Here is a 54693-nt window from a genome sequence, read left to right as displayed (position 1 = left end):
CAGCCGAACGGCGGCACCCGGCGCGTAATGCGAGGCCAGCATGCCCGGCGCCTCGATGATCGCCGCCGGTCCTTCGCGGCGCTCGACGGTGAGGCCAGTTGCGGCCTCGATATGTTCGACCGAAAGCCCACCCGGCCGCAACAGCCGGATTTTTCCGTCCTCGACGCGCAAAATGGTGGATTCCACACCGACCGGCGCCGATCCGCCATCAACGATCAGGGCCAGCTTTTCACCCAGATCCTCGGCGACATGTCTTGCACTGGTCGGGCTGATCTTTCCTGACGTGTTGGCGCTCGGGGCGGCCAGCGGTCGGTCGAGTGCGGCAATCAGATCGGCGGAAAAACCTTTTGGCACACGGATGCCGACCGTATCGAGGCCGGCGGTTGCCAGCGGATGGATGCTGCGGCCATCCTCCTTCAGTGGCAGGATCAGCGTCAGCGGACCCGGCCAGAATTTTGTCGCCAGCGTTTTGGAGATCGGATCGAACTCCGCATGCCGCTCGGCCATCGCAAGATCGGCCATATGGCAGATCAGCGGGTTGAAACGCGGCCGCCCCTTGGTCTCGTAGATACGGGTGATCGCGAGCGGATTGGTGGCATCGGCGGCAAGGCCGTAGACGGTTTCGGTGGGAATGGCGACCGGTTGGCCATCCTTCAGGATGGTCACGGCAGCATCGATTGCCGCCTGCTTTTGCCCTATGCCGTCGATGATCTCAGCTGTCATGCAAGTGCTGTAGCGCGCGGCAGGGGGAGGGGCAATAATTTTTGCGTTTTACATCTTCTGCAGGATCGCCCGGAATGCATGGTCCGGTGCGCCCAGCATCAGCACATTGCGCAACGCATCATGCGGATTGCTGGTCTGGAACAGCACGCCATTGCCGCGGATCGAGCGGTTGATGCGCAGGCGTTCGCCTCCCGGCTCACCCTCGATGGCAACGGCAAAATACATGCGCCGACGTTCGGCATTGATATTCTCGAAAAACTGCTCGGTTTCGCCGATCTCGGCAAAAAAATTGCAGATGTAGAATGACCAGCTGACGGAACGTTGGGCAAGATAGCTGCTGGCCGCCGTCACATGGCAATAACCGAGATGCGGCCGTTCCGGAAACGTGCGGTGAAACAGCACTTTTGGAAACTGGATATCGTGGTGAAAGGCGTTCAGCCGCTCATGCGTGGTTTCGCCGGCGGTTTCCAGCTTCTTTCCGGTGCGCTCCGCCACTTCCGCATAGGTGAGGTAACGGCGTTCCTGAGGAAACCAGTCGTCACGGTGCCGCGAAATCCGCCCGGTGCGCAGAAATTCGGAATGCGCAGCCGGTTTCACCCGCGGTGCGACAGGGCGCCAGGCGTTGGCATCGTAATATCTGAGTTTCGGTCCTGCTTCCACGACGGTGCCACTCCGTTGGTCGCGCGCAGATTAGCAATGCTTTATTAACGGGTTCTTTCCACGAATTTCCGTTTGCTAATAGCCTGTTTGCGCCAGATCGGCACGGCCATGCGTCTCAACCGCTGTCGTAGCGGCCTGATATCTAAAGAAAATCGTCGGATGTCGTTTTTGTGTCGGTCACGCGTTTTGTCGTCAATGCCGCAGATCATGTCGCAATGTCGCTCAGCCCATGAAACCCGGGCGCGTTATAACGGTTACATGCTCACGGAGAAGAGCCGGCTTGGGGTGCGGATGGCGCACCCGGTCCAAACCCACGATTTGAGGAGTGGAACATGGATATTCGCAATGACGTTCTGCGACAGCTGAAAAATCATCGCCCGGGCTACAGCCTGGAACAGCCGTTTTATATCGACAAGGATTATTTCCAGCTCGATATGGAAACCATCTGGTACCGCGACTGGCTGTTTGTCGGCCATGATTGCGAAATCCCCAAGGCCGGCAATTATTTCACGCTGCAGATCGGCGATTATCCGGTCGTTATCGTGCGCGGCAAGGACAAGCTGATCCGCGCCTTCCACAATACCTGCCGCCACCGTGGCCACCGCGTCTGCACGCAGGAACGCGGCGCATCGGCCAAGCTCGTCTGTCCCTACCACCAGTGGACCTACGATCTCGACGGTTCGCTGGTGTTTGCCCGCCAGATGGATGAGAGTTTCGACAAGTCCAAGTTCGGCATGAAGCACGTGCATTGCGAAACCGTCGGCGGTTACGTGTTCATCTGCCTTGCCAACGAAGCGCCCGACTTTGCGCCGGTGCGCGAAAAGATCGAGCCCTACATGGCGCCGCATCGCCTGTGGGAAGCCAAGGTCGCCCACCAGAATACCATCGTCGAAAAAGGCAACTGGAAGCTGGTGTGGGAAAACAACCGCGAGTGCTACCACTGCGCCGCCAACCACCCGGAACTCTGCCGCACCTATCCGGAAGCCCCTTCTGCCACCGGCGTGCAGGGCGCTGCCGATGATCCGATCATTTCCGAACACTGGGCCCGCTGCGAAGCCGCCAATCTGCCGAGCAAGTTCGACATGCACCCGGACGGCCAGTTCCGTGTGGCCCGCATGCCGCTGATCGAGGATGCCGAAAGTTACACGATGGACGGCAAGCGCGCCGTTCGCCGTGCGCTGTCGGATGACGTGACGATCTCGCATATCGGCACCATGCTGCTGTTCCATTACCCGACGACCTGGAACCACATGCTGGTCGATCACACGATCTCTTTTCGCGTGCTGCCGATCAGTGCGGAAGAGACGGCGGTCACGACAAAATGGCTGGTTCACAAGGATGCGGTGGAAGGCGTCGATTACGATATCGAACAGCTGACCCATGTCTGGAACATGACCAACGACCAGGACCGCCAGATCGTCGAGGAAAACGCTTTTGGTATCCGCTCGCCGGCCTATGAACCGGGTCCGTATTCCGAGTTGCACGAGGGCGGCGTCATGCAGTTCGTCGAGTGGTACACGAAATTCATGGTGGACCGTCTGCAAGGCGATCAGGCCAAACTTTCGGCCGTTGCCTGATCCATCCAGAACACCAGTGCGTAACTCCTAATTTGTGAGATGAACATGGCGGCAGTCTATCCGCACCTCGACGAGATGCAGCCATGGAATGCAAGGCTGCAGCTTCTGGAATGTATCTCCGTCACGCCGGAAACGGCCGATGTGATGACCTTCATCTTCAAGCCGGAAAAGCCGGGTTGGTTCCGCTATATTCCGGGCCAGTTCGTGACGCTTGAACTGCCGGTCGGCCCGAACGGCGTGAAGGAACCGACGATGCGCACCTATACGCTGTCGTCCAGCCCTTCGCGTCCCTTCACCGTCGCCGTCACGGTGAAGGCGCAGAAGGACAGTATCGGCACCCGCTGGATGTTCGATAACCTGAAACCCGGCATGAAAATCCGCGCGCTCGGTCCGCTCGGCGATTTTTCCTACGTCAAACATCCGGGTCAAAAATACCTGTTCATCTCGGCCGGTTCCGGCATCACGCCGATGATGTCGATGACGCGGGATCTGAACGACCGTGCGCCATCGAGCGATGTCGTTTTCATCAACTGCTCGCGCACCCCCGCCGACATCATCTTTCGCCGCGAACTCGAAGACCTCGCCCGGCACATGCCAAAGCTGACACTCGGGCTGATTGTCGAAAATTCGCCGCGTCATGATGCCTGGGTCGGTTTGCAGGGCATGATCGACCGCGCCAAGATCACCATGTTCGCCTCGGATTTCATGGAGCGCACGGTGTTCTGCTGCGGCCCGGAACCCTTTATGACCGCCGTGCGCGGCCTGCTCGAAGGCCTCGACTTCGACATGAAGAACTACCATCAGGAAAGTTTTGCGCCCGCCCTTCCGTTGATCGAGGAACTGCCCTCGACGGCCGCCGAAGGTGAGGTTCTGGCCAATGTCGCCTTCACCATGTCGGGCAAGGAATTCCCCTGCCAGCCGGGTCAGACCGTGCTGATGACGGCACGCGCCAATGGCGTGCGCATCGGCGCCGCCTGCGAATCCGGCCTCTGCGGCACCTGCCGTGTTCTGCTCGTCTCGGGCGAGGTCGACATGAACCACAATGGCGGCATTCTGGATGACGAGATCGAGGAAGGGTATATTCTTGCCTGCTGCTCGCGGCCGAAGGGGGATGTGGCGGTGGAGGCGTAAGGGAAGGGGGCGCCCCAATTGCCTAGGGGCGGGCTTGATTTGCATCTTGGTGGGCAAGCGCCGCTAATGACCGTTGTCGGCCGATTGCGGACTTTCACCAACCCGTTAAGTGAAGTCTGCGATGGGGTGGAAAGCAGACAGGCGGCTTTTAGGCGGTCTCGCCACTAAGCGGACGCTCTCCCTAGCTGGAGCCAGCCACTGTTTGCCTTAACGCGAAAGTGTCTTAAACAAGGTTTCCATTGGCATCGACAGACGCTTGGAGAACAGCACCAATCCTTTTGGCGACCGCGATCGACGCGGCGTTGTCTGGATGAATTATATGAACCGCCTCATTCCAACCGAACGCGTCAAAAGCCCATTCCAGACAACGGACTGCCGCCCCGGTGGCGTATCCTTTGCCCTAAGGCATCACGGCTGAATGCTCAGCCGATTTCCTGTCCTACCCATCCAGTTGGGTACCAAGCGCCAGCTCGACCGATCCAACGGCCAGTCGCCTTCTCTATCACTGAGAAATTGCTATAGCCTTGAACACTCCACGCGCCCGTAAAAAGGCACATGTTGCGCCAATCGTCTATTTTGCCGCGGCGCGGATTTCAGACAGGATCTTTTCGAGAGGCTTGTAATTGGGTGGCGTCTTCTGGGCCGCCTTGCTGTCCGACCAGCACTCGGCCTTGCGCCTGAGCATTTCCAGACCCTCTTCGGTAAAATCGGCCTCGAACAGTTCGCCATCCACGAACTCGCCTTTGGCATCGAAGGGGCTAACCGTGATCAGGCCATTGTCCCAAAAGAATTTCCGCATCGCGATCAGAGAGTTACGGGCCATCGGCTGCATGACGGGATCGGCGGTTTCCCGTCCGTCTTCCGTGATGACGATATATCGTCCTGCAATTTCCTCGACGGACGACCATATCCGCCGTCTTCTAATTTCCGCATTATTTACAGTCACTTATCCAACCTCATGACTTGTGATCAGTGGCAGCTCTGTGGATACAGAGTTCGCAAGACGGACGGCAGAAATGGGGTCGTTTGCATCTGATCTCGTCAGCTCAGTATGGCATCCAATGCTCGCTGCCCGAAAACTCAAATGCCACTCTACCTGCACCATCGTGGAGGTCGGTGAGCATAGGCCAATCGAAGACGAACTGTTGGATATGCTCAGCCAGCACGTGGTATCGCTGCTCGAAAAGGTCCACGACGGTCGTCTGGCGATTGTAGAGGTCCCCCATCCAACTTCCCGCGAAGAAACGAGAGTCTGGGGTGAACCCGAAATAGGCGCCCCAGAAAAACCCCGGAAACGCCCGCTCATCGATCCAAGCTCGATGATAGCTCTCGCCTTGCGGTGGCTCATCGACGTAGCGAAGGATGATTTCATGACGACGATCCGGTGACACAAGCGCATAGTCGCCCATGCCTGCCCATTTCGATCGGCCATCATCCTCGAATTCGATCCGTTGCGTATTTATTCCCAAAGGCATGAAATGATCATGCTGGAATATCCGCTGTTCGGCAACTCTGCGATCCTTACCAATGACCGATATGGGGTCGAAAATAGACAATGATCGAGGGGTGCCGCTGCGTCCGCTTCTGGCGCGAAGCGGCGCAAACCAGTCACAACGCAGCGGCGTCGACCGAACGGCGATGTGGCGGTCGAAGCGTAAAGACCCCGCTGTCAATTCAGTCTCGGGCCGCCAGCGTCACCGGTAAGGTCTTCGCCAGAAATTCCGGGCTGTCTTGTGCAATATCCTTGCACACTTTTCTGATCGCTTGACGTGCAGGCAAGGGTGCGTTGGCCAGTTGGCGGATCAACTCGGCCTGCGTGGGCGGGCTGTTGAGGATACGAATCAGCACGACGGATGCCCATTGCGGTGCCTTCGCCGCAATGTCGCAAAACACCAGTAATACGGCCTCGATATAGGTCATGTCCTCCACAGTCTCGGCCGTATGGATCAGCGAGAACATGCCTTCGTAGTAGTCGGCGTCATCGCGCAAAAGGGACAGGAAATCGGCCGGCCTAACCGCTGGGGACAGCTGAAGGAGCCGGACAACCAATTCGTCGATCATCGCAGGCCGGGCACCGCCGCCGTCGATCTCGCGACGCAGGTCATCCAGTACCGCATCGTAGGTCTCGTTCATCCTCACCAAGCCTTTACCAACATTCATCTTTCGTGATGCCGCTGTGGGAACCGATAAGCGGCATCATGCGTTTCTAGTCCGATAATCGGAAAAGAATGATTTTGAGGAAACATCCATGATGACCATCCGCAAGCGCATCGCGACGGTTGCCGTCGCCTTCACCGTCACGCTCACCGGCCTTGTTCCGGCGCAGGCTTTCCAGATGCCGGCACCGGTTGCCGCGCAGACCAGCACCGCTGCCCCGGTCACGGATGTGCAGTATCGCCCATGGGAGCGCCGCGCCGAGCGTCGCTGGGATCGCCGTGCGGAGCGTCGTTTTGATCGTCGCATGGATCGCCGTTTTGATCGCCGCGCCGGTTATTACAACGGTCATCGCGGCTACCGCGACCGCCGCGCCGGTTATCGTTACCACAATGGCTACTGGTATCCGCTGGCAGCCTTTGCCGCCGGCGCCATCATCGGCGGTGCCGTGAACCGCCCGAGCGTCAGCTCTTCGTCCGCCCATGTTCGCTGGTGCTCGGAGCGTTACCGCACCTATCGCGCATCGGATAACACCTATGTGCCACGCGCCGGCGTTCGCGCCATCTGCAATTCGCCCTATTGATCCTTTTCCCTTTGGGATCTTTAGGCGGCACGGCATGACGCCGTGACACCATGGCCCGGCAGGAGCATGATGCTCCGCCGGGCTGTCTCGTTGAGCCAGACATTTCCAGAGGGAAGGCGGTTCCGGCGAAAAATCGTTAATGCGCGGTTCAGGCAGATTTTCGCACATTCGACGGCAGCAAAAGTTTCGATCAATCAGTGAATGGAGAAAGTCATGACCATGCTGATGAAGACTGTCTCAATATGCGGTGTAGCGGCAGCCATGTTGGCGACTTCGGTTGCGCCGGGCGTCGCCATGCCGATTGCCCCCGCCGTGATCGCGCCTGCAGTGAAGGCGGCCCCGGCGGACAGCGGCGATGTCGTTCAGGTCCAGTACTGGCGTGATCGCCGCGGTTATCGCGACGGCTGGTATGGCGGCCATCGCGGTTACCGCGAATATCGCCCGCGCCACCGTTATCACGATGGCTACTGGTATCCGCTGGCCGCATTCGGCGCCGGCGCCATCATCGGCGGCGCGCTTGCCGCACCGACCTATAACGAGCCGCGTTATGTCGAACCGGTACCGCAATATTACGAGCCGGCGCCGCGTTATGTCGCCCCGCCGCCGCGCCGTTACGCAGCACCGGCTGACATAAACCCGCAGCACACCGACTGGTGCCTGGCGCGTTATCGCTCCTACGATGTCTATTCCAACACGTTCCAGCCGAATTACGGCCCGCGCAAGCAGTGCTATTCGCCGTATTTCTAAGGCGACAGGCCAGCCTGTTTCCAGCCCGTCCGGATCATTCCGGGCGGGTTTTCTTTTGCCTCACAAGATCCGCGCCCGCCGCAGCACGAACCACGCAATCGCAATAGACAGCGCAATGAAGATCACCGCGAACATCGTGCCTGTTTCGCCGTGTTCGAACGGCATGCCCGATGTGTTCATGCCGAAAAAGCCCGTCACCAGCGAGGGCGGCAGCAGGAAGGCGGTCATCAGCGACAGGATATAGAGGTGGCGGTTGGTTTCCGAACTCTGTTTGGAATCGATTTCTTCATGCAGCAGCCGCGCCCGGTCCTGCAGCGCATAGACATCGTGATCCACCGCCTCCAGCCGGCTGGTCAGCCGTGCCGCGACATCATCGAAACCGAGCAGCATGTCGTCGTCATCGGCCGCTGCCGCGCGTCGCATCAGGGCAAGCACGGTGCGCAAATGCCGGTGCAGCCGCACCACGGTTCTGCGCACCGGCGCCAGCCTGCGACGTTCGTCGCGCTGCGCACTGTCATAAACGATGTCCTCGATATGGTTCAGTTCTTCCGTCAGTTCCAGAACCAGCGTGATCAGCGTGCGCTGGAATTCCGCGACAATGGTCTCAAACACGTCGATCGGCCGGCGATACCGTCCCGCGTTCTTTTCCACCGCCACCCGCACCCGGTCGATCGAGCGCAGCGGTTGCAGGCGCGTGGTGATGATCAGCTTTTCGGTGACGACAAAATGCAGCCAGCCGATATCGCGGGTTTCGCTGTCGAATTCGCGCTGAAAGTCCACCAGCGTGCCATACACCATCTGCTCGTCCAGCGTGATCGAGGCATGCGTGTCATGGGTGGTGAGTGCGGAAACCACATCCGGCGGCAGGTCCTGGAAACCGTCGAGGAATGCCGGCACGCGCTGGTCGGCGAGGTTGAGATGCAGCCACAGAAACCCGCCATCTTCCACGCCAAGGTCATCCCGCGTTGCCTCGGTCGCGAGCCGCGTGCAGGGCTTCTTGTCGGGGTGGAAACGATAGGCCCAGACGAGACCGGGGATGGTGGGGGTAAGCAGCGCCATGGGCAGGGTCCGAAAACAGATGCGGAATGCTTGTTAGACGCTGTCTGTGACACCTGTTGCAACAGGTTTTTGTGAAGCGCGAAACTTCACCGGCGCGGTGATCACCACGAGGCAGAAGATGATCAGCACCACGCCCAGCCAACCAAGTGCCGGCAGGCGTTCGCCGAGGATGATCACCGCCAGCATCGCCGCCACGACGGGTTCCAAGAGCGTGATCGTCGTCGCCATGCTGGCCGGAATGCGGGCCAGCCCCATGCCGAAAGCGATATAACCAAGGAACATCGGCACGGTCGCCATGTAGAGGCCAACGGCGGCATTGTTCCACGAGGCAAGGAAAGGCCCGCCGGTCATGAAAAGCACCGGCATCAGCAGCAGCCCGCCGACGCCGAATGTGGCGCCCATCGCTGCGCGTGAACGGATGCCGCGCAGCATCAGCCCGCGTGCCGTGAAGGAATAAAGCGCATAGGTGAGGCCGCCCAATAGGCCGAGCGCGATGCCCAAAATGGTGGCATTGCCGGTGACCACCGTTTCGGCATGCGAGCCTTCCGCCACACAGAGAAGCACCATGCCCACCAAGCCGATCAGCGCCCCGGCAAGCCAGCGTTTCGACAGTTGCGCGCCATCAAAAACCTTTTCGATCAGCGCCGAGAGAAGCGGCGCCGAACCGATGGTGACGACCGTGCCGATGGTGACGCCGGCCAGACGCATCGAACCGTAAAAGGCAAGCGGATAGATCGCCACCGCCACGCCACCGATGACCAGCAGCAACCAGTGGCGTCTCAGCTCCACCGCTGCCCTGCCGATCGACCGCAGAGCGATTGCCGCCTGCAAAAGCCCGCCAATGCCCATGGCGGCAGCGCCGATCGCCGCCGCACTGACCTCCGGTGCAAAGGCGGCGGCCGTGCCGGTCGTGCCCCAGACAAGCGAGGCAAACAGCACGCCGGCCACGCCGATGCGGAATTCGTTGGTTGCGGATGTCATAGCCTGCCCAGCATGTCGGAGGTCATTTTGCGCGCTTCGAGCACGAGGGTGCCGTTGCCTTCCAGCCCGGCGCGGGTAATCGAGCCTTCGAGGAGAAAGGCAAGCTGGCGGGCCAGCACCTTCGCCCGCTCCGCGTCACCATGGAAAAATTCGGCCAGATGCGTGGCGATCAGGCCTTCGACCTCTTCCTTGTGTCGGCGCACGGCATCGCGGCCGATATCGCCAACCGTCAGTTCGGCAGCGGCATTCAACAGGCCGCAGCCGCGAAACCCGCGCTCATAGGCAAATTCGGCATGGTCCTGATAGGCATCGAACACCGCCAGAACTTTTTCGCGGGGCGTGACGGCGGTAGCGAGGCGCTCTTCGTAAAAGTCCAAAAGTTCGGCGTGGCGTATGGTCAGATACTGGTGCACCAGATCCGCCTTGGAGGCAAAATTGTTGTAGAGGCTCTTCTTCGCCACGCCGGCACGGGCGATGATGGCGTCGATGCCGGTGCCGGCGATACCGTTTTCATAAAACAGCACCGCTGCCGCCTTCAGCAGTTTTTCGCGGGCTGTTTCGGCAGGGTGGGGCATGGTGGTTCCGTTGGTTGGGTGCTTGTGGGGTGAGGGTGCGGCTGGCTCCCGTTATCTTCTCCCCATCGGGGAGAAGGTGGCCCGAAGGGTCGGATGAGGGGGGAACAGATCGCAAAGTCTTGCCGTGTCGCCCCCTCATCGCCTCGCTGGCGCTCCGGCACTTCTCCCCGATGGGGAGAAGATGATGTGGCACCATTCCAAGTTTACCTGCTGCCCTCGTTTGGTAGCCATACCGGTCTACCTACTCTTTCCATGAAAATCAATCACCCGCCAGAATCATGATATGCGGGGCCAAATCGGCAGCAGAAATCAGGCCCATATGGAAACCGCGCTCTATCTCCCCGTCAAAACCTTTCTCGAAGCCGCCGGTTACACGGTGAAGGGCGAGATCGGCGGCTGTGATCTTGTGGGGTTGTCGGAGGGCGATCCGGCGGTCGTGGTGATCTGCGAGTTGAAACTCACCTTCAATCTCGAACTCATTCTGCAGGCGGTGGATCGCGCCGCCGTTTCCGATGAAGTGTGGATCGCCGCCCGTGTCTCGGCCAAGGGCCGCGGGCGTGAAAGCGACAAGCGGTACCGCGATCTCTGCCGGCGGCTTGGCATCGGCATGCTCGGCGTGTCGGATATGGGGGAGGTCAGCGTGCTGGTCTCCTCGGTGTCGCCCATGCCGCGCACCAACCCGAAACGCCGCACGCGGCTGGTGAAGGAACACAGGAAGCGCGTGGGTGATCCGGCGCTTGGCGGCTCGACAAAAGTGCCGATCATGACCGCCTATCGCCAGCAGGCCATCGCGATTGCCAATGCGCTCGCGGACGGCCCGCTTCGCCCGCGCGACCTCAAGGAAACCGCCCCCAATGCCGGCGCCACGCTGCGCAACAATTATTACGGCTGGTTCGAGAAAATCGAAAAAGGCGTTTATGCTCTGAGCGTTACCGGCCGTCAGGCAATTGCAGCCCTTCCGGTGAAGGACTGATAACCAAGCCCGCAGACGCAGCATTGCTGACGCTCCGCATCCATGCTTAACGCGAACCGCGACGAGGGTAGGGCGTCGCAGAGTTTTGTTTCGCATGCCGCAACCGGTGCAGACCGGCCTTGCGGATGATTGCATTTCGAGTGGGGCATGAATTGAGCATTTCCAATATCTTCCTGAAGGTCGCGATCGTTATCGTCGGCCTGACGCTTCTGGCCGGCTGCCAGACGCGTGATCCGCGTCTGGTCGAGGCGCTGAACGGCGCCAATGTCACTTCCGTCCGCGTCGAGGCTACGCCGGACGTTGCCACCGGTCTTCCCATGCTGAACGGCGTCACGCCGGAAGCGCAGACGGCGATGATCGTGCGCGCTCTGGAGGCGGATGCCGGCGCCAAGCTGAAGGGTCTGCCAGGCGGGCCCAAGGCCGCGCGTCTTGTCATCACGCTGCAGCAGGCGGATCTCGCCTCGGCACCTGGCCGCGTTCTCGGCGGCACGGACAGCTATATTACCGGCACCGTGCGGCTGGAAAGCGTCGCCGATGGGTCGGTCATTGCCCAGAATCCACGCATCGTCGGTTCCGACCATGGTGTGAAAGGCAGCGGCAATGTCGGCTTCTTCGTGGCCATGGCCATCAATGCCGTTGCTACCAAGGATCAGAATGCGCTGGCCCAGAAACTGGCGGCATCCTTCACGCTCGAAACCCGCAAATGGCTGACCGGGAAATGATCGGCCGAATGAGCGTGCCCATGATCGGGCGCGCTCATTCACGTCAGCCAGCCGCGGAAAACCCGGGCAGACGAGAAAGACGGCTAGCAAATTGATGTAAAGCCAACAAATGTGACCGGCGAGCGTCCGGGCGGGCTTGACGTTTGTTTATTCCCGTTCCTAGATCGTTTTACACTGACGGCCTGCTGACCGCCGAATATCACTCCTTTTGGCGCCGCATCTTTCGCGCTCCGGATCCCGAAAATGTCTCAGAAGAGCTCCCATCGCGGGCTCATCGTTGCGGCCGTGATGGCCTCGATGGCGATGATTTCAATCGAAGCGACAATCGTTTCCACGGCCATGCCGCAGATCGCCGCCCAGCTCGGCCAGCTCAATCTCTACAGCTGGGTTTTTTCCTCCTTCCTTCTCACCCAGACCGCCACCACGGTCGTGTTCGGCAAGCTTTCCGATATCTATGGCCGCAAGCCGGTGCTGCTGTTCGGCATCGCGGTGTTTTTGATCTCGTCCATCCTCTGCGGCCTGGCATGGTCAATGCCGTCGATGATCGCCTTTCGCCTGTTGCAGGGCATCGGTGCCGGTGCGGTGCAGCCGGTGGCGATGACCATTGTCGGCGATCTGTTTCCGGGAAAACAGCGCGGCAAGGTGCAGGGTTATCTCGCCAGCGTCTGGGCCATCTCGGCCGTCATCGGCCCGCTTGCCGGCAGCGTCATCATCCATAACCTGCCCTGGGCATGGGTGTTCTGGATCAACATTCCGGTCGGCATCATCGCCGCTGCCGGTTTTGTTCTCTTCCTGCATGAGGAAAAGCAGACGCATCGGGTTTCCGTCGATGTGCTTGGTGCCGTGCTGTTTGCCGTATCGATCTCGGCGCTGATGCTGGCGCTGACCGAAATGGAAGGTGCTGCCTCCTCTTACGCCGTCATCGCCATCGTGATTTTCCTCGTCACCCTCGCTGCCTTTCTCTGGCAGGAAAAACGTGCGTCCGCGCCCATGGTGGCGCCGGATCTGTGGCTGCGCCGGCCGATCGCGGTCTCCAACATCGCGGTCTTCTTTGCGGCCATGGCCATCATGGGGCTGACGACATTCCTGCCCATGTATGTGCAGACGGTGCTGGATCGTTCGCCTCTTGTGGCCGGTTTTGCGCTGACCGCTCTGCTGGTCGGCTGGCCCTGCGGCGCCACTTTTGCATCGCGCATGTTCCCGCGTCTGGGTCTGCGACCAATCATGCTGGCCGCCAGCCTGATCATCCCGCTCGGTGCCTTTTTTCTCGTGCTGCTCAATCCGCAAAGTTCGCCGGTGCAGGCCGGTGCCGGTTCGCTGCTGATGGGGATCGGCATGGGCCTGTTGAACATCTGCGCGCTGGTGATCACCCAGGAAAGCGTCGGCTGGTCGCAGCGCGGCAGCGCCACGGCCTCCAACGTGTTTTCGCGTAATCTCGGCAGCACGCTCGGCGCCTCCATTCTCGGCGCCGTGCTGGGTTATGGCCTTGCGCATACGAGCGGTGCGGGGGCGGTGACGCCGGAACAGCTGCGCGGCCTGCTGGATGGCACGGGCGCGGCCATGGCCTCGGGCGATGCCGTGCGCATGTCGCTGCAATCGGCGCTGCACGGCACATTTGTCTCGATGTTCGTCATCACCCTCATCATCATTCCGGTCTGCCTGTTCGTGCCGAAACAGATGACGCATGGACAGGAAGCGGCAAAAGCCGAAGCCGCGCACTGACCGCAAGGGCTTGCCGTCACGTCAAAAGCTTATAGGTTGCGCCCCGGAAGCAGCATGACCGGGGGCAGCCGATGGCCGAAGAACTCGACAACGACATCAACGCGCGCATCGAAGTGCTGGCGGAGGAGGCCGACGCGCTGGCGGAGACGGAAGATTTCGAAGCCGCGCTCGACAAATACTGGGACGCATTCGAGCTTCTGCCCGAACCGAAAACGCAGTGGCAGCAGGGCACATGGCTGCTGTCGGCCATCGGCGAGGCCAATTTTTTCCAGGGAGATTTTTCCGCCGGTCGGGAGAACCTTGCGAATGCGATGCATTACCCGAATGCGATCGGCAATCCCTTCCTGCATCTGCGGCTCGGCCAATGCCAGTTCGAACTGGGCAATCTCGACCGCGCCGCCGATGAATTGATGCGCGCCTATATGGCCGAAGGTGCCGAGATTTTTGCCGAGGAAGACCCGAAATATCTGGCGTTTCTGGCCACCCGCGCCAAGGGTGTCGATGTGCCGGGGTCGAAGAAAAAACCGTTCTGGAAGGTTTGGTGAGGGGGCTGCACGCGCCCGTGATTTCAACAGAATAAGGTGTGTTGCTTGAACCTGAAAACCGTTTTGCTGGCCTTCCTCGCATCTGTGCTTCTGGCCCTGCTGACCGCATCGTTTCTGCTGCCATATCCCGATGCCATGCGACATGATCTCGCCAATCGCCTCATGCCGCCGGGGGCAGGCCATATTTTCGGAACCGACGCGCTTGGCCGTGATCTATTTTCGCGGTTTGTCATCGGCAGCCGGTTCACGATCCTCACTGCGCTGGCGACCGCGCTGCTTGCTGCGGTCACGGGTCTGCTCCTTTCCCCTGCAGCGAAAGCGGCGCCGAAAACGATCGGCCGTCTCGTTATCGCGCTGGCCTATATTGCCTTTGTCGTGCCGTCCTTCCTGTTGTCGCCGCGCTGGCAAAGCCGGGCGCTGATGTCGGCGCTGACGCTTGTCGGCCTTTTGCCCATGCTGATTGTTGCATTGTCCGCGATGTCGGCTGGCGGTTTTTTCGGATGGCCAGGGATCTTCATTTCAGGTCCGCTCTGGGGGATCGGCGTCGGTTACGTGTTGTTTCGTGGCACCCGGGGCGATGGGGATAATGCGCTTGTTGATAGCGCAAACCGGCGCCGTTGCGCTGCAGCTCTGGTCCCGGCGATTTTTACATGGTCCGCCTGGGTGCAGTTCGCGCTCGATTACCTCGGGCTTGGATTACAGGCGCCGGTTCCGAGCTGGGGTGGCCTGTTGCTTGTTGCCGACAATGCCTCCGCGACCATCTATCTCGCCTGTTTTTCCGGCCTTCTCGCCATGGCGATCGTTGGTCTGGGTGTCAGCGCGATGATCGCCCGGCCGGTAACCCCTCCGACAGTGACAGGGGGGTGATGTGGACCTCATCCTCATCGCGCCTATCTTCCCACCGTAACAGCGCTTTTTCAAAAACATACATTCGCCGGTCATTCGCGGCGACCGACAATGAGATCATGACGTGATGAGACGATCTTTCATTTCAGGCATTTTGGGCTTTTTGGGGCTGAGCAAGGCTGCGGCTAGACAGTCACCCGCATCCGGGCCCGCCATAATGAACCTTGCTCCGGTGCGACGGCTTGCCGATGCCGAGGCGCGGGACTGGTTCTGGCAGATTGTCGATGCGTCTTCCGACGAGGATGAGGATGCACAGATCGCAAGGCTTCGCGGCACGCTGGATGCGCTGTCGGATCAGGATCTCGTCGATTTCATCAGCCTGTATTGGGCTGTCGACAGCGAACTCTATACAATGCGCCTATGGGCTGCCGCCTATGTGATCAATGGCGGGGCGAGCGATGATGGTTTCACCGATTTTCGTGCCTGGCTGATCGCACGAGGGCGCCTGATAACGGAGCGCGCATTGGCCGATCCCGACAGCCTCGCCGACCTTGGCGTCGAGGCCGACAGCGCGTCTTTCGAACTGTTCGGTTACGTCATGTATGACGCCTTCAAGGCGCGCTCAGGCGACGCCATTCCCGCATTCCGAAACGATGCGGTTGCCCGGGAAGCGGAGGCGCCCGACTGGAAGTTCGACTTTGATGATGAAGCGCAGATGCGCCGGCGCTTGCCGAGGCTTTCTGCCCTGTATCTGTAACCGAGGCCCGCGCGCTGTCGGACTTGCCAGTGGCGCGGACGAACAAGCTGTTCGGGAAGGTCCAACCACCTCACCCTTCCGCCGCATGCCTCTCCACCCGCGCATCAAGCGCGTCGGTCGCCGCCTGCAAAAACGCCGTCCGTCGGCAATCGCCTGCTGCCTGTGCTTCCGGCCGAAGGTCGTCGCGGATGTTTTCCATAAATCCCTGATGGTCAAAAGCGTCGGAGGCGATATTCACCTCGACCTCATCCAGATAATGCGAAATCAGCGGTTGGAGCGAGAGGTTCCGGTCTTTTTCGTATCTCAGTGCCATCTCGCGTGCGAGTTTGACCATTTGCACATAGGGGCCAAGTTTGGCACTCATCAAAATCTCCTTGCCTTTCGTCATCGCGGCCGGTCGCTTTCAAAGAACGCCGGCCGGTCGCATTTGTTTCTCATGTCGCACCGGATCAAGAGCCTGTCGTTCACGGATAGCGGCGAAACGATAACGGTTACGACAACGGTCACGCCTCGAAAATCTCCTCGATCGCCTTTTCCATCACCCGTGCGATGGCGAAGGCGAGCGGCAGGCTCGGATCATACCGTTCGTTTTCGATGGCGTTGACGGTCTGGCGCGAGACGCCGAGCCTTGTCGCAAGTTCGCCTTGTGACCAGCCCTTTTCGAGCCGCAGTGCCTTCATGCGGTTTTTCATCGAAAACGCCGGCTGCTGAGAATGCCGCCGATGATCCACAACACCGCCATCAAGGGCCAGACGTAAAACATCGAGAGTTTCGGGTAACCGACATTTTCCAGAAAGCCGTAGCTGAAGGTGATCAGCGCCGTGCCGGCAAAAGCAAGCGACAGCGCTTCCAGCTGGATGCGCCGCTGCAATTCGTCGGATGCCCTGATCTGGCGCATCACTGCGATGGCAACGCCGAGCGCCGGCAGCGTCGGCAGAAGCGACACGACCGTTGCCCATGCGCCCGTGACGGTACCGCCGGCCACGAGAAGAAGCGAGCCGATCAGCATGATCACATAAGCGGCCATGCCCGCGCCGAATTCCACGAAAAACCGTGTCTTGTTCATGAATGTCTCCTGTAAAGCATGCTTTACATAAAATGGTGTGGCAAGGGGTGTCAAGCATGCTTTACATCTCTCCGGCAGGCAGGTGTCTAATGCGTTTGCCCCGTTCAACCCGCCCTTAACGTATTAGCTTTTACAAGATGGCAGGACTTGTGTTTTGAGAGGTCGCGGATTGTTTCAGGTCAATCGAGCCGCTGTTCTGGCCGCAATTCTGGTCGGTACGCTTTTTCTCCTGCCGCCGTTCAACACATGGCCGGGCAAGGCAAAAGAGCGTCTGCAGGATGCGCTGGATGGCAGGCCGGAAACGACCGCGCTTTTTGTCGGCAACAGCCGGACATTTTATCACGACATGCCGCACATGGTGCGCCTGATTGCCAACTCCGCCGGTTATCAAAAAAAGCTGCATATCGAAATGGAGGCGAAACCCAGCATCAGCCTGGCTCAGCATCTGAAAAATCCGCAGACCCGCGCCCTGATCGACAGGCCCTGGGATCATGTCGTCCTGCAGGTGCTGAGCAGCGAACAATATAGCGCCCAGACAGCCGGCGAGGCATGGGATGTTGCAGCCGGGCTGATCCGGGAGGTCCAGGCAAATGGCGCCAGACCTGCCATGTTCGTGACATGGCGTTATACCGACCAGTGCCGCAACAATGCGGGCATGCCGGCATCGGCTGCCGGGTTGTCGCCTGAAGGTTACCCCGGCATGCATGCCAATATTCAGGAGCAACACGCCCGGCTCGCCGCTCTCACCGGCGTGGATCTCGTCAATGTCGGGCTCGTCTGGGAAGTTTTGCAGGCCCAGCCCCGGGATTTCGTCCTGTATGACGACTGCAATCATCCGTCGATCTACGGCAGTTATCTCTCCGCACTGATGTTCTATGCCTATTTTTCAGGAAACGATGTGACCGATGTCACCTATCGGCCCGATGAAATATCGCCGGACGATGCCGTAATCATCAGAAATGCCGTTTCCCGTTATCTTGCAGGGAAAGCCGGGACCTGATTTTTTTCATTCCGTCTATTCGGCAGAACAAGTATTTTTCGGATTTTCTATTCATGCCGGTTCAGTCATTTCGACGGTTTAATCTAAATCTTCAGATTGTCTTAATGATTTTTTAATGCGCCCTGTGGTTGTTTTTCCCGAAATGGGGTCCGGGGTTCATGATGAACAATATATTGGGCGGGCGACGGCACGATATCGATGCGTTGCGTGTTTTCAGCTTCGGCACGGTGATCATCTACCATACCAGCCTGTTGTTCGGCACCAGGGACTGGCTTCTCAACTCGTATGAAAGCAGCCGGTTGATGGACCTGATCGCCATCGGGTCTCACCCGTGGCGCATGAGCCTGCTGTTTTTCATTTCCGGTCTGGTCACGGCATCACTTCTGAACAGGAAGTCCGTCGAGGAAATTTGCAGGTCCCGAACACGTCACTTGCTGCTGCCATTCCTGTTCGGTGTCGTTTTCATCGTGCCTCCGCAGATCTATTTTGCGGCCCTGGTCGAGATCCCGGGCATGTCCTACTGGGATTTCCTGAAAGCCTATGTCGCAAACGGCATCATGGTCGAGCACCTGTGGTTTCTGCTCTATCTCTGGGTTTATGTATGCCTCTGGTCGCTGGCCATGCCCCGGTTGACAAAACGTCTGCCGAACCTGCCGTCCGCCTTCGCGTCTTCACTGAAAGGCGCAGGGCTGTTTCTGCTGCCTGTGGCGTTTCTGGCGGCTCTCAGGGTCTTTCTCTATCCGGTTTTCGGGGAAAGCCTGAACGTCATCAATGATGTCTATGCCCATGCGCTGTATTTCTCGATGTTCATGGCGGGGTCGCTTCTGGTCAACCAGCCGCAATTCTGGAGCGAGATCGATCGGCAGCGTTGGGTCAGCCTGGGTCTTGCCGCCGCCTCTCTGCTGGCCATCGTGACCATCGCCCTGGTCCTGCCGCGCGAACAGCGGCCGGACGTGCTGGTTGTCCTGATGCGCATCATCCGCTCGGTTTTCCAGTGGTGTTCGATCATCACGCTGCTGGCATTTGCGGGCAGGATTGCCAGCCGGCCCAGCCGGGTGGTCGCCTATCTGAACAAATCGATGATGACCTATTATGTCGTGCATCAGACCGTCATCATCATTGCGGCCTATTGTTTCATCCAGGCGGACAGGCTCGATCCTGGCGATTTCCTGCCGATCCTCATCATAACCCTGCTCGTTTGCGCGATGGCCGCCGAGGCAAAGAAGTTCGCAGAGGCGCGTCTTGTTCCTTGGGTGTCAAAGCTGGTCGCGCCGAGAAAACCGCGCGAAGAACCGTCTTCGCTCGAAGCCGCCGGATAAGGGGAAACCCGGCCGGTCTTGTCGAAAAGCTGGTCCGGCGAGCCCCGCGACGTCGCGTCCCATTGCCGTCCTTGCGGCGTCGCCCCATCATCTCCCGCGTAATCTGCACGGCGATTTTCGTCGTGATGTGCAGCGGCGCATGCCTTTGCTCTCTACGCTTGCATTGACATCCTGTTTGACGTTTACGTAAAAGGAATGTCGGGAGTTGGTGCGCAGCGGCTTGTGTCGCGGGCGTGGCCGGAAGAGGAGATTTTTTGATGTACAAGGCACCGGTCGAAGAGATCGCCTTCACGCTCAGCCATGTCGCCGGCCTCGGAAGCGCGTTGGAGGAGGGCAGGCTGGGAGATCTCAGCGGCGATCTGGTCGATGCCATCCTTTCCGAAGCGGGCCGGTTTGCCGGCGAAGAGATCGCGCCGCTGGGCGAGAGCGGTGATCGTGAAGGCGCACGCCTCGTCGATGGCGCCGTGATCACCCCACAGGGCTGGCCGGCGCTTTACAAGGCGTGGTGCGAGGGCGGGTGGAACGGCCTGACCGGACCGCAGGATTTTGGCGGACAGGCGCTGCCGCACATGTTGAACGTCGCGGCACTCGAAATGTGGAACGCCGCCTCCATGGCATTCGCGCTCGCCCCGACGCTCACCATGGGCGCCATCGAGGCCGTGTCGAAACATGGCAGCGACGCGCTCAAGCAGACATTTCTCGAAAAGATGGTGTCCGGCGAATGGACCGGCACGATGAATTTGACCGAACCGCATGCCGGCTCCGATCTCGGCGTGTTGAAAAGCCGGGCCGAGCGGATGGGCGACGGCACCTATCGCGTTTTCGGCCAGAAGATCTTCATCACCTGGGGCGAACATGATGCTGCCGACAACATCATCCACCTCGTGCTGGCGCGGCTGCCGGATGCACCGGCCGGCACGCGCGGCATCTCGCTGTTTCTGGTCCCGAAATTTCTGGTGAATGACGACGGTTCGCTCGGCGAGCGCAACGATGTGTTCTGCCATTCGATCGAACATAAGCTCGGCATTCACGGCTCGCCCACCTGCACGATGATTTTTGGCGATGGCCGGTTTGGCGCCGAAAAGGGCGCGCTCGGTTATCTGGTCGGCGAGGAGAACAAGGGGCTCGCCTGCATGTTCACGATGATGAACAATGCCCGCCTTGCCGTCGGCATTCAGGGCGTGGCGATTGCCGAGGCCGCGACGCAGAAGGCGGTCGCTTACGCCAAGGAGCGCACGCAGGGCAAGGCGCCGGGCTGGCAGGGCACTGGCATGAGCCCGATCATCGAACACCCCGACATTGCCCGTACGCTTTTGACCATGAAGGCGCTGACGCAAGGGTCGCGCGCCATTTGTTACGCCTGTGCGCATGCCATCGATCTTTCGCACGCGAGCGAGGGAGATGAGGCAAGGCACTGGGCGGAACGCGCCGCTCTTCTAACGCCGATTGCAAAATCCTTCTCCACCGATGTCGGTGTCGATGTCGCCTCGATGGGCATTCAGGTGCATGGCGGCATGGGTTTCATCGAGGAGACGGGCGCGGCGCGTTACCTGCGCGATGCCCGTATCGCGCCGATCTACGAGGGCACCAACGGCATTCAGGCGATCGACCTTGTGACGCGAAAACTGCCGCTCTCCGATGGTGGTGCGGTGCGCGGGTTTATTGGCGAGCTGAAGGGCGTGGCGGACAAGCTCGGCGCCTCCAACGATGCGGCTTTCGGCACCTCGGCGACACGGCTTTCCGCTGCGATTGCCGATCTCGAAACGGCAACCGACTGGCTGCTGGAGGCATTGGGCGCCGGCCGCCAGGCCGAGGCACTTGCCGGGGCAACGCCTTACCAACGGCTTTTCGGCCTGACGCTGACGGGCACTTATCTCGCCACCGGTGCGCTGGCTGCGGCCGGTGATGGCGATGGCGAAAAACGCGTGGCATTGTGCCGGTTTGCGGCGGAGAATTTGTTGGCCGAAACGGCGGCGTTGAAGGATGCCGTGGTTGGCGGTGCGGCGAGCCTTGAGGCTGCGCGGGCGGTGTTGGGGTAGAAAAAGAACCCCGCCCCACAAGGGGGAGGGGCTTAACCCAGCCGATCCGTAGACGCTAAATTGAGGCAAGAGGTTGCCGCGATTTTTCTCCCCCCTTGTGGGGGAGATGGCCGGCAGGCCAGAGGGGGACTTTGTCTCCCATCCACATCACCACCCCGGAGGAGGCCCCACCCATGACCGACCACATCCTGATCGAGCGCCCACAAACCTCACCCGGCGTCCTCGTCATCCGTTTCAACCGTCCGGACAAGAAAAACGCCATCACGTCTGCCATGTATCAGACGATGACGGCGGCGCTGACCGAAGCGAACAGCGACCCGAACATCCGCGCAGTTGCCTTTCTCGGCACCGAAGGCTGCTTTTCCGCGGGTAACGACATGGGCGATTTCCTCGGCTACGCCATGTCCGGTTCAAAGGAGCCGCCGGCCGGCGCCATCTTCATCAAGGCTTTGGCGCTTTGTGAAAAGCCGATGGTGTCAGGCGTCGATGGTCTGGCGATCGGCATCGGCACGACGCTGCACATGCATTGCGACATGACGGTCGCCTCCAGCCGCAGCCTGTTCAAAACCCCGTTTGTCGATCTGGCACTTGTGCCGGAAGCCGCTTCCAGCCTGCTGGCGCCAAAGATCATGGGCCATCAGTGTGCTTTCGCCATGCTCGTCGCCGGTGAAGGATTTTCCGCAGCTGCCGCCCATGCTGCCGGTCAGGTGTGGAAAGTGGTGGAGCCGGATGCGGTGGAAGCCGAAACCCTGGCACTTGCCACCTCTCTCGCTGCCAAACCACCGCAGGCGCTGAAGATCGCCCGGGAACTGGTGCGCGGCCCGCGTGATGAGGTGCTCGCCCGCATAGACGAGGAACTCGTTCATTTCACCGCGCAACTGAAAAGCCCCGAAGCGCGCGCGGCGTTCGAGGCTTTCATGAAACGATGATGTTTGGTGTGCTGCCGAAAATTACTTCGTCAGCAGCGCCACCGTTTCCACATGCGTCGACCACAGGAACTGGTCGATCGGCGTGACCGACTTGATGCGGTAACCGGCATCGACCAGCATGCGCAGATCACGCGCAAGCGTCAGCGGATTGCAGCTGACGGCGGCGATGGTCTTCACATTGGCGCGCACCAGTTCGGCCACCTGCGCTTCCGCACCGGCGCGCGGCGGGTCGAACACGACGGCATCGTAGTGTTTCAGTTCCAGCGGGATCATCGGGCGGCGGAACAGGTCGCGTTTTTCCACCGTCACCGGCTTCAGCCCCTGCGTATTGCGGGCGGCAAAATCCAGCGCCTTGATCGCCTTGTCGTCACCTTCTACCGCATGCACCTTCGTCGTCTTGGCAATGCGGAAGGTGAATGTGCCGGCACCGGCAAACAGGTCGAGCACCTTTTTCGACTTGCCGACGTGCTTGGCGACGATCTCTGACATCACCTCTTCGGCGCTCTTGGTGGCCTGCACGAAAGCGCCCGGCGGCGGCGAAACGCGCACGCCGGAAAATTCGATGATCGGCTTCTGCGGTTCGACCAGGATTTCGCCATTGACCGACACGCGGGCAATGCCCTTCAGCGTCAGCACGGTTTCGATGGCCGAACGACGCTGCTTGTCCTCCAGCTTCTTCAAACCTTCGACGGCGATATCCAGCCCCGACAAGGTCTCAAGCACCGCAATCCGAAACGTATCTGCGCCGATGGCGAGCGCGCGGCCGATGGTGCGGATCGTTTCCAGCCGCGCCACGATGCCGGGCGCGGCGATGGGACATTCCACGATCGAGACGATGTGATGGGTTTCTTCCCGGTTGAACCCGAGCAGAAATTCCTTTTCCGTATTGCGGGCCGAAAACACCGTGCGGCGACGCTCGCCGGGTTTTGCCGGAATGGTCTCCGCCACTTCGGGCGTCAAACCCTTGGATTTCAGCGCATCGACCACCAGCTGGCGCTTGAAGGCAAGGTAAGGCACTTCGGCGAGATGCTGCAGCGAACAGCCGCCACAGGCATCGCTATCCGGCCCAAAATGGCGACAGGCCGGCTCGATGCGATCCGGCGAGGGCGCGCCGGTCGACATGACGGTGCCATGGTCGCCATTGCGGGCAATCGCCAGCGTTTCACCCGGCAGCGCATAGGGCACATAGACCGGGCCATCCTCGCCATTGGCGATGCCGTGTCCCTGTGCGCCAAGGCGGTTGATGGTGACGGTGACCGTGCTCATGCGTCATCCCCATCCATGTCTTCGTCGTCGAAATCGTCTTCGTCGCCGTCTTCATCCTTTTCGCGGCGCTGGTAAGGCTCTGCATCCTCCGGCTTTTTGCCGGCCAGCAGAAACTCTTTGTTGCCGTCGCCGCCATCGATAGGTGAGGGGATCAAGCCAAGGCTTGTCCAGCCCATGTCTTCCACGAGCCAGCGTTCCAGCTCGGCAGCCACGGCCGGCGCCGTTTCCGGCTCCTTCAGCAGGCCGGCCTTGCTGATCGCATCGCGGCCCGCCTCGAACTGCGGCTTGACCAGCAGCACGCAGAGCGCGCCCGGTTCGGCCTGTTCCAGCGCCGGGGCCAGCGCCAGCTTCAGCGAGATGAAGGAGACGTCCGAAACGATGAAGGTGATCGGCCGGTCTTCGTAATCGTCCGGCTCGAGATAACGGGCATTCAGGCCTTCGATATTGGTAACGCGTTCGTCGTCGATCAGGCGCTGGTGCATCTGCCCGTGGCCGACATCGATCGAGGTGACGTGCTCGGCGCCGCGCATGACCAGCACTTCGGTAAAGCCGCCGGTGGAGGCGCCGATATCGAGGCATTCATGGCCGGTCGGATCGAGCTTGAAATGGTCGAGGCCGGCGACAAGTTTGAGCGCCGCGCGAGAAACGTAATCCTGCGCGGGGTCGTCGATGGTGACGGAGACGTCGGGCTTGAAGGTCAGGCTCGGCTTGGTGACGACACGGCCGTTGACGGTGACGGTGCCACGGCTGATCGCATCGCGCGCACGCGCGCGGCTGGCCACGAGGTTGAGCGAGACCAGAAGCTGGTCGAGACGTTGGGGTTCGGTGATCTTGGACATGGGCCTGTCAATGACGTTTGTCGCGCATTTGCGCAAGTCATACATTTGCACAAGCCATACATGACAACGCGTCCATGACAAATGTTTAGGCGCGACGATCTGCCAAACGGAAACGCAATCTTAAAGATCATGGTGCTTTGTCTCTTTAGGCCACAATTCGATCAAGTATCCGTTTTCACGAGCGCGACCCCCATGTTGAAAAACCTTTCCATCAGCAAGAAGATCATCGTTACCTTCATGGCGGTCATGTCCGCCTGTTTCTTTGCCACGGCAGGGGTTTACTGGCAGGTGCTGAAGTCGAACGCGGCAGCGGACGAACAGGTGTCGGCGCAGGCGATCGTCGTGGGTGTCGACAATGCCGTGGAGGCAATGCTCGAACAGGTTGTGTATCAGCGCGATTATCTGCTCGGCGGCGCTGAAGCCTCGGCCGCCTCCGCCTTGTCCAGCCGCGCGAAAATGGTCAAGGCGCTTGAGGAGACCCGGGCAGCCGCCACTGGGCGCGCCGATCTTCTCGCTTCCATCGACAGCGTCGATGCCGCCGCAAAGGCCGTCAATACGCAGCTCATCGATCCGCAGCTTGCCGCCGTCAAGGCCGGCCGGCAGGTGGCGCGCGGCGAAGGCGAACAGTCCCTCGAAACGTTCCGCACGGCGGCCACTGCGCTGAAACAGCAGGCGTTGACGCTGTCCGCCAGCCTGACGGCCGCGCAGCACGCCGCCAGCACCAACATTCTCTGGACGCTCGTGATTGCCGGCGGCATTGCCGGCGTGCTGGCGCTCGGCCTGATCTGGGCGCTGTGCAACGCCATCGTCAATCCTATTGTGGGGATGACCCGCACCATGACGGCGCTTGCCGGCGGCAACAACGATATCGAAGTGCCGGCGCTCGACCGCGGCGACGAAGTGGGCCGCATGGCGCAGGCCGTTGCCGTGTTCAAGGATGCGGCCATCGAAAAGCAGCGCCTGGAGCGCGAAAACGATATTTCCCGCGCCCGCGCCGAAAGCGATCGTCGTGCGAATGACGAGCAGAAGGCGCATGATGCCGCCGACGTGGAATTCGCCATCGATGGGCTGGCCACCGGCCTGTCCAAGCTGGCCGAGGGTGATGTCGCCTATCGCATCAACGAAACATTCGTCGGCCGTCTCGACCGCTTGCGCACCGATTTCAACAGCGCCGTCGGCACGCTGCAGACAACGCTGACGCTGGTCGGCGACAATGCCTCGGCCATCCACACCAATGCCGACGAGATCCGTTCGGCCACCGACGATCTGGCAAAACGCACCGAACAGCAGGCCGCCGCCGTCGAACAGACCGCCGCTGCCGTCGAGGAAGTCACGACCACGGTCAAGGATGCTGCCGCCCGCGCCGAAGATGTCGGCCAGCGTGTCGAGCGCACCCGCGTCGGCGCTGAAAAATCCGGCGAGGTGGTGCGCCGCGCCGTTTCCGCCATGGAAGGCATTTCGCATTCCAGCCACGAGATCACCAAGATCATCGATGTCATCGACGACATCGCCTTCCAGACCAACCTTCTGGCGCTGAACGCCGGTGTCGAGGCGGCGCGCGCCGGTGAAGCCGGCAAGGGTTTTGCCGTCGTGGCGCAGGAAGTGCGCGAACTGGCGCAGCGTTCCGCCAATGCGGCCAAGGATATCAAGACGCTGATCACCACCTCGACAAATCAGGTGGATGCCGGCGTGGCGCTGGTGGGCGAAACCGGCAAGGCGTTGCAGGCGATCGTGGAGGAAGTGCGCGAGATCAACGAACACATCCGCGCCATCGTGGTGTCCACCCGCGAACAATCGACCGGGCTTCAGGAAATCAACAATGCGGTGGGCACGATGGACCGCAACACCCAGCAGAACGCCGCCATGGTGGACCAGCAGACCAAGACCAGCCACACGCTGGCCAGCGAAGCCAACACGCTGAACGAGCTCTTGAAGCAGTTCAATCTCGGCAGCGACCGCAATTTTGTCGGCAGCCGCTCGGGCTTCATCATCCCGCCGACCCCGACGGCCGCGGCGCCGCAATTCGCGCCGGTGAGCCGCCCGGTAAAGGCGCCGAGCATTCGCATGGCAGCCGAGGAAAAGCCCCGCCGTTCACCGGCCATGGCGCTGCATAACCAGCTGGCAAGAGCGTTCGAACCGGCACCTTCGGCTTCGAAGGACAATTGGGAAGAGTTTTGAGGTTTTTGGGTTGATGAAGTGATAAGAGGGCGGAGCCGGTGGGTTCCGCCTTTTTTTGTTTTGGGGGGCGGGGTATGACAAGCTACCGAGAATGTTTAAGACCTGCCTAATCCGGTAGCCCATGAACTCGCTCGGAAGCGGCAAGCTCATGTCTTCGCATAAGCTCCGCGCGCAAATCCATCAGAACTGCGCTATATTCACTCATGTCTGCCATCTCTTCAAAATAGTCCGCAGGCGCGTCCTTGAAGGCGCGGTTGATGCGTCCGTCGATTTCCGGGCGACAATCGGTGAAAACGAACTCCTTGGCGGTGTTGAGATCGCAAAAGAACAAGGCGACAAGGCCGTCATACGCGTGTGATGACCAGCCGGTGAACCACATCGTCTCACCCGCGCGGGCCTTGCAGAAATCCCTGCTGATCCGGTCCAGATCATTGGCCTGAAAATCGCGAATACATCGGTACAGCTGACCGAACCGAAACGGTTTGTAATCGAGAAAGTTTCCACGATTGCGCGCGTAAAGATCCAGCTCGCCGTTTTCCCGGAGGTAACGGGCGCAAGCTTCGTAGCGGAACACAAGTGCATGGTCGGATAAAACGCGCCCGTTCAGGATCGGATCAGCAAGATAATCTTCCCAGTCGCGTTCCTGTTCAGCCATTGAACCCTTGATATCCGTCAGCTTTCGAGGGGATGAGCGGATGGCATGTGCCTGCAGCGAAAAACGCTGATCAATCCCTCACCCCGCAGCGCCAACCCCCACAACCGGCTTCCCCAGCGCCCGAAACACCGTCCCCACAATCCCCGCACGATCCAGACCCGCCTTGGCATACATCGCATCCGGGCTTGCCTGTTCCATCCAGATATCCGGCAGGACCAGCGAGCGGATCTTTAGCCCGTTATCGAGCAGGCCTTCGCCGCTCAGGAACTGCAGCACATGGCTGCCGAAGCCGCCCACGGCGCCTTCCTCGATGGTGATCAGCACCTCGTGGTGGCGGGCCAGTTGGCGGATCAGGTCGTGGTCCAGCGGTTTGGCGAAACGTGCATCGGCGACGGTGGTGGAGAGGCCGGCGGCGTCGAGATCTTCCGCTGCCAGCAGACAGTCCTTCAGACGCGTACCGAACGAGAGGAGGGCGACCTTGGAGCCTTGCCTGACGATGCGGCCCTTGCCGATCTGCAAAATCTCGCCGCGTGCCGGCATTTCCACGCCCACGCCTTCGCCGCGCGGGTAACGGAAGGAAATCGGGCCGTCGTCATAGGCGGCGGCCGTGCGCACCATGTGTTTCAGCTCCGCCTCGTCGGAAGCGGCCATCACCACCATGCCCGGCAGGGTGGCGAGGAAAGTCGTGTCGAACGAACCGGCATGGGTCGGGCCATCGGCGCCGACGAACCCGGCGCGGTCGATCGGGAAACGTACCGGCAGCCCCTGGATCGCGACGTCATGCACGACCTGGTCGTAACCGCGCTGCAGGAAGGTCGAATAGATGGCGCAGAAGGGCTTGAAACCTTCTGTGGCCAGACCTGCGGCAAAGGTCACGGCATGCTGTTCGGCAATGCCGACATCGAATGTGCGGGTCGGAAAAGCTTCCAGCAGTTTGCCCAGCCCCGTGCCATCCGGCATGGCGGCGGTGATGCCGACGATCTTTTCGTCGAAACCGGCTTCCTGCACCAGCGCTTCACCGAAGACGCTCGTATAGCTCGGCGCGTTCGGCTTGGCCTTGGCTTGCGCGCCGGTGATGACGTCGAACTTGTTGACGCCATGATATTTGTCGGCGGCGGCTTCGGCGGGCGGATAACCCTTGCCCTTCTGCGTCACCACATGGATCAGAACCGGGCCCTGCGCATGATCGCGCACATTGCGCAACACCGGCAGAAGATGATCGAACGAATGGCCGTCGATCGGGCCGATATGGTAAAAACCCATTTCCTCGAACATGGTGCCGCCGGTCACGTAACCGCGCGCATGTTCCACCGCGCGGGTAATCGCCCGGTCGATGGATTTGCCGAGATAGCCGGTGAGCTTCTTGCCCACTTCGCGCATGCCCATATAGGTGCGGCCGGAGGCAAGGCGCGCCAGATAGGCGCTCATCGCGCCGGTCGGCGGCGCAATCGACATGTCGTTGTCGTTCAATATGACGATCAGGCGGGCATCGAGCGCGCCGGCATTGTTGAGCGCTTCATAGGCCATGCCGGCCGACATCGAGCCGTCGCCGATGATCGAGATGACATTGCGCTTCTGGCCGGAAAGCTGCGCACCGACCGCCATGCCGAGACCGGCGGAAATCGAGGTGGAGGAATGGGCGGCGCCAAAGGGGTCGTATTCGCTTTCGGCACGGCGGGTGAAGCCGGAAAGCCCGTCTTCCTGGCGCAGCGTGCGGATGCGGTCGCGGCGGCCGGTCAGGATCTTGTGCGGGTAACACTGGTGGCCGACGTCAAAAATCAGGCGGTCGTCAGGCGTGTTGAAAACCTTGTGAATGGCAATCGTCAGTTCCACGACACCGAGACCCGCGCCCAGATGGCCACCCGTCTTCGACACGGCATCGATCATCTCGTCGCGCACTTCGCGCGCAACCTGCGGCAGGTCGCGATCCTCGACATTGCGCAGGTCGGCCGGCAGATTGATCTTGTCGAGCAAGGGTGTCTCTGGTTTTGCTGTCAAGGAATCCGGCCTTTTCTGGAACGCTGCTGTCGAATGTGCAATCCAGCAAAGATGCGCTGGAAACCGTCTTTTTCAAGTCGATTGCGTCAGCTTCTATCGGAATTCGCGCTCAGGGCAAAGGCACAAACTCTTCCTCATCCCCCGGCACGATGTCGAAACGGCCGGTGCGCCACTCTTCCTTGGCCTGCTCGATGCGCTCCTTGGAGGAGGAAACGAAATTCCACCAGACGTAGCGGCGCGAGGTCATGGCCGCACCACCGAACAGCATGATGTGACAGCCCATCGTGCCCGCTTCGAGCGTGATCTCGTCACCGGCGCGAAAAGCCAGCAACTGGTCGGCGGCAAAACGGTCGCCGGAAATGATCAGTTCGCCGGAAAGAATGTAGATCGCCCGTTCCTCATGCGCGGCTGAGAAGGGGAATTTCTTGCCCGACTCCAGAGCGAGATCAACGTAAAGCGTATCGGTGAAGGTGGAGACGGGGGAAGAAATCCCGTCCAGCGCGCCGATCACCACCCGGCCGGAGGCACCCTGCCAGTCGATGACCGGCATCGCTTCCCGCGCCGTATGGGCGAAGACGGGATCGATCTCCTCCTTGTCATCCGGCAGGGCCAGCCATGTCTGCAGACCGGACATGGCCAGCGGATGCCCGCGCAGGTTTTCCGGTGTGCGTTCGGAATGCACTATGCCGCGCCCCGCCGTCATCAGGTTGATGTCGCCCGGCTTGATGACCAGTTCGGTGCCGAGACTGTCGCGGTGTTTGATTTCGCCATCGAACAGGTAGGTGACGGTGGACAGGCCGATATGCGGATGCGGTTTGACGTCGAGCGCTTCATCGGCCCGCAGCACTGCCGGTCCCATGCGGTCGAAAAAGATGAAAGGCCCGACGAGACGACGCTGCCGTGTCGGCAAGGCACGCCGTACGGAAAACCCGCCGATATCGCTGGAGCGCGGAATGATCAGGTTTTCGATCGCATCACAGGCAAACGCATCGCCGGGGGCGGGGTCGGTGCCGGGGAAAAAGGACATGTGGGCCGGTCTCCATCTGGTGATTTGGCGGAAAGTCTTCCTGGAAAATAAGACCCCGCCCCAAACCCCTCCCCACAAGGGGGAGGGGCTTAACCCAGCCGATCCGCCGTGCCTCAATCGAGGCAGGTGTTTGCCACTGGTTTTCTCCCCCCTTGTGGGGGAGATGGCCGGCAGGCCAGAGGGGGACTTGCTTCCAGACACGATCGCGCGAGAAAACATAGTGCGGTTCGCGCCCACAAAACAGTCGCCCCACGCGGAACACACTGTTCCGCGAAACGGCACGCATCACATCAATCGAACCGGTTGCCGATCATCGGGCTCCACTGTTCACCCACCAATCCATTCAGCATCACGTCGCCGCGGGTGATTGCTGCAAGAATATCCGGGTCGCGGGTGTTGATCATGCTGGAAACGCTATTGGTAAAACCGATGCGCCGCCCCAGCATGGCTTCCATCAGATAGGGCTTTGTGCGACCGGTTACGGCGGTGGCGCCATTGTCGGCCGCATGGCCGATCAGCGCGTCGATCACCGCGCCTTCGCTGCCCGGTGCCGCCATCATCTGCAATACCCGCGCCGAAGATCCCTTGCTCAGGTGGTAGAGGAAACAGCCGACCGGCTGGCCACGGTGATCGCTGACCGAAGCCATGAAACCCGGCCCAAAGTCCTGCTTGTGCAGGGCCTGTCCGGCAAGGATCGCAAGCTCGGTGCTGCTCCAGCGCGGGCGAAGCGTGAAGCGGGTGGAAAGTTCGGTCATCAGTTCGGCGAACGTGCCGGCATCGATGTCCCGGATGATCGCGGCCTTGCCGGGTTTCTTTCTGGCATAGGCCAGCCAGCGCGGCCGGTTCGGTTTCATGCGGGCGCGCAGCATTTCATCGGTTATCGCGGCGAATGGGCGCAAAAGGCCGAGCGGGCGAAAACGCCGCGAAGCCTCGCCCGCCAACCATTGCGCCGGCCGTATGATGCGGATGAAAGAGAGGCTGTGGTTCGGCAGGCCGGTGCAGCCCAGCCGCTGGCCGAGCGCCAGCGAGATATCGCTGGCCGTATCGGTAAAGGAAAAATCCTGATTGCCGGCCAGTGCGGCTTTCAGGAGTTTCGGGCCGATCATGGCTTCGCCGGCGCGGCTGTCGGACATGATCGTGCCGATCAGGGCGCCGTTGACAGGGCGGTCGCCGATCCGCATCGGCAGGCGATGGCGCCCAACAAAACCGGAAATGCCGGTACGTCCTTCGTAAACGAGCGGCGGCAGGCTTTCATGCGCAAGCGGGTGGTCGATATAGACGGCGCGCAGACAATCGACGAGGGCCGCCGGGGCCGCCGTCTCCTTACGCTTGAACGCATACTGAAAAAGCCCGGCGACCGACGTAATGTCGGCTGCCGTCAAAGGCCGTATCTGCCCCATGACCCCAAATGCCCCACCTTGACCCCAAGGCAGACCTGCTTCCCACACAGACCTGCCGTTTCTGTTCAGGCAGATAAGGTGTAGCCGATGAAAGTCGGTTCAAGATAATGGATGGCATTTGAACGGTCCGCCCTTCGTCGGGAAGACCGGCGGTCACATGGCCGTTATTCGCCGTCCAGCGGCTCGGTACCCTGCGGTTTGCCGGCGCGGTCGAGGCGGATCTTTTCGATGCGGTTTTCGGCGGCGGAGAGCAGCTTTTCGCAATGTTTCTTCAAGGCTTCGCCGCGCTCGTAAATGGCGATGGATTCGTCCAGCGCCACATCACCGCGTTCCAGCCGGGCCACGATGCTTTCGAGTTCGGCGACAGCCTTCTCGAAGGAATAGGCGCTGACATCGTTGATCTCGACCTGGTCCGACATGTTAGCCCTTCATCAATCTGCTGATATGCAGGCCCGCCGATTCGGCCAGCCCTTCCAGATCATAACCACCTTCAAGCAGGCTGACGACCCGGTTGCCGGCATATTTGCCGGCGATCTCCATCAGCCGCCCGGTCGCCCAGTCGAAATCGTTGCCGACAAGGTTGATCTGCGCCAGCGGATCGCGGTGATGCGCATCGAAACCGGCGGAAATCAGAAGGAAATCCGGCCGAAAGTTTTCAAGCGCCGGCAGAACGCGGGATTTGAAGGCCTCGCGAAAATGATCGCTGCCGTCATTGGTGGCGAGAGGCGCATTGACGATGTTGTTCTTCGTGCCCGTCTCGTTCTTTGCACCGGTAAAGGGGTAAAGCGGCATCTGGTGGGTGGAGCAGAACAGCACCGACGGATCGTCCCAAAAAATGTCCTGCGTACCGTTGCCGTGATGCACGTCCCAATCGACGATGGCGACACGTTCGGCACCGTAAACCTTTTGCGCATGTCGTGCGGCGATCGCCACGTTGTTGAACAGGCAGAAACCCATGGCCTTGGATTTTTCCGCATGGTGGCCGGGCGGACGGGCGGCCACGAAGGCGTTGTCCACCTTGCCCGTCATCACGTCATCCACGGCCGCCATCGCACCACCAATGCCGGTCAGCGCCGCCTGCAGGCTCTTGGGGCTCAGATAGGTGTCGGCTTCCAGCTGGTGGATCGCGCCGTCTTCTTCCGGCACCTGCCGCATGACGGAGAACAGATGTTCTTCCGGATGCGCCAGCATCACGGTGTCCTCATTGGCCTGCGGCGCCGGTTTGCGGTCGAGATCGGCGAAATACGGGTGTTCGAGCGCGATCGCCAGCGAGCGCAGCCGGTCGGCGCGCTCCGGGTGTCCGGGCGGCGTGTTGTGCTCGAGAAAGATCTCGTGTTCGTAAAGGCGCGTGGTCATGGCGGCCTCATTCTCCTTGGTGCCCGGTGATGGGCCTGTTCCAGATGGCGTTGCGGCGAGGCTTTTCAAGCGGTGAAAAATACCCCTCCCAGCCAACCGGGCTCTCCGTCCTTCGGCCGCCCACAACGGGAGAGGGGGCAAGCCCGCTGCGCCATGACGGTTCCTCCATCATCACGGCGCGGCCTGCAAAGACGCTTGCAAGGGCACGTAGGAGCGGATGACTGGGCGCAAACAGGGCGAGGCTGAATGCTGCCAGTCCGCCCGGTTTTTTGCCGTGGTCGATGGCCGGTGCAGCAGGCTTTGCCCGTCAAGACAAAGCGTGTTCATGCGCCGGCCAGCGTTTTGTACTGCGCGATCACGTCACCGGGGTTTCCATCGCCGATCAGCAGCCCTTTCGAAAACAGCAGGACCCGGTCAAACCCTTCGATCAGCGCCAGATCATGGGTGATGACGATCAGGTTTTCATCCATGCCCGCCATGGTGCGTTCCACCAGATTGCGGTTTTTCAGGTCCAGCTGGTTGGTCGGCTCGTCGAGGATGAGAATTTTGGGTTCCGTCACCAGAACCGAGGCAAATGCCGAAAGCTGCAGCTCGCCACCGGAAAGTTCGTGGGTGCGGCGATCGGCCAGATGTGGAATGCCGAAGCGGGCAAGCACCGCTGCGACGGCCGCCTCGATCTGCGCATTGGAGAGCTTTTTCCGCTTCAGCCCGAGCGCGATATCTTCTTTCAATATCGGCAGGATGATCTGGTTCTGCGGGTTCTGGAAAATAAAGCCGGCCTCGGCCCGCACCGTCTCCGCGTTCTTCACCGTATCGAAACCGTTGACGCAAACCCGGCCCGAAGACGGTTTCACCAGTCCGTTGATCAGCCGCGCGAACGTGGTCTTGCCGGAACCGTTCAGCCCGATCACGCCGATGCGCCGCTCGCTCAGGCGCAGTGTCAGCGGTTCGAGCGCGGTGCGGGCGTCATACCGCACGCTTGCCTGTTCGAAATGGATGTCCAAGCCGGTCCCTCAATTCAGACCCGCTCTATAAACTCTATCAGGATTGAGGGGAATTAAGAACAAAAAAAGAACATTGACTTCGCGACAGAAGGCCATAGTCTCCAATTCATGGCTATTCTGATCTCGAATGAACAGGCACGGCGCATTTTTCTGGAGCGGCAGGGGCTTTCCGCCGCGCCCAACCGGGCACTCGACAAGGCGGGGCTGCTGTCCCTGATCCATGGCCTCGGTTTCGTGCAGGTGGACAGTATTGCTACCGTCGAGCGCGCCCATCACATGATCCTGTTTTCCCGCAACCAGACCTATCGGCGCGATCACCTGACCACGCTTCTGGAAAAGGATGGTGCGCTTTTCGAGCATTGGACGCATGATGCTTCCATCCTGCCATCCGAGTTTTTCCGCTACTGGAAACATCGGTTTCGCCGCCGCGAACCGCATCTGGCAGAACGCTGGAAAAAATGGCAGGGCGAAAATTACGACTCCGCCTTTGAGGAAACCTTTCGCCATATCGCCGAAAACGGCGCGATCATGTCACGCGACATGAAGGCCGAGGACCACAAGTCCGGCGGCTGGTGGAACTGGCATCCCAACAAGACGGCGCTCGAATATTACTGGCATATCGGCAAGCTCTGCATCGCCGGGCGCCGCAATTTTCAAAAGATCTACGACCTCACCGAACGTGTCCTGCCGCAGCATCACCACGAGCCGGAAGTGACGGAAGAGGTTTTTATCGACTGGGCCTGCCGCAGCGCGCTGACGCGTCTGGGGTTTGCTACGTCTGGCGAAATTGCCGCCTTCTGGGCACTGGTGACGCCGCTCGAAGCAAAAATGTGGGTCGAAACCCATCGCGACGAATTGGTCGAAATTCTCATCACACCCGCCAACGGTGGCCGCCCGCGACCGTCGTATGCCCTTGCCGGGTTTCCGGAAAATCTGGAAAAAATACCGGAGCCGCCCAACCGCATCCGCGTGCTCAGCCCCTTCGATCCGCTGTTGCGCGACCGTGATCGGGCCGAGCGGCTGTTCAATTTCAATTACCGCATCGAGATTTTTGTCCCCGAACCGAAACGCATCTACGGTTATTATGTCTTCCCGCTGATGGAAGGCGACCGCATGATCGGCCGCATCGACATGAAGGCAGACCGCAAGGCGGGCACGCTGGATGTCAAGCGCCTGTGGCTGGAACCCGGCGTTCGGGCATCAGCGGGAAGGCTGGAAAAGCTGGAGGCGGAACTGATGCGCATGGCGCGGTTTGCCGGGGTGGAGAGCGTGCGGTTTCTGGAGGGCTGGCGCGGGGAATAGGGTGCGGCGTTAAAGCCCTGCCGCCTTGCGCAGTTCGGCTGCCATGGTGGCGCGCCAATCCTTGCCGCCGGCCTTGTATTTTTCCAGCACATCGGGATCAAGTCGCAAGGTGACGGCCACTTTCGGGGCCTCGACGCGGGGGCGGCCACGGGCGGCGATTTCTTTTTCCATCTTGGCGGCGAGTTCGGGAAAGACTTCGCGGAAGGGGCGGGCGTTTTTCAACTCCTCTGCCGTCCAGGGCGGATTGTCGGAAACCTCGTCCCAGTCTTCCTTGGTATAACCACGGCCGGGCTGGAATTCCGTTTGCTTATGGGGCTTCGTGGTCATTCGATAAGCTTCCGTTCGTCTTGGCGGGCAGGGCGCATGGAAATCACCGACAGCCCTTCCGAACCCAACATCAGGAAAATTGCGGCGATCACGCCATTCTGCAAACGCCCGATCGCTTTGCGGCGACCAAGCTTTGCCGGAACAGTGACAGCGGACAGAAAGAACTCCTCGGATAGATCGCTGAAATCGAGATGATGTTTCTCGATGTTAGCGATCCGCTTCCGTTCGTCCCAGACAATCCGCATTATTCGTACACGAAAAATCGCCCCCCAGCAACGAGCGACGATCTCTCATGTCGGCATGCTCCGCAATCCTGCGGATCAGGGGGTATTGGGGCTGTTCAGTCCAGCCGCCCGGTCTGGCCGCGATCGCGTAAAAAATGGTCGGCGATGGCGCAGGCCACCATGGCCTCGCCGATCGGCACGGCGCGGATGCCGACGCACGGGTCGTGGCGGCCCTTGGTGCGCACGTCGACATTCTTGCCATCGGCGTCGATAGACTGACGTTCGGTGAGGATCGAGGAGGTCGGCTTGATAGCGAAACGGGCAACGAGCGGCTGGCCGGTCGAGATGCCGCCCAAAATGCCGCCGGCATGGTTGGAGAGGAAGATCGGTTCGCCGTCATTGCCCATGCGCATCTGGTCGGCGTTTTCCTCGCCGGTCAGTTCGGCGGAGGCAAAACCGTCGCCGATCTCCACACCCTTGACGGCGTTGATGGACATCAGCAGCGATGCGATATCCTGATCGAGTTTGGCATAGATCGGCGCGCCAAGACCGGCCGGCACGCCTTCCGCCACCACTTCGACCACGGCGCCGATGGAAGAGCCGGCCTTGCGGATGCCGTCGAGATAGTCTTCCCACACCGGTACCATTTCCGGGTCGGGGCAGAAGAACGGGTTTTCGTTCACCTGTGCCCAGTCCCAGTTGGCGCGGTTGATCTTGTGTTTGCCGATCTGCACCAGCGCGCCACGCACCGTCACACCCGGCACGACGAGGCGGGCAATGCCGCCAGCCGCCACACGCGCCGCGGTTTCGCGGGCGGAGGACCGGCCACCGCCGCGATAGTCGCGGATGCCGTATTTGGTGTCATAGGTATAGTCGGCGTGGCCGGGGCGATACTGGCGGGCGATCTCGCCGTAATCCTTGGAGCGCTGGTCGGTGTTTTCGATCAGCATGGAAATCGGCGTGCCGGTCGAGATCATCGTCTCGCCGTCCGCGTCCAGCATCACGCCCGAAAGCACCTTCACCTCGTCGGCCTCGCGGCGCTGTGTCACGAAGCGGGACTGGCCGGGCTTGCGCTTGTCCAGCCACTGCTGGATGTCGGCCAGCGTGAAGCGCAGGCCGGGAGGGCAGCCGTCAACGACGCAGCCGAGCGCCGGACCATGGCTTTCGCCCCAGGTGGTGACACGGAAAAGATGACCGAAGGAATTATGCGACATGGGACCCCGCTAAAGCGCGGGATCCGTTCCCGCCTTGAAGCGGGTTTGTCATATTAAAATACGCTCTCAGGGGAAAGCCTTTTATGCCGCCGTGCCGTTCGCCTGCTTGGTCGCAAGGTCCCAACCGCGTGCCGCCGCCTCGTTGAAGGCATCGAAGGCGAGCGGGCGGGCAAAGGCATAGCCCTGCAACAGGTCGCAGCCCAGTTCGCGCAACATGGCGGCATGGGCCATGCTTTCCACACCTTCCGCCACCGTTTCCACGCCCAATGAGCGGGCGATATCGATGATCGAGCGCACCAGCGTGCGTTCCTGTGGCGAATTGAGGATCGGCATCACCAGCTGGCGGTCGATCTTCAGGCGCTTGGGCTTCAGCTTCAAAAGGCTGACGATGGATGTGTGGCCGGTGCCAAAATCGTCGATCTCGATATCGATGCCGAGTGCCTTGATGCGTTCGAGGTTGGAGGCCGCCGCATCCTCGCTTTCGTCGAGAAAAATGGATTCCACCAGTTCGAAGGAAATCTGGCCGGGGGTGATGGCGAGCGTCTTCAGCGTGTCGATCAACGTGTCGTCATGCAGGCGTTTGGACGAGACGTTGACCGAAACCTTCGGCACGTCGAGCCCAAGTGCCGCCCAGCGCATCTTGTCCTTCAGAACCGTCTGCAACACGATCTGGTCGAGCGTTGCCGTCACGTTCAGCTCGTCGGCGATCTTCAGGAACCGGTCGGGCGCCAGAATGCCATGCTGCGGATGTTTCCAGCGCACCAATGCCTCGGCGCCGGTCAGCTTCATCGTGCGGGCATCGAACTGCGGCTGGTACCAGGCGACGAACTCGTCGTTTTCGATACCCGCCAACACTTCGTCGGCGGTGCGCTTGTGGGTGATGATTTCCGCCTGCAGGTTCTGGGTGAAGAACTCGTAGCGGTTTCTTCCTTGAGCCTTGGCGCGGTAAAGCGCGATATCGGCATTCACCAGCATGCGGCGCGCATCGATATTGCGGCCGGTCGCCTGCGCGATGCCGATGGAGACGCCGAAACGACAGGAGAAACCCTCGAATTGCACCGGCTGGCGGATTTCGGCGATGATGCGGTTGGAAAGCGCTGCCGTATGCGCCGTGCTGCAATCGTCCTTGACCAGAATGACGAATTCGTCGCCGCCGATGCGGGCCACGAGATCACCGGGATTGACGCTGCGCAAAAGGATGCGGGCTGTATGCACCAGCATGGCATCGCCGGCGGCATGGCCGAGCGTATCGTTGATCTGCTTGAAACGGTCGAGATCGAGATGCAGGATCGAAAGCTTCTGCCGTTCGCTCTCGCTGGCGCGTGAAATTTCGTCGAGCGCGATATCGAGGCTGCGGCGGTTGGCGAGCATGGTCAAAGGGTCGTGCAGCGAATTGTGCTCGATCCTGTTCTTGGCCATCTGCAGTTCAATATTCTTGGCATCCGCCTCCTGTTTGGCGGCGCGCAGCTGCTCGGTCAGGATGGCGTCGTCGGTGACGTCGAAGGCAAGGCCGATCACCTTGCGGCGACCATCGCGGCCGATATGAAGTTTGCCGACGGAGCGCACATACCGGATGCTGCCATCCGGCTGCGGCACGCGCACCACCAGCGGCTCGTCGCTACCCTTGCCGAAATGTGCGGAAATGCGGCGCGCCTCGGCACGGTCTTCCGGATGGATCGTCTCGATCCATTGTTCGGCGGTCACATTGCCTTGCGAATGGGGCAGGCCATGCAACTGGTAAAGCCGCGCATCCCAGTGTTCGATACGGCTGTCGGGCAGGGATTCCCAGATGCCGCAGCGGTAGGATTCAAGCGCCATGCCCAGTTTTGCGGTCAGTTCCTCCAGCTGCTGTTCGCGGCTGTAAAGCTCGTCCAGCGCCAATTCCAGCTCGGCATTCTTGATGTCGCTGTCTTCCTTGGCGGCGCGCAGCGACTGGTTCAGCGTCATGTCGGCAGACACATCCCAGACGATGCCGGCCACACGCTGGCTTCCATCCGGGTTGCGATAGGCTGCACCGGCCGAGCGCAGATGGCGCAGGCTGCCATCGGCGGTCACGACGCGGTAGATGACGGAAGATGCGACATTGGCGCAGGCACAGGCGAAGAAGTAGGCTTCCACCGCCGGCCGGTCTTCCGGGTGAATGGCGGCCAGCCATTCGTTCAGCCGGTTGTCGCCGTCGCTTGCCATCGCGCCATGCAGGCTGGAGGCGCGAGCATCCCAGAACATCTCGTCGGTAAATTCCCACACGCCCATGCTGGACGCTTCCATCGCCAGCGCAAACCGCTGCGACAGCTGCATCAGCGTGCTTTCGCGCAGGCGAAGGGCAGCAATATTGCGGTTGCGCTCGCCGATCAGAAGGCTGGCGATGAAGACCGGAATGATCATCGCAAGGCCGGCCAGCAGCAATTGCAGCCGGAAGGCGGCCTGGTTGTCGGGAACGGCGTTCCAGCCCGCCTTCGGAACGGCCTGCAATTCCCATTGCCCGTCGGCAACATCGATCATGTGCGAGAGCGGCTCGTTCAGAGACGAGCCGAAAAACGTGGCATTGTCGGGCCGGGTCACATCGCGGATCGCCACCTTCAGCCAGCTCAGGTCGATCATCGGCTTGGCATCGGGCTTGCGCGGCAGAAGCGAAATGCCGGCGCTGTCGAACAGGTAGAGCTTGTCGATCACCACAGCGATGGCGCCCCACTTGCCGTCCGCGTCGCCCGGATTGGAGACCGGCATCAGCATAACGACGGCGCGCGAACGATCGCTGGTCAGAACGACCGGCTTTTCGATATCCCTGTAGGCGCGGATCGCTTCGGCAAGCGTCGCCGTGCCATTGCCGCGCAGTACGGCATTTCCCGTCACCTGTTCCGAGGAGCGGAGAAAGACGCGGTCGAGTTCGAAATTCGGCGCCGTAATGATGCCGGCAAAATGTTCGTTGCGATCGAGATACCGGGCCGCATCGACCCGGAAGAGATCGGCATCCGCGCTCCTTTCGGAGATGAAGGCATGCGCCAGGTTTTCGGTCGTATCGAGATCGGTCTGCAGGCGGGCCGCCATGCGTACGCTCAAAAGCGTCGAAACGCGTTGTGTCGTCTGGCGCAGCTGTTCGCGAAAACTCGATGTGTTGCGATAATCGACGGCAATGCCGACGATGATCACGGCACCGGTAATGGCGAGCGCGGCCGCCAGTGCCGCACGCTTGCTCATCAGTTTGCTGCCGAAATGGCGATGTGCCGAAACGCGAGCCACCAAACCTTGTTCACCCTTACGCACTACCCGGATTCTGCTGCGACCATATTCGCGCAAGGTTAATCTAGGATTGAAGAATATAGCCTGATCGACGGTCGTGATATGTTGTGGATCGTGATGTTTCGGGGCTTGCCAGGATTTGGCCGGAAACCCTTGAATCACAGTTAATTTTCCGGTCACCATTAAGTCTAAAAATGTCACGATCCCGGGCAAATTCCGCCACAATCAGGAGGCTATCTGTGTACAAGTCAAAGTCACCGAACCGCTCCCTTAGGGCTCACACAATGCGCATCCTCATCGCCGCACTTCTGGCAACGGCCAGCATCCTCTCTCCCATCAATAGCTGGGCGCAGAGTGTCGATGTGGAAGCGACCATCAAGGCGGTGGATGTGAGCAAGCTTTCGCTGACGCTGGATGACGGCAAAACCTACAAGGTGCCGGAGGAATTCAACTTCGAAGGCCTGACCGCCGGCGTAAAGGTCGTGGTGTTCTACACCGTGGTTGACGGCAGCCGCGTGGTGGATGATCTGGAAATCGTGCAGTAACTGCCGGCTGTCGGCTGGGCTCTAAATCCTCGTTTATCGAAGAAGCCCGTCGACATCGAATTCTTCCCAGCCGCGCAGTTCCGGGGCTGCCTCGTCCGCGTCGCTCCTCGGTTTTTCCGAGGCTTTTTTCGCCTTCTTCAGCGACCGCGTCAGTTTTGCCTGATAGGCGGCACGGCGCCTTTTTTCCGCTTTTGCCTCGATATCCTCTTCCCGCCATTCATCGACGGCTCCCCGGTCGAGAAGATCCTCCACGATCCTGGGGTCGAAGACGTGAAAGGTGATTTGCCGGGCCCGGCCGTTCAGGCGAACCGTGCGGGTACCGGCGCTCGGCAGCCGCCCGTCGGCAAGCCAGCGATGGCGTTCGCTCGTCTTGATGGTGAGGATATCCTCTATCTCGCGCGGGATGACGGGCAGCGTTTCGGCCTCTTCCATCACCCTGGAGATGACGGCCACGGCCGCGGAGAAAGCGGCCTTGTCGCTGGCGGGCATGGCAAGCGTGATCTCGCTGCCTTCAAGCACGACCGACTTTTTCGATAAGGCGGGAAGCCGCGCCTGGATTTCCTGCAGGATGCCTTTTGCACGAACGGATGAGCCAAGGGTGGCCGCCGTCGACAGCGTCCATGTTTTCAGCAGTTCGATATCGGTTTTCGCGTGTTTGGGCATGCCGGATAGATGGGGAATGCAGGCTCTGAGGTCAACGACAGGCTTATTGAGGGGCGCGTCCGCGCATTCCGAATGAACTTTGCTGTCGGCTGGATGCTGCAGGTGTGGATTTTGCTCTGTCGTTGAGTTCAACCGCTTTGCCGTTCTTCGGGCTGCGCCTGTCCGGCCTGACGATGGCCCAGAATGTTGCACCCGCAGGGATCCAGGGCAGGTTGAAAAAGAATGCCATGACCAGCTGGTTGAAAACGCCATTTTCCAGCGGGGCTAGGTTGAGATATCCCCACCACAGCAACTGCGACATCAGGAACCATGTGATGATGTAAGCGGACAGAGACTGATAGTTTCTCCACCGCAAAACCATATGCGCCATCGGCGCAAGGATCAGCATGGGGATGTATCCGTAAACAAGGCCGAATGTCCAATATATGCTCGCCTTGTAGAGCAGCGTCCAATCTGCAGCCAGTTCTGCCTGTTCCGGCATATATAACGTGGTGAAAAACGCGGTGTATATCGGCGCCCAGAGAGGAGAAAGCGGAGTGGCGAAAAATGTACGCAGCATATGATGATCCACGAGTTCGCAATTGACCGCTGACGAGACCATTCACCGAAAATGAATTCCGGTTCTCGCAGGGCGCTTTCTTTCCACAACTGGAAATGTTGTCGGCAGGATGCAACTCATGTGTGAATAATGCTTTACTCGCGCTCCTCCCGAGAGCACCATCTCAGTGGGTTTCTGCTTCAGATGTCTGCATTTCTAATGGTTTGCATCATTGCCTGCATGCGGCGAGCCCACCCATGTCACGTGACGAGCAGTTCTGATCGCATCTGCGTCAACATGGCTGATATGGCATACGCCAATTTAGGCGTATTGCTGCTTGCGATAGACAAGTGTCAATTAACAGCATGGACATATCCAAAATGTGGGATTGGTTTCCTTACGTCTTTTTTCCGTTCAAGATCATCGTGCTCGGCGTGGGCATGTTCTACGCCATCAAGTGGCATCGTGATCAGGAGAACAAGGAAAAGGAAAACCGCGGACCGTGAGCGGCCCGGTGGTTAAGGCCAAGAGCAGGCGTCAAGCCTGCTCTTGCTGGTGATCGGAGCGCTAGGCGGCACCAGGGTGATCGTGGTCGACCTCCGGTGTTTTTGACAAAATACGCATTTTCTGTAATTTGCGCATTTTGGTGGAGATTGATCATGGCGCGCGCAATTCAGATATCGGCGACCGAATTTGCTCGTGGGTTCGGCAAATATCGCGACGAGGCGTTTTCCACTGACGTTATCGAGGTCACCTCGCATGGCCGTGTCATCGGCGGATATCTGGGGGCCGCAGAACTGGAGCGTTATCGTCGGCTGAAACAGAAGGAACGGGAAGCCCTTCGCATCGAGGATATCGATGAGACGTTGCTGGCCGAGATCGAGGCCGCCGAATATGGCGTCGTCGGCAAATGACGCTGCCTGATCCGGTTCCGGGTCTGGTGGTTCGCTACAATTACCTCTGGCACGCCGATCAGTTGAAGGGCGTGTCGGCAGGAGGCAAGGATCGTCCCTGCGCTATCGTTGTTTCCTCCAAAGAGACCGGATTGGTCGTCGTGGTGCCGATCACCCATGCTTATCCGGAACCCGGAGAAGAAAAATTGTCCATCGAGATATCGGCCGAGATTGCCAGATCGATCGGGCTCGATAGCGACGTCAATTATGTGAAGCTGGAGATCAATCGGTTCGAATGGCCGGGTGATCACTTGCGAGCTCTGCCGGGTGATCCGGGCCGCGTCGATTACGGCATGGTGACGAAGGCGTTCTTCGATCTGATCCGCAAACGTCTGGCTGATCTGGCGAGGGCGCATCTGTTGCGCGAAAGCAGGCGGTAGGCCCGCCGACGCAAGTCCCTCAGATCCAGCCGATCCGCTTCTCATCCCGGTTGATCACCAGAATCCGGTCCTGCGGGATCGGGATGGTCGCGGCCTCATCCTCCGGCATGTCGCCGACAAGCCGAAACAGCGTGCGGATGACGCCGCCGTGGCAGACGCACACGGTCGGCTGCGTCACCGATTGCAGCCATGCGCCAACCCGCCATGAGAGGATTTCATAACTTTCCGCATCGTCGCCGGGCGGGATAAATCCCCATTTTTCGGCCTTGCGGGCGGCAAGCCGTTCCGGCTCGCTCTGGCGCACTTCCTTCAGCGTAAAGCCTTCCCAGTCTCCGAAGGAAAGTTCGCGAAGGCGCTCGTCGGTGCGGTAGTCTTTGGGGGGGAGGCCCATGGCCTTGCGCGCCAGTTCCATGGTTGCGCGCGTGCGGGCCATGGGACTGGATACGAAGTCGAATTCGGCGACCCGATCATCGATCAGGCCGCTGAGTTCCTCGCCGTTGGCGGTCGCCTGAGAGCGACCGTAGTCATTGAGATCGATATCCTTCTGGCCTTGCAGCCGGCCCTCGGCGTTCCAGTCTGTCTGGCCGTGGCGAATGACATAAATCAGCAATGCGGCATGCCTTTATAAAGAAGTCAGTCCTTGATGACCGAGATGTCAGGCGCGTCGACCGCCTTCATGCCGATCGTGTGGTAACCGCTGTCGGCGTGATGCACTTCGCCGGTCACGGAGCGCGACAGGTCGGAGAGCATGTAGAGGCCGACATCACCGACTTCCTCGATGGTGACGGTGCGGCGCAGCGGCGCGTTATATTCGTTCCACTTCAGAATGTAGCGGAAATCGCCGATGCCGGAAGCGGCAAGCGTCTTGATCGGGCCGGCCGAAATGGCGTTGACGCGGATGTTCTTCGGGCCGAGGTCGACCGCGAGATATTTCACGCTGGCTTCGAGTGCGGCCTTGGCAACGCCCATGACGTTATAGTTCGGCATGACCTTTTCCGCACCATAGTAGGTGAGGGTCAGCATCGAGCCGCCATCGGTCATCAGCTTTTCGGCGCGGCGTGCGATCGAGGTGAAGGAATAGACCGAGATCTGCATCGTCTTGGCGAAGTTGTCGGCGGAGGTGTCGACGTAACGACCGGTCAGTTCGTCCTTGTCGGAAAAGCCGATGGCGTGAACGATGAAATCGATCTTGCCCCATTCCTTTTCGACATTGGCGAAGACTTCGTCGATCGACGCTTCGTCGGTCACGTCACAGTGGCCGGCCATGAAGGCGCCGATTTCGGTGGCGAGAGGCTCGACGCGCTTCTTCAGCGCATCGCCCTGCCAGGTGAGAGCGATCTCGCCGCCCTGTGCGTGAATGGCCTTGGCGATGCCCCATGCGATCGAGCGGTTGTTGGCGACGCCGAAGATGACGCCGCGTTTGCCTGCCATGAGGCCGGTAGCCTGAACCATGAATAGTCCCCTGAACTGCAATGGCGGATACCCGCCCAAATAGTCGTTTGCCTATGGCATAGGCGGACCGGTGGTTCAAGCTTGCGGCAGATCATCTCCTGTTAGAGACCGTAACAAAGGGTGCGCAGCAACAGAAACTGTTGCAAAACCTTCATACATACAGGCCGTGGCGCATGTGTTTCATCAGGTCGGTAACCTTTTCGTCCGGCTTTTCCCACAGGACGACCCGCAGTTCCACGACCAGCGCTCCACGCCCGCCGTCACCATCTGCAAGGCCAAGACCATCGAGCGTGATGCTGCGATCCGAGCCCGACCAGGCGGGAATGGTGATCGGCACTTTGCCCCCCGGTGTCTCCACTTCGGTCTCTGTGCCGAGCACGGCATCTTCGAGCGAAATGGCCAAAACCGTGTGCAGGTCAAAACCTTCGAGACGGAAACGTTCGTGCCGGGCAACGCGCACGGTGACGACCAGATCGCCGCGGGCGATGGGGGAGGGCATTTTCAGCCCCTGACCCTTCATCCGCACCACATGACCATCGGTCATGCCGGCTTCCAGCGGCAATTTCACATCGCGTTCGTCGGCGAGATGCATGGGCACGGTGTTCTGGGCGATCAGGTCGTCCAGCGTGACGATCACTTCCGCCGTCATGTCCGGTGCCTTTTCCGGCGGGGCGCCACGCCAGCGGCGCACGAGGGCTGCCACCAGTTCGACGGCCTGCATGGGCAAAGGCTGTTTTGGCGCGGGTTCGGCCTTGGCGGCATTGTCATCTGCGGATGCGACGGTTTCGGAGCCGGCCTCGGCCCTGGTGTCGGCGGCAGCGTCGGCCTTGGCCTTCGCTTGTGCCTGAGCTTGAGCTTGAGCTTGTTGTTGCGCCTGCTGCTGTGCCTGGGCTTTCGCCTGTGCGGCTGCTTTTTCACGCGCGGCATCGGTGGCTTCGTCGCCCGAGCCGAAAATGCGCTCGATCATGTCTTCGGCGTCTTCGACCGGCGGCTCGTCGGCATTGTTCGTCTGGGTCTGGGCGTGAGCCTGAGATTGCGCGGCGGCCTTGGGCTTTGCCTGTGCCTGAGACTGGTTCTGGGCGCGCTGCGCATTGGCGCGGGCCAGTTCTTCCATCACCTTTTCGGCGTTGGCACGCGCGGCTTTTGCGCGTTCTTCCGCCTGTCTGGCGGCTTCACGCTGCTGCATGATGGTCTGGTGCATGTCGGCGGCCTTGTCGTAACGACGGCGCTTGTCCGGATCCTTCAGGACGTCATAGGCCTGGCCGACTTCTGCAAAACGGCCGGTCGCGCTCGGATCGTCGAGATTATGATCCGGATGGACGGATTTCGCCTTCGAACGCCATGCGGCCTTGATTTCGTCGGCGTCCGCGTTGCGTTTCACGCCGAGGACGGAATAGGGATCGCGCATCTTGCACCACCGGTTACGCTTGGGCGGCGGGTCCGCGATCATCCTGGACCCCCGAGACAAAGGAACTCTTGCAGGGCGCCCTCGGTTCCTCATGTCCGGTCAGGCGTCTGCGTAATGGCAAGACGTTACCAGATGAACCGCTAAGGAGGTGTTGAAAATCAAGGTAAACGGCAACCGCTATAAAAGGTTACCGGGGATATTCTTGTGTCTCGGGAAGGTAGATTTACCGGTGACTTTACTGGCGGTCGAAGGAGGTCAGCATCCAGTCACCGGAATTTGTCAGGCAGGTCTGGCCGGTAAATTGGGCAATGCCTTCAAAGGAATGGCGCGTCGTGGTAAAGTCGCGGCAGATGTGGCCCTGGTTGCGGCCTTCGCGAATGGAGGAAACCACGCCGGCGCTGCCGGTGGTGGTGTTGGCCCAGGGCAGCGGCGACATCGACACCTTGGAAAGGTCGGCCGAGGACACGGCGTTCTGCACGGTCACTTCGTCGGACATGGTGGTCGGGTTGCGCTTGGCCTGTATCGTGCCGGTCGACATGCGATCGACCTTGTCGCCGCCAAACAGGTCGAGCGAACTGGTGCAACTGGACAGCGCGGCGGCAACGGCAATAATCGCAAGACCTTTGGCCGCAAACGGGCGTCTCTGGCTTGTGCGGTTAAATGTCTTTGCTATCAATGCCAACTTGCGTCCACTTCGAAACTGTTTCGGATGCACTTCATATATCGGGAGCATTTTCGTCAATATGACAGAAGTTGAGTTAACATCCGGTGACTTCACCGAGGGAAATGAACCATTTTCGCTGTTCGGCGCCTGGTTGAAAGATGCTACGGCCTCCGAGATCAACGATCCGAACGCCGTTGCGGTTGCAACGGTGGACGAAAATGGCCTGCCAAATGTGCGCATGGTGCTGTTGAAGGGGTATGACGAACGCGGTTTCGTGTTCTACACGAATTTCGAAAGCCAGAAGGGCCGTGAACTGTTGGGGCAACAGAAAGCGGCCATGGTTTTCCACTGGAAATCGCTGCGGCGGCAGGTGCGCCTGCGTGGCGAGGTCGAGGTGGTGACGGACGCGGAAGCCGACGAATATTATGCGACACGCCCGCGCGGCAGCCGCATCGGCGCCTGGGCCTCAAAACAGTCGCGGCCGCTGGAAGGCCGGTTTGCGCTGGAAAAGGCGGTGGCCGAATATACCGCGCGATACGCGATCGGCGAAATTCCGCGGCCACCGCACTGGTCGGGTTTCCGCATCAGGCCGGTGTCGATCGAATTCTGGCACGACCGCCCGTTCCGGCTTCACGACCGCGTGGAATTCCGACGCGACACGCCGGAGGGGGATTGGCAGAAGGTGCGGATGTATCCGTGATTTTCGGGTGAGGGTGCGCCCAGCCGATCTCCCCCCTTGAGGGCAGGGATATCGCTATGATCTGAGGTGGTGCGGCTTGCTCCCAATAATCTCCCCCCTTGAGGGGGAGATGTCACCGAAAGGTGACAGAGGGGGGTAAACAACGGTGCGGCAGGCGGGGTGAAATCGGCATTTGCGCCAGAAATATCCCCCTCTGTCCTGCCGGACATCTCCCCCTCAAGGGGGGAGATTGGCTGGCGGCACCATCACAATGCCATATGCGGTAGCCTTGCCGTCAAAACGGGGAGAAGAGTTATGGCGCCACAGCAAATCTGATAGGACTACCCCACCACTTCGCCCGCCGGCGACAATTCCTTGTCTCCCGCCATACGTGGTTTGGCCGACAACGCAAAGGGCAGTCCCGAAGCCAGCGCGGAAACATAACGCGGTACCTGATAATACCCGTTCAGCGAAATGCGCGGCAGGCCGGTCATGCGGTCGCGCAAGGTCTCATTGAGCGTGCCCGGCCGGGTGGTGACGGCGAGATCAAAGCCCAGTTCGCGTGCCAGATCCTTGTCACGTTCCGACACGGCATTGGCCGTGCCATAGGGGTAGGCAAACGTTTTCGGGCGGGTGCCGAAGGCCGTTTCCATCCATTCGATGCAGGCGAGCATTTCCTGCCGCGCTTCGGCCCTGTCCAGTTGCGCGATGGAACGGTGGCTGACGGTGTGGGCGCCGAGCGATGCCAGCGGGTTTTGCGAAAGCGCCCGCAATTCCTCGACATCCATGGTCAGTTGCGCGGTGATCTTGAGCGCATCGATGCCGTGGCGGGCGGCCAGCGCATCGATCACCGCCACCTGTTCGGTTTCGGGACCCGAAGCGATGAAGCGCGAAAAACGGTCGAAGGCATCGAGCTTGTCGGGCGCGGTTTCAAGCGGCAGGCTGATCTCGCCAGGGCCGGAATTTGGGCCGAAATCGAAACGGATTTCCGGCAGCACATTCAAAAGCGCAGCCAGCGTTTCCCACCACATGCCGTGGGTGCGTGTCGCAAACCCCTTGGCGACAAAAATGGTGAAGGGCACGCCGTGGCGCTCGAAAACCGGCAGGGCGTATTCGACATTGTCGCGATACCCGTCATCCAGCGTGAAGGCGGCAAAGGGTTTTGCGCCGGGGCCATGAGGTTCTTTCATCCGCGTTGCGACATCACAGAGCGACAGGAATTCATAACCATCGGCCTTCAGCCGGCGGATGGCGCGATCGAGAAATTCCGGCGTGATATCGAGATGGGCATTGGGTTCGGCCGGATGCCCTTCCGGCGGGCGTACATGGTGCAGCGTAAAAATGGCGCCGCGGCCACGGGCGCCGGGCCAAAAATTGGCACGCGCGGCAAGGGCGGCCGCTTCGAGGCCACCGAGGATCAGCGCCCGCTTGACGCTTCGGCGCCAGACTGCGTCAAACCTGCCCGTCATCGTATGTACACCACCCCGGATGTGATCATTTGAGGGAAACTAGCGCGGTTGTCTTAAGCGTTGTTAAAGAATGGCGGGCGGGGATTTGGGGGAGGGCCGGGTTTTGTCGGGAGGGATGGTGCCTATCGGGGTTTTCGTGGCCAATAGACAAAGATCACGAAGGCCGTGATCGCGAGCAGGAACACATACAGCGCCCAATCGAAGCGCATGCCGGTAAACAGCACCGCCATTCCGCCAAGAAGAAGAGCGAAGAATACGAAATTTCCCAGGAGGGCTTTGATGAATTCCATACCCTCGCTCCGGTTATCTTCGCGGGTGCGGCAGGCCGCGGTTTACGCAGCCTTCTTCACCGCCTGGCGGAATGTCACCCAGAAGCTGAGGCGGACGATGAGGATCTGGATCACCGTGATGACGGCAAGGACAATCACCATGGTCAGGCCGGCGGCGTTCAGTTCGCTCCACAGCCGATCGTCGCCCGACAGGCCGAGAATGGCCAGCGCGGAAGAAAGGACGGTGGCGATGACGCCGCACATCACCGCATGGCTCCAGGCGCGGCCGCTCGTCGGCGCTGCCTTCTCGCGCGAAAACCACAGATTGGCCGCCACGCCGCCGGCCGCAAAAACCACGATCAGGCCCATGGCCGGATTGTTGAAGGGCAGGAACAGGACGACAAGAATCAGAAGAACGACCAGAGCCAGAAATGTCGCGGTAAAAATACCCAGTATGAACAGTGTCGAGGCCGGGCGTTCATCTGCATTCTGCATGAATTTTTCCCTCATGGAAAAGATTAGAACTTTTTTAACGAACGCCGATGTTGTGGTTTTGCTGTCGGATCATCCGCGTTGGCGATGGGGATTCAATTTGCAGAAATTTTGTGCATTCGCAATACATCAATCCGGCGATGGAAGACGCAGGGAGGCGGAAGGGGCGCCCTAAATGTGGTCGTCGGCGAAGCTGGTCATAACGACACCATTTTCGTCGTCGCGAAAAATCAGGCAAAGCCGGTCGTCGCCTGACGCGGCGAAATGAAATTCCAGCCCGTCATAAAGCCAGATCGACGGCTGTTTGCGTGTTCGCGAAACGCCGCCCATGTCGTCGGGCAGGCCGAACAGCTGTTCCAGTTGATGCCGGGACATGCCGAGCTTCACCGGCCGGATCACCCCGGACCGGGCAAATTCCGCGTGCCAGGCTTTGAACGCTTCACCCGCCATTTTTTCTCACCGCCACGCATCGAACAGCGGCAGCCCGACCACGCCCGCCATCGCGATCAACCCGAAACAGATCCGCCTAAAAGTCTTTTCGCTGGCGATGCCGAACAGGTGCGAGCCGAGATAAAGCCCGGCGCCATAACCGGGGGCGATGACGGCGGCGAGCAGCACCACTTGCAACGTCAGAATACCGCTGACGATATAGGAGGTGGCGGAAATCACCGTGGCCAGCGCAAAATAGACGACGAGATTGGCACGCACCGTCTGCGGCGGAATGGCGCCGCCCAGCCAGTAGGCGACGATGGGCGGGCCGGACATTTGCGCCGCACCACCGAACAGGCCGGCCAGCCAGCCGACGCCGATCGTCAGCGGCACCTTTGGGCGCCCATGGTAGCGCCAGCCGGACATCAGGAAGGCGAGCAGCAGCAGAACCACGATGGAGATGATCCAGCGCAGCGTCACCGGGGAGCTAAGCGCCAGAAGCGCGGTGCCGAGCGGTACGCCGAAAAGCGCACCGATCAGCATCGTGCCGACCTCGCGGCGATTGGCCTTTTTCCATCCCGCCGGCACCATGCCGAGCGTCATCGTGCCATCGATCAGAAGCAGCAGCGCCGAGGCGATTTTCGGGCTCATGGCGGCGCCGGCGAGCGGCACAAAAATCAGCGCGCCGCCAAAACCGGAGAAGCCACGGGCGAGACCGGCGATGGTGGCGGCGGCAAAAACGAAGGCGACCTGTGACCAGTTCTGGCCGGGCAGCCAGGCGTTGAGCGTATCGAGAAGGTTTGCGTAGGACATGGTGGCGGGCTGCTTGGCGAACTGCGAAGCGCCGCAGGTGGCGGGATTTTTGGGGAGGTGTCAAGCAACGGAATTTGAGGTGGAGGCTTGCGGACATCCCGCGACATCCGATTCAGAATGCGTGCGGTCGCTCGCCCAGATCTTCGAACAGCCGCAGCAGATAACCATCAGGGTCGGCGACCACGAACTGCCGGTTGCCGACCTCCCGATCGCCGCGACGATACCATTTTTCCTCGAGCGGTAGATTGGGTTCAAGGCCGATTGCCGCCAGTCGGTCCAGAATGGCGCACACGTCCGGCACGCGGATCTGCAGGTTGAGCCCGCGTCCGAAAGGTTTTTCCAGCGGCGCACCATCGAGCCCGAAATCGCGACCGATACCGATCTGGTCGATCATCAGTTGCGCGCCATCGAGGTCGAGATAACAGAAACCCTCTTCGGGCCGCTCATAAAGAACGGAAAAGCCGATCAGGTCGCAATAGAAGCGGCGGCTTTGCAGCCAGTCGGATACCGACAATTCCGGCACAAGCGGGTTTCCCATAAAAGCGACCGTCACACCCCACGCTTATAAAACCGGGTATCCACCTTCATAAACAGAAACGCTTCCGGCAAATCCGCCTTGTCCACCTGCGCAAAGCCGTGCTTTTCATAAAAACGGTGTGCGGCCAGAAATCTTTCGGTCGTGCCGAGAAAGATCTCGCTGAGACCAGTCTCGGTGGCATGGGCAAACAGCTGCTCCAGCAATCTTGCCGCCGTGCCATGTTCGCGCCCGCGCGCAGCCGCCGCCACGAACATCTTTCGCAGCGTCGCCTGATCGTTGCCGATGTCTTTCAGCCCGATCGTGCCGACGATTTTTCCGTCCTTTTCCGCCACCCAGAACCCGCCTTTGCCGGTCTGGTAGAAGTCGGGAATGACAGACAAATCCGGCTGGTCCTCGGCTGTGATGGAAAAGCCGAACTCTTCGCGCTGGATCGGCAGGATGACGGCGATGACACCGTCCGCATCTTTCGGTTCAAAAGGCCGGACGGTGATCTCGCTCATGACAAAATCCTTTAGGCCTTGGTGCCGCCGACGGTGACCTGATCCATGCGCAGATGCGGCTGGCCGACGCCGACCGGCACCCACTGGCCGGCCTTGCCGCAGTTGCCGATACCGGTATCGAGCGCCATGTCGTTGCCGACCATGGAAATGCGCTTCATCGCATCCGGGCCGTTGCCGATCAGCATCGCGCCCTTCACCGGCGCGCCCAGCTTGCCGTTTTCGATCATGTAGGCCTCGGTGCAGCCGAACACGAATTTTCCGGAGGTGATATCCACCTGACCGCCGCCGAAGGACACGGCGTAGATGCCCTTCTTCACGGACGCGATGATCTCTTCCGGTGTCTTGGTCCCGGACAGCATATAAGTATTGGTCATGCGCGGCATCGGAATATGCGCATATCCCTGACGGCGGCCGTTGCCGGTCGGTTTCATGCCCATTAGGCGGGCGTTCTGGCGGTCCTGCATGTAACCGACCAGACGGCCGTTCTCGATCAGCACGTTATAGGCCGAAGGCGTGCCTTCGTCGTCTATCGTGATCGAGCCGCGACGGTTGTCGATCGTGCCGTCATCGACGACGGTCACACCGGGCGCGGCGACCATTTCGCCGAGCAGACCGGCAAAGGCCGAGGTTTTCTTGCGGTTGAAATCGCCTTCCAGACCGTGGCCGACGGCCTCGTGTAGCATCACGCCCGGCCAGCCGTTGGAAAGCACGATATCCATCGTGCCGGCCGGCGCATCGATTGCCTCAAGGTTGACCAGCGCCTGGCGCAGCGCATCGTCGGCGCCGCTTTTCCAGTTACCGTTTTGCACGAACTCGCCAAAGCTGACGCGACCGCCGGTGCCGAAGGAACCGCTTTCCTGCCGGTCGCCATCACCCACGACCACGGAAATGTTGATGCGCGTCATCGGGCGCACATCCTGCACACGGTGGCCATCGGCGCGCAAAATATCGACCACCTGCCAAGAGGCGGCAATCGAGGCGGACACCTGCCGCACCTTCGGGTCCTTGTCGCGCAAGTAAGCGTCGATTTCGGCCAGCAGCTTGGCCTTGGCTTCAAAACTCGGTTCGCCGATCGGGTTTTCGTCACCGTAATATTTTTTATTTGTGCGCTGCGGGGCAGCCGCATAGGAGCCGGAATAACCGCTCGTGACGGCGCGCACGGCATCGGCGGCACGTTTTAGCGCCGCTTCGGAAAGATCGCCCGAATGGGCATAACCGACCGCTTCACCGGCCACCGCGCGCAGGCCAAATCCCTGATCGGTGTTAAAAGATCCACCCTTCAGCCGGCCATTATCGAAGGCCAGCGATTCCGCCTGCGCATGTTCGAGATAAAGCTCGCCATCGTCGGCGCCGGAAAGCGTCTGCGCCAGAATTTCGCGCAGTCTTGTTTCATCGACGTCGAACAGGTTGAGAAGATCGGTGTTCATGCATGCTCCTTGGCGGCCTTTCGGTGTGGGCTTTGTGCCGTGTCGTTTGCCCCTCATCCGCCTGCCGGCACCTTCTCCCCGCTCGCGGGGAGAAGGGATATGCCGCACCGTCCTGCCTCAGGCGAAACGGAGGCGTGTGCCTCGTCCCCTCTCCCTGTCATGACGGGGAGAGGGGTAGGGTGAGGGGCAAACACAAATCATTTGCCCAAACCGAAATATATCTTGAATCCGATGTAGGTCCGTCACGGGACTGACGCAAGCCTGACCTTGGCTTCCGGCCTGTCGGCAAGGGCCGCAACTCCCTCCGCCGTCATCCTCGGCCCTGTGCCGAGGATCTGCTGCGGTTGATTTTGCGGACGTGGTTAGATCCTCGGGACGAGCCCGAGGATGACGAAACCAATGGTCGTCGCGGGACCGACGCAAGCCTCAAGCCTTTTGCCCAACCACCATCTGCGCCGCCCGAGCGCGCAAATATGCCTGCACCACGTCCGGCATGCCGTCCTTCGGAAAGGTGTCGAACACGGTCGTATCGGTAAAGACCATGAAGGCGTTCGGCAGTTCCCAGATCTCGGTCACGTCGCGCCAAAACATTTGGCCTTCGCCGATCTCCGAAACCACGGCGATACCATCCGCATCCACGGTTATATCAGCCGTGCGGCGGTGCCGTTTCAGCGTGCGGGTGATCAGCATGCGCTGGAAGGCGAAAACGCAGATAAACGGGGCTACGGCCAGCAAAAGCAGCACCACGGCAAAGATATCATTGCCGCCGGTACCGAAAAGATAGACGGAAAAGGCCGCGATCAACGCGGCCATCACCCACATCATCCGCTGTTCGGCAAAGGCCCGGCGCATGATGAAGGTGCGAACGGCGTCTTTTACCACGCCGTCATCGTAAGAGAGCGTAAATCGCTGGGTCTCGAAGGCAGCCATTACGGCAGGGCGTCGTAGCCGGGGCCAAAGCCGGTCAGTTCGATCGGAATACCGACGCGGTCCTGATCGACGCTTTCACGCAGGGCGAAAACGGCGCTCTTGCCGGCGCGCAGGATGCGCATCAGCTCGTCGTCGATTTCCACTTCAACGTAGCAGCCCTCGTTGAAACAACGGGTGAAATAGGCGCGGCCGATATTGTTGTTGTCGACGTAAAGCTCCATGCCGTCCTTCAACAGGACGCCGAGCGGCGCAAGGATGCGCAGGATTTTGGATTTCTGGTCGGCGGTCTTCAAGACGACGACGGAAAGGCCCACTTCCGGTCGGTCGTCGGCAATCACGTTCTGCATCAGCGCGCATTGTTCTGATGCCGCACCGGCCGGCTTGTCGCAGAGAACGGACCATGCAC

At 60.4% G+C, this 54693-nt stretch carries 61 protein-coding genes and 1 pseudogene (2 of these 62 running past the window's edge); 21 read left to right on the top strand and 41 right to left on the bottom strand.

Annotated elements, in window-relative coordinates:
- On the bottom strand, window positions 1–723 hold the 5' portion of the coding sequence (locus tag J2T09_RS15435) for an L-threonylcarbamoyladenylate synthase (RefSeq protein WP_306836166.1). Its footprint begins 258 nt before the window's first position; only the first 723 of its 981 coding nucleotides appear in the window; the start codon lies at window positions 721–723; its stop codon lies beyond the left edge, outside the window.
- Between the two features lie 48 nt (window positions 724–771).
- Complete coding sequence (locus tag J2T09_RS15430) at window positions 772–1383, bottom strand: DUF6656 family protein (protein ID WP_306836164.1); 612 nt, start codon at window positions 1381–1383, stop codon at window positions 772–774.
- A gap of 332 nt (window positions 1384–1715) precedes the next feature.
- Between J2T09_RS15430 and J2T09_RS15425 the strand changes: the two genes are divergently transcribed.
- Both J2T09_RS15425 and J2T09_RS15420 read left to right on the top strand, forming a co-directional pair.
- The gene (locus tag J2T09_RS15425) at window positions 1716–2960 is read left to right on the top strand and encodes an aromatic ring-hydroxylating oxygenase subunit alpha (protein ID WP_306836162.1); all 1245 of its coding nucleotides are present in this window, start codon (window positions 1716–1718) and stop codon (window positions 2958–2960) included.
- 39 nt (window positions 2961–2999) lie between these two features.
- The gene (locus tag J2T09_RS15420) at window positions 3000–4091 is read left to right on the top strand and encodes a hybrid-cluster NAD(P)-dependent oxidoreductase (RefSeq protein ID WP_306836161.1); all 1092 of its coding nucleotides are present in this window, start codon (window positions 3000–3002) and stop codon (window positions 4089–4091) included.
- Window positions 4092–4314: 223 nt separating this feature from the next.
- Here the strand turns inward: J2T09_RS15420 and J2T09_RS27600 are convergent.
- From J2T09_RS27600 to J2T09_RS15405, 4 genes and pseudogenes are all read right to left on the bottom strand, one after another.
- Window positions 4315–4479, bottom strand: a pseudogene (locus J2T09_RS27600) (GNAT family N-acetyltransferase); the annotation flags it as partial.
- 183 nt (window positions 4480–4662) lie between these two features.
- Window positions 4663–5037 carry a hypothetical protein gene (locus J2T09_RS15415; protein ID WP_306836159.1) on the bottom strand — a complete coding sequence of 125 codons (375 nt, stop codon included), beginning with the start codon at window positions 5035–5037 and terminating at the stop codon, window positions 4663–4665.
- 100 nt (window positions 5038–5137) lie between these two features.
- Window positions 5138–5764: a hypothetical protein gene (locus J2T09_RS15410; protein WP_306836157.1), complete on the bottom strand. Its 627-nt coding sequence runs from the start codon at window positions 5762–5764 to the stop codon at window positions 5138–5140.
- Between the two features lies 1 nt (window position 5765).
- Window positions 5766–6224 (bottom strand): Imm30 family immunity protein, encoded by a 459-nt coding sequence (locus tag J2T09_RS15405; protein WP_306836155.1) that lies wholly within the window; start codon window positions 6222–6224, stop codon window positions 5766–5768.
- Between the two features lie 115 nt (window positions 6225–6339).
- On the opposite strand from J2T09_RS15405, the gene J2T09_RS15400 reads away from it, so the two are divergent.
- Both J2T09_RS15400 and J2T09_RS15395 read left to right on the top strand, forming a co-directional pair.
- Complete coding sequence (locus J2T09_RS15400; protein ID WP_306836153.1) at window positions 6340–6828, top strand: BA14K family protein; 489 nt, start codon at window positions 6340–6342, stop codon at window positions 6826–6828.
- Between the two features lie 213 nt (window positions 6829–7041).
- On the top strand, window positions 7042–7575 hold the full coding sequence (locus J2T09_RS15395; RefSeq protein ID WP_306836151.1) for a BA14K family protein: 534 nt from the start codon (window positions 7042–7044) through the stop codon (window positions 7573–7575).
- Between the two features lie 60 nt (window positions 7576–7635).
- Here J2T09_RS15395 and J2T09_RS15390 read toward each other — a convergent pair whose 3' ends face one another.
- From J2T09_RS15390 to J2T09_RS15380, 3 genes are read right to left on the bottom strand one after another with little or no spacing between them, the layout of a single operon-like run.
- Window positions 7636–8634 carry a transporter gene (locus J2T09_RS15390; RefSeq protein ID WP_306836149.1) on the bottom strand — a complete coding sequence of 333 codons (999 nt, stop codon included), beginning with the start codon at window positions 8632–8634 and terminating at the stop codon, window positions 7636–7638.
- A 33-nt stretch (window positions 8635–8667) separates the two neighbouring features.
- Window positions 8668–9615, bottom strand: coding sequence for a DMT family transporter (locus tag J2T09_RS15385; protein ID WP_306836147.1), 948 nt, complete (start codon window positions 9613–9615; stop codon window positions 8668–8670).
- Window positions 9612–10190, bottom strand: coding sequence for a TetR/AcrR family transcriptional regulator (locus J2T09_RS15380; protein WP_306836145.1), 579 nt, complete (start codon window positions 10188–10190; stop codon window positions 9612–9614). Before J2T09_RS15380 ends, J2T09_RS15385 begins: the two co-directional genes overlap by 4 nt.
- A gap of 319 nt (window positions 10191–10509) precedes the next feature.
- Between J2T09_RS15380 and J2T09_RS15375 the strand changes: the two genes are divergently transcribed.
- The 6 genes from J2T09_RS15375 to J2T09_RS15350 all read left to right on the top strand — a co-directional run bounded on the left by J2T09_RS15375 (window position 10510) and on the right by J2T09_RS15350 (window position 15755).
- Window positions 10510–11163, top strand: a complete 654-nt coding sequence (locus J2T09_RS15375) for a DUF2161 domain-containing phosphodiesterase (RefSeq protein WP_306836217.1) — start codon at window positions 10510–10512, stop codon at window positions 11161–11163.
- Window positions 11164–11315: 152 nt separating this feature from the next.
- Entirely contained in the window at window positions 11316–11885 is a 570-nt protein-coding gene (locus J2T09_RS15370) for a hypothetical protein (RefSeq protein WP_306836143.1), read from the top strand.
- Window positions 11886–12128: 243 nt separating this feature from the next.
- On the top strand, window positions 12129–13607 hold the full coding sequence (locus J2T09_RS15365; protein WP_306836141.1) for an MDR family MFS transporter: 1479 nt from the start codon (window positions 12129–12131) through the stop codon (window positions 13605–13607).
- A gap of 71 nt (window positions 13608–13678) precedes the next feature.
- Window positions 13679–14152 (top strand): tetratricopeptide repeat protein, encoded by a 474-nt coding sequence (locus J2T09_RS15360; RefSeq protein WP_306836139.1) that lies wholly within the window; start codon window positions 13679–13681, stop codon window positions 14150–14152.
- 45 nt (window positions 14153–14197) lie between these two features.
- Window positions 14198–15019: a hypothetical protein gene (locus tag J2T09_RS15355; RefSeq protein ID WP_306836138.1), complete on the top strand. Its 822-nt coding sequence runs from the start codon at window positions 14198–14200 to the stop codon at window positions 15017–15019.
- A 196-nt stretch (window positions 15020–15215) separates the two neighbouring features.
- Window positions 15216–15755 (top strand): DUF4240 domain-containing protein, encoded by a 540-nt coding sequence (locus J2T09_RS15350; protein WP_306836136.1) that lies wholly within the window; start codon window positions 15216–15218, stop codon window positions 15753–15755.
- Window positions 15756–15825: 70 nt separating this feature from the next.
- On the opposite strand, the gene J2T09_RS15345 is transcribed toward J2T09_RS15350, so the two are convergent.
- From J2T09_RS15345 to J2T09_RS15335, 3 genes are all read right to left on the bottom strand, one after another.
- A complete protein-coding gene (locus tag J2T09_RS15345) occupies window positions 15826–16119 on the bottom strand; it encodes a hypothetical protein (RefSeq protein WP_306836134.1) in 294 nt (97 codons plus the stop codon).
- A 139-nt stretch (window positions 16120–16258) separates the two neighbouring features.
- Window positions 16259–16435 carry a helix-turn-helix transcriptional regulator gene (locus J2T09_RS15340; protein WP_373458473.1) on the bottom strand — a complete coding sequence of 59 codons (177 nt, stop codon included), beginning with the start codon at window positions 16433–16435 and terminating at the stop codon, window positions 16259–16261.
- Between the two features lie 8 nt (window positions 16436–16443).
- On the bottom strand, window positions 16444–16821 hold the full coding sequence (locus tag J2T09_RS15335; RefSeq protein WP_306836129.1) for a hypothetical protein: 378 nt from the start codon (window positions 16819–16821) through the stop codon (window positions 16444–16446).
- 169 nt (window positions 16822–16990) lie between these two features.
- Here J2T09_RS15335 and J2T09_RS15330 point away from each other — a divergent pair, with 169 nt between their 5' ends.
- The 4 genes from J2T09_RS15330 to J2T09_RS15315 all read left to right on the top strand — a co-directional run bounded on the left by J2T09_RS15330 (window position 16991) and on the right by J2T09_RS15315 (window position 22108).
- Window positions 16991–17821 (top strand): DUF4886 domain-containing protein, encoded by an 831-nt coding sequence (locus J2T09_RS15330; protein WP_306836127.1) that lies wholly within the window; start codon window positions 16991–16993, stop codon window positions 17819–17821.
- Between the two features lie 161 nt (window positions 17822–17982).
- Complete coding sequence (locus J2T09_RS15325; RefSeq protein ID WP_306836124.1) at window positions 17983–19140, top strand: acyltransferase family protein; 1158 nt, start codon at window positions 17983–17985, stop codon at window positions 19138–19140.
- A 257-nt stretch (window positions 19141–19397) separates the two neighbouring features.
- Window positions 19398–21179 carry an acyl-CoA dehydrogenase gene (locus J2T09_RS15320; RefSeq protein ID WP_306836122.1) on the top strand — a complete coding sequence of 594 codons (1782 nt, stop codon included), beginning with the start codon at window positions 19398–19400 and terminating at the stop codon, window positions 21177–21179.
- Window positions 21180–21352: 173 nt separating this feature from the next.
- Entirely contained in the window at window positions 21353–22108 is a 756-nt protein-coding gene (locus J2T09_RS15315) for a crotonase/enoyl-CoA hydratase family protein (protein WP_306836120.1), read from the top strand.
- Window positions 22109–22129: 21 nt separating this feature from the next.
- On the opposite strand, the gene J2T09_RS15310 is transcribed toward J2T09_RS15315, so the two are convergent.
- Window positions 22130–23374, bottom strand: a complete 1245-nt coding sequence (locus tag J2T09_RS15310) for a class I SAM-dependent RNA methyltransferase (protein WP_306836118.1) — start codon at window positions 23372–23374, stop codon at window positions 22130–22132.
- Window positions 23371–24213 carry a TlyA family RNA methyltransferase gene (locus tag J2T09_RS15305; RefSeq protein WP_306836117.1) on the bottom strand — a complete coding sequence of 281 codons (843 nt, stop codon included), beginning with the start codon at window positions 24211–24213 and terminating at the stop codon, window positions 23371–23373. Before J2T09_RS15305 ends, J2T09_RS15310 begins: the two co-directional genes overlap by 4 nt.
- A 192-nt stretch (window positions 24214–24405) precedes the next feature.
- Between J2T09_RS15305 and J2T09_RS15300 the strand changes: the two genes are divergently transcribed.
- The gene (locus tag J2T09_RS15300; protein ID WP_306836116.1) at window positions 24406–26391 is read left to right on the top strand and encodes a methyl-accepting chemotaxis protein; all 1986 of its coding nucleotides are present in this window, start codon (window positions 24406–24408) and stop codon (window positions 26389–26391) included.
- A 106-nt stretch (window positions 26392–26497) separates the two neighbouring features.
- Here the strand turns inward: J2T09_RS15300 and J2T09_RS15295 are convergent, their stop codons facing one another.
- From J2T09_RS15295 to J2T09_RS15265, 7 genes are all read right to left on the bottom strand, one after another.
- Window positions 26498–27046: a hypothetical protein gene (locus tag J2T09_RS15295; protein WP_306836114.1), complete on the bottom strand. Its 549-nt coding sequence runs from the start codon at window positions 27044–27046 to the stop codon at window positions 26498–26500.
- A 78-nt stretch (window positions 27047–27124) separates the two neighbouring features.
- Window positions 27125–29044: a 1-deoxy-D-xylulose-5-phosphate synthase gene (gene dxs, locus J2T09_RS15290; RefSeq protein WP_306836112.1), complete on the bottom strand. Its 1920-nt coding sequence runs from the start codon at window positions 29042–29044 to the stop codon at window positions 27125–27127.
- Window positions 29045–29153: 109 nt separating this feature from the next.
- Window positions 29154–30071: a pirin family protein gene (locus J2T09_RS15285; RefSeq protein ID WP_306836109.1), complete on the bottom strand. Its 918-nt coding sequence runs from the start codon at window positions 30069–30071 to the stop codon at window positions 29154–29156.
- 290 nt (window positions 30072–30361) lie between these two features.
- Window positions 30362–31471, bottom strand: a complete 1110-nt coding sequence (locus J2T09_RS15280; RefSeq protein WP_306836106.1) for a hypothetical protein — start codon at window positions 31469–31471, stop codon at window positions 30362–30364.
- Window positions 31472–31635: 164 nt separating this feature from the next.
- Window positions 31636–31890: an exodeoxyribonuclease VII small subunit gene (locus J2T09_RS15275; protein ID WP_306836104.1), complete on the bottom strand. Its 255-nt coding sequence runs from the start codon at window positions 31888–31890 to the stop codon at window positions 31636–31638.
- A 1-nt stretch (window position 31891) separates the two neighbouring features.
- Complete coding sequence (locus J2T09_RS15270; protein ID WP_306836102.1) at window positions 31892–32827, bottom strand: histone deacetylase family protein; 936 nt, start codon at window positions 32825–32827, stop codon at window positions 31892–31894.
- A gap of 323 nt (window positions 32828–33150) precedes the next feature.
- Window positions 33151–33831, bottom strand: coding sequence for an energy-coupling factor ABC transporter ATP-binding protein (locus tag J2T09_RS15265; RefSeq protein ID WP_306836101.1), 681 nt, complete (start codon window positions 33829–33831; stop codon window positions 33151–33153).
- A gap of 108 nt (window positions 33832–33939) precedes the next feature.
- Between J2T09_RS15265 and J2T09_RS15260 the strand changes: the two genes are divergently transcribed.
- A complete protein-coding gene (locus J2T09_RS15260; protein WP_306836099.1) occupies window positions 33940–35133 on the top strand; it encodes a winged helix-turn-helix domain-containing protein in 1194 nt (397 codons plus the stop codon).
- Between the two features lie 9 nt (window positions 35134–35142).
- Here J2T09_RS15260 and J2T09_RS15255 read toward each other — a convergent pair whose 3' ends face one another.
- The 4 genes from J2T09_RS15255 to J2T09_RS15240 all read right to left on the bottom strand — a co-directional run bounded on the left by J2T09_RS15255 (window position 35143) and on the right by J2T09_RS15240 (window position 40096).
- Window positions 35143–35460, bottom strand: coding sequence for a BrnA antitoxin family protein (locus J2T09_RS15255; protein ID WP_306836098.1), 318 nt, complete (start codon window positions 35458–35460; stop codon window positions 35143–35145).
- The gene (locus J2T09_RS15250; RefSeq protein WP_306836096.1) at window positions 35457–35705 is read right to left on the bottom strand and encodes a BrnT family toxin; all 249 of its coding nucleotides are present in this window, start codon (window positions 35703–35705) and stop codon (window positions 35457–35459) included. The genes J2T09_RS15255 and J2T09_RS15250 overlap by 4 nt, the downstream gene beginning before the upstream one ends.
- 95 nt (window positions 35706–35800) lie before the next feature.
- The gene (gene aroC, locus J2T09_RS15245; RefSeq protein WP_306836095.1) at window positions 35801–36898 is read right to left on the bottom strand and encodes a chorismate synthase; all 1098 of its coding nucleotides are present in this window, start codon (window positions 36896–36898) and stop codon (window positions 35801–35803) included.
- Between the two features lie 81 nt (window positions 36899–36979).
- Window positions 36980–40096, bottom strand: a complete 3117-nt coding sequence (locus tag J2T09_RS15240) for a putative bifunctional diguanylate cyclase/phosphodiesterase (RefSeq protein WP_306836093.1) — start codon at window positions 40094–40096, stop codon at window positions 36980–36982.
- Between the two features lie 326 nt (window positions 40097–40422).
- Between J2T09_RS15240 and J2T09_RS15235 the strand changes: the two genes are divergently transcribed.
- Window positions 40423–40683 (top strand): DUF1344 domain-containing protein, encoded by a 261-nt coding sequence (locus J2T09_RS15235; RefSeq protein WP_306836091.1) that lies wholly within the window; start codon window positions 40423–40425, stop codon window positions 40681–40683.
- A 33-nt stretch (window positions 40684–40716) separates the two neighbouring features.
- Here the strand turns inward: J2T09_RS15235 and J2T09_RS15230 are convergent, their stop codons facing one another.
- Both J2T09_RS15230 and J2T09_RS15225 read right to left on the bottom strand, forming a co-directional pair.
- A complete protein-coding gene (locus tag J2T09_RS15230; protein WP_306836089.1) occupies window positions 40717–41346 on the bottom strand; it encodes a hypothetical protein in 630 nt (209 codons plus the stop codon).
- A gap of 43 nt (window positions 41347–41389) precedes the next feature.
- Window positions 41390–41905 carry a hypothetical protein gene (locus J2T09_RS15225; RefSeq protein ID WP_306836087.1) on the bottom strand — a complete coding sequence of 172 codons (516 nt, stop codon included), beginning with the start codon at window positions 41903–41905 and terminating at the stop codon, window positions 41390–41392.
- Between the two features lie 359 nt (window positions 41906–42264).
- On the opposite strand from J2T09_RS15225, the gene J2T09_RS15220 reads away from it, so the two are divergent.
- The 3 genes from J2T09_RS15220 (at window position 42265) to J2T09_RS15210 (ending at window position 43217) form a co-directional block, all read left to right on the top strand.
- A complete protein-coding gene (locus J2T09_RS15220) occupies window positions 42265–42390 on the top strand; it encodes a hypothetical protein (RefSeq protein ID WP_306836085.1) in 126 nt (41 codons plus the stop codon).
- A 153-nt stretch (window positions 42391–42543) separates the two neighbouring features.
- Entirely contained in the window at window positions 42544–42798 is a 255-nt protein-coding gene (locus tag J2T09_RS15215; RefSeq protein ID WP_306836084.1) for a hypothetical protein, read from the top strand.
- Window positions 42795–43217, top strand: coding sequence for a hypothetical protein (locus tag J2T09_RS15210; RefSeq protein ID WP_306836082.1), 423 nt, complete (start codon window positions 42795–42797; stop codon window positions 43215–43217). Before J2T09_RS15215 ends, J2T09_RS15210 begins: the two co-directional genes overlap by 4 nt.
- Window positions 43218–43236: 19 nt before the next feature.
- Here the strand turns inward: J2T09_RS15210 and J2T09_RS15205 are convergent, their stop codons facing one another.
- The 4 genes from J2T09_RS15205 to J2T09_RS15190 form a co-directional block, all read right to left on the bottom strand.
- On the bottom strand, window positions 43237–43827 hold the full coding sequence (locus tag J2T09_RS15205) for a histidine phosphatase family protein (protein WP_306836080.1): 591 nt from the start codon (window positions 43825–43827) through the stop codon (window positions 43237–43239).
- Between the two features lie 23 nt (window positions 43828–43850).
- Window positions 43851–44669 carry an enoyl-ACP reductase FabI gene (gene fabI / locus J2T09_RS15200; protein WP_306836077.1) on the bottom strand — a complete coding sequence of 273 codons (819 nt, stop codon included), beginning with the start codon at window positions 44667–44669 and terminating at the stop codon, window positions 43851–43853.
- Between the two features lie 151 nt (window positions 44670–44820).
- The gene (locus J2T09_RS15195) at window positions 44821–46077 is read right to left on the bottom strand and encodes a J domain-containing protein (protein WP_306836075.1); all 1257 of its coding nucleotides are present in this window, start codon (window positions 46075–46077) and stop codon (window positions 44821–44823) included.
- A 235-nt stretch (window positions 46078–46312) separates the two neighbouring features.
- Window positions 46313–46759 carry an RT0821/Lpp0805 family surface protein gene (locus J2T09_RS15190; RefSeq protein WP_306836074.1) on the bottom strand — a complete coding sequence of 149 codons (447 nt, stop codon included), beginning with the start codon at window positions 46757–46759 and terminating at the stop codon, window positions 46313–46315.
- 61 nt (window positions 46760–46820) lie between these two features.
- Here J2T09_RS15190 and pdxH point away from each other — a divergent pair, with 61 nt between their 5' ends.
- Entirely contained in the window at window positions 46821–47441 is a 621-nt protein-coding gene (gene pdxH / locus J2T09_RS15185; protein ID WP_306836072.1) for a pyridoxamine 5'-phosphate oxidase, read from the top strand.
- A 320-nt stretch (window positions 47442–47761) separates the two neighbouring features.
- Here pdxH and J2T09_RS15180 read toward each other — a convergent pair whose 3' ends face one another.
- The 10 genes from J2T09_RS15180 to J2T09_RS15135 all read right to left on the bottom strand — a co-directional run.
- On the bottom strand, window positions 47762–48889 hold the full coding sequence (locus tag J2T09_RS15180) for a polysaccharide deacetylase family protein (protein ID WP_306836069.1): 1128 nt from the start codon (window positions 48887–48889) through the stop codon (window positions 47762–47764).
- Window positions 48890–49011: 122 nt separating this feature from the next.
- On the bottom strand, window positions 49012–49179 hold the full coding sequence (locus J2T09_RS15175; protein WP_306836067.1) for a hypothetical protein: 168 nt from the start codon (window positions 49177–49179) through the stop codon (window positions 49012–49014).
- Between the two features lie 42 nt (window positions 49180–49221).
- Window positions 49222–49653, bottom strand: coding sequence for an ABZJ_00895 family protein (locus J2T09_RS15170; RefSeq protein WP_306836065.1), 432 nt, complete (start codon window positions 49651–49653; stop codon window positions 49222–49224).
- 168 nt (window positions 49654–49821) lie between these two features.
- Window positions 49822–50100: a hypothetical protein gene (locus J2T09_RS15165; protein ID WP_306836063.1), complete on the bottom strand. Its 279-nt coding sequence runs from the start codon at window positions 50098–50100 to the stop codon at window positions 49822–49824.
- Between the two features lie 6 nt (window positions 50101–50106).
- Window positions 50107–50892, bottom strand: coding sequence for a sulfite exporter TauE/SafE family protein (locus J2T09_RS15160; RefSeq protein ID WP_306836062.1), 786 nt, complete (start codon window positions 50890–50892; stop codon window positions 50107–50109).
- Between the two features lie 112 nt (window positions 50893–51004).
- A complete protein-coding gene (locus J2T09_RS15155) occupies window positions 51005–51430 on the bottom strand; it encodes a bleomycin resistance protein (protein ID WP_306836059.1) in 426 nt (141 codons plus the stop codon).
- 11 nt (window positions 51431–51441) lie between these two features.
- Window positions 51442–51930 (bottom strand): GNAT family N-acetyltransferase, encoded by a 489-nt coding sequence (locus J2T09_RS15150; protein WP_306836056.1) that lies wholly within the window; start codon window positions 51928–51930, stop codon window positions 51442–51444.
- Window positions 51931–51941: 11 nt separating this feature from the next.
- Entirely contained in the window at window positions 51942–53357 is a 1416-nt protein-coding gene (gene tldD / locus J2T09_RS15145) for a metalloprotease TldD (RefSeq protein ID WP_306836054.1), read from the bottom strand.
- Between the two features lie 426 nt (window positions 53358–53783).
- Window positions 53784–54287 carry a YcxB family protein gene (locus tag J2T09_RS15140; RefSeq protein WP_306836051.1) on the bottom strand — a complete coding sequence of 168 codons (504 nt, stop codon included), beginning with the start codon at window positions 54285–54287 and terminating at the stop codon, window positions 53784–53786.
- Window positions 54287–54693: the 3' portion of an invasion associated locus B family protein gene (locus J2T09_RS15135; protein WP_306836049.1), read on the bottom strand. The gene runs 172 nt beyond the window's last position; the window shows 407 of its 579 coding nt (coding positions 173–579); its start codon lies off the right edge, out of view; it ends in the stop codon at window positions 54287–54289. Before J2T09_RS15135 ends, J2T09_RS15140 begins: the two co-directional genes overlap by 1 nt.

Origin of the sequence: Neorhizobium huautlense (genome assembly GCF_030811685.1) — a bacterium.
GTDB lineage: Bacteria > Pseudomonadota > Alphaproteobacteria > Rhizobiales > Rhizobiaceae > Neorhizobium > Neorhizobium huautlense_A.
The sequence above is the reverse complement of the archived record's forward strand: the minus strand, read 5'-3'. Positions and strand labels throughout refer to the sequence as shown.

Excerpts from the sequence above, each read along its gene's own strand:
- J2T09_RS15270 (WP_306836102.1), bottom strand. The coding sequence starts at position 32,827 with ATGACCACGCGCCTTTACGAACACGAGATCTTTCTCGAGCACAACACG.
- J2T09_RS15175 (WP_306836067.1), bottom strand. The coding sequence starts at position 49,179 with ATGGAATTCATCAAAGCCCTCCTGGGAAATTTCGTATTCTTCGCTCTT.
- J2T09_RS15295 (WP_306836114.1), bottom strand. The coding sequence starts at position 27,046 with ATGGCTGAACAGGAACGCGACTGGGAAGATTATCTTGCTGATCCGATC.
- J2T09_RS15310 (WP_306836118.1), bottom strand. The coding sequence starts at position 23,374 with ATGAGCACGGTCACCGTCACCATCAACCGCCTTGGCGCACAGGGACAC.
- J2T09_RS15225 (WP_306836087.1), bottom strand. The coding sequence starts at position 41,905 with ATGCTGCGTACATTTTTCGCCACTCCGCTTTCTCCTCTCTGGGCGCCG.
- J2T09_RS15170 (WP_306836065.1), bottom strand. The coding sequence starts at position 49,653 with ATGCAGAATGCAGATGAACGCCCGGCCTCGACACTGTTCATACTGGGT.
- J2T09_RS15365 (WP_306836141.1), top strand. The coding sequence starts at position 12,129 with ATGTCTCAGAAGAGCTCCCATCGCGGGCTCATCGTTGCGGCCGTGATG.
- aroC (WP_306836095.1), bottom strand. The coding sequence starts at position 36,898 with ATGTCGCATAATTCCTTCGGTCATCTTTTCCGTGTCACCACCTGGGGC.
- J2T09_RS15155 (WP_306836059.1), bottom strand. The coding sequence starts at position 51,430 with ATGGGAAACCCGCTTGTGCCGGAATTGTCGGTATCCGACTGGCTGCAA.
- J2T09_RS15300 (WP_306836116.1), top strand. The coding sequence starts at position 24,406 with ATGTTGAAAAACCTTTCCATCAGCAAGAAGATCATCGTTACCTTCATG.
- J2T09_RS15340 (WP_373458473.1), bottom strand. The coding sequence starts at position 16,435 with ATGAAGGCACTGCGGCTCGAAAAGGGCTGGTCACAAGGCGAACTTGCG.
- J2T09_RS15165 (WP_306836063.1), bottom strand. The coding sequence starts at position 50,100 with ATGGCGGGTGAAGCGTTCAAAGCCTGGCACGCGGAATTTGCCCGGTCC.
- J2T09_RS15285 (WP_306836109.1), bottom strand. The coding sequence starts at position 30,071 with ATGTCCTTTTTCCCCGGCACCGACCCCGCCCCCGGCGATGCGTTTGCC.
- J2T09_RS15230 (WP_306836089.1), bottom strand. The coding sequence starts at position 41,346 with ATGCCCAAACACGCGAAAACCGATATCGAACTGCTGAAAACATGGACG.
- J2T09_RS15395 (WP_306836151.1), top strand. The coding sequence starts at position 7,042 with ATGACCATGCTGATGAAGACTGTCTCAATATGCGGTGTAGCGGCAGCC.
- J2T09_RS15260 (WP_306836099.1), top strand. The coding sequence starts at position 33,940 with ATGGCTATTCTGATCTCGAATGAACAGGCACGGCGCATTTTTCTGGAG.
- J2T09_RS15140 (WP_306836051.1), bottom strand. The coding sequence starts at position 54,287 with ATGGCTGCCTTCGAGACCCAGCGATTTACGCTCTCTTACGATGACGGC.
- J2T09_RS15180 (WP_306836069.1), bottom strand. The coding sequence starts at position 48,889 with ATGACGGGCAGGTTTGACGCAGTCTGGCGCCGAAGCGTCAAGCGGGCG.
- pdxH (WP_306836072.1), top strand. The coding sequence starts at position 46,821 with ATGACAGAAGTTGAGTTAACATCCGGTGACTTCACCGAGGGAAATGAA.
- J2T09_RS15320 (WP_306836122.1), top strand. The coding sequence starts at position 19,398 with ATGTACAAGGCACCGGTCGAAGAGATCGCCTTCACGCTCAGCCATGTC.
- J2T09_RS15380 (WP_306836145.1), bottom strand. The coding sequence starts at position 10,190 with ATGCCCCACCCTGCCGAAACAGCCCGCGAAAAACTGCTGAAGGCGGCA.
- J2T09_RS15335 (WP_306836129.1), bottom strand. The coding sequence starts at position 16,821 with ATGAACAAGACACGGTTTTTCGTGGAATTCGGCGCGGGCATGGCCGCT.
- fabI (WP_306836077.1), bottom strand. The coding sequence starts at position 44,669 with ATGGTTCAGGCTACCGGCCTCATGGCAGGCAAACGCGGCGTCATCTTC.
- J2T09_RS15385 (WP_306836147.1), bottom strand. The coding sequence starts at position 9,615 with ATGACATCCGCAACCAACGAATTCCGCATCGGCGTGGCCGGCGTGCTG.
- J2T09_RS15325 (WP_306836124.1), top strand. The coding sequence starts at position 17,983 with ATGAACAATATATTGGGCGGGCGACGGCACGATATCGATGCGTTGCGT.
- J2T09_RS15220 (WP_306836085.1), top strand. The coding sequence starts at position 42,265 with ATGTGGGATTGGTTTCCTTACGTCTTTTTTCCGTTCAAGATCATCGTG.
- J2T09_RS15350 (WP_306836136.1), top strand. The coding sequence starts at position 15,216 with ATGAACCTTGCTCCGGTGCGACGGCTTGCCGATGCCGAGGCGCGGGAC.
- J2T09_RS15360 (WP_306836139.1), top strand. The coding sequence starts at position 13,679 with ATGGCCGAAGAACTCGACAACGACATCAACGCGCGCATCGAAGTGCTG.
- J2T09_RS15255 (WP_306836098.1), bottom strand. The coding sequence starts at position 35,460 with ATGACCACGAAGCCCCATAAGCAAACGGAATTCCAGCCCGGCCGTGGT.
- J2T09_RS15235 (WP_306836091.1), top strand. The coding sequence starts at position 40,423 with ATGCGCATCCTCATCGCCGCACTTCTGGCAACGGCCAGCATCCTCTCT.
- J2T09_RS15425 (WP_306836162.1), top strand. The coding sequence starts at position 1,716 with ATGGATATTCGCAATGACGTTCTGCGACAGCTGAAAAATCATCGCCCG.
- J2T09_RS15315 (WP_306836120.1), top strand. The coding sequence starts at position 21,353 with ATGACCGACCACATCCTGATCGAGCGCCCACAAACCTCACCCGGCGTC.
- J2T09_RS15405 (WP_306836155.1), bottom strand. The coding sequence starts at position 6,224 with ATGAACGAGACCTACGATGCGGTACTGGATGACCTGCGTCGCGAGATC.
- J2T09_RS15250 (WP_306836096.1), bottom strand. The coding sequence starts at position 35,705 with ATGCGGATTGTCTGGGACGAACGGAAGCGGATCGCTAACATCGAGAAA.
- J2T09_RS15400 (WP_306836153.1), top strand. The coding sequence starts at position 6,340 with ATGATGACCATCCGCAAGCGCATCGCGACGGTTGCCGTCGCCTTCACC.
- J2T09_RS15375 (WP_306836217.1), top strand. The coding sequence starts at position 10,510 with ATGGAAACCGCGCTCTATCTCCCCGTCAAAACCTTTCTCGAAGCCGCC.
- J2T09_RS15150 (WP_306836056.1), bottom strand. The coding sequence starts at position 51,930 with ATGAGCGAGATCACCGTCCGGCCTTTTGAACCGAAAGATGCGGACGGT.
- J2T09_RS15160 (WP_306836062.1), bottom strand. The coding sequence starts at position 50,892 with ATGTCCTACGCAAACCTTCTCGATACGCTCAACGCCTGGCTGCCCGGC.
- J2T09_RS15240 (WP_306836093.1), bottom strand. The coding sequence starts at position 40,096 with ATGAGCAAGCGTGCGGCACTGGCGGCCGCGCTCGCCATTACCGGTGCC.
- tldD (WP_306836054.1), bottom strand. The coding sequence starts at position 53,357 with ATGAACACCGATCTTCTCAACCTGTTCGACGTCGATGAAACAAGACTG.
- J2T09_RS15345 (WP_306836134.1), bottom strand. The coding sequence starts at position 16,119 with ATGAGTGCCAAACTTGGCCCCTATGTGCAAATGGTCAAACTCGCACGC.
- J2T09_RS15390 (WP_306836149.1), bottom strand. The coding sequence starts at position 8,634 with ATGGCGCTGCTTACCCCCACCATCCCCGGTCTCGTCTGGGCCTATCGT.
- J2T09_RS15305 (WP_306836117.1), bottom strand. The coding sequence starts at position 24,213 with ATGTCCAAGATCACCGAACCCCAACGTCTCGACCAGCTTCTGGTCTCG.
- J2T09_RS15215 (WP_306836084.1), top strand. The coding sequence starts at position 42,544 with ATGGCGCGCGCAATTCAGATATCGGCGACCGAATTTGCTCGTGGGTTC.
- J2T09_RS15275 (WP_306836104.1), bottom strand. The coding sequence starts at position 31,890 with ATGTCGGACCAGGTCGAGATCAACGATGTCAGCGCCTATTCCTTCGAG.
- J2T09_RS15280 (WP_306836106.1), bottom strand. The coding sequence starts at position 31,471 with ATGGGGCAGATACGGCCTTTGACGGCAGCCGACATTACGTCGGTCGCC.
- J2T09_RS15195 (WP_306836075.1), bottom strand. The coding sequence starts at position 46,077 with ATGCGCGATCCCTATTCCGTCCTCGGCGTGAAACGCAACGCGGACGCC.
- J2T09_RS15210 (WP_306836082.1), top strand. The coding sequence starts at position 42,795 with ATGACGCTGCCTGATCCGGTTCCGGGTCTGGTGGTTCGCTACAATTAC.
- J2T09_RS15420 (WP_306836161.1), top strand. The coding sequence starts at position 3,000 with ATGAACATGGCGGCAGTCTATCCGCACCTCGACGAGATGCAGCCATGG.